This is a genomic window from Mucilaginibacter sp. Mucisp73, from assembly GCF_059491465.1.
In genome coordinates this window covers 2,825,903-2,883,573 of record NZ_CP168507.1, presented here as the reverse complement: position 1 = coordinate 2,883,573, position 57,671 = coordinate 2,825,903, and the positions used below count along the sequence as shown (strand labels likewise).

Genomic DNA, 57,671 nt, shown 5'->3' with positions numbered 1-57,671 from the left:
CAAGCTGATCTTTGTATTCTTTTTGCGTTAACAGCAAAAAAGCGATAAAGGGCAAAAAGCTAAGGTATTTAAGAGATGAGTTGGGGTCAATATCCAGAAACTGAAATGCATAAGTTATAACTATTGAAGTTACCAGGTTAATTAACGCCCACTTCAGGGCTGGTTGCGATGGACTCGCCTTTTTTACTTCCATGATACAAGTGTTTAGTGTTTGGTTAAAATTAACCAAATATTTAATATTTATATCATCTGTACCTTTATTTTCAAATTGAGAGACGCCGTAAACAAATAGGCCTTTCAGATTCTGAAAGGCCTATTTGTTATAAAATAATGCAGTACTCAGGAAGTGTGCCCAACAGGATCCCGCTTAAAGAAAGCCGCGAAAATTATGGATAGAACAAATAAAAATATAATGGTTATACCCATTGACTGAATTTGTTGCCCGATGGTGATGTTTTTTCCGCTTTGGAAGTTTTTCTCCATCTCCTTAATCTTAGCATCTGCCTCTTTCTTTTCCTCCGGTTTCGCTGTACTTTCTTTCAATTTATTCAAAGCAGTAACCATGGCCGTTTTAGTTTTTTGAGCCATTTGCGGTTCTATAGCGTTTGCGAATACCTGATCACGCAGTATAAATATGGTCAGGTTTGAAATGAAAAACATAATGAAAATTCCGGTGGCGGCCTGCCTCATTGTCCAATAACCACCTACTTTGCTCCTTAAATTTATGCAAAAGAAAGCAGCAATAGCTATCGGAATTATGTATGTAAAAAGTATCGCGCCAACTGTTATCGCAACAGCCGATGCTACATTCACCATAAAATAAAAATAAATAATACTTACCACGGCCAATACTGCGCCTAAAATCAATCCCTTGATAAGTCCTTGTATTTTTATGGTTTTTTCTAATTGTGCGCTCATTTAAGAGGGTTATTGAAAACTAACTAAAATTTCTAAAACTGCCATATCAAATTCTTTGTTGATGGCATTATCGGCAATTTCCTTTTTATCGTCATCAGACGGATCAATGTTTTGGAAAAAGCACATCATAGGGTAAAACAACTCTACAAGCTCTGAATCTTCCGGAAGGGTTGCAGCAACCTTGCTGATCTCAGATACCGGGCTTTCAATCAGGATCTGATTTGCGATAACCGGTTCGTAAATGCGGTATTCGTCCTGAAACTCGTCCTCATCAACCAATAAAAACTCTTTTAGGTAGTCTTCCAGTTCTGGTTCAATTTCTTCGTCTTCACATTCGTTAAGGTACAGCAATAGGTTAAGCAATTCGGTACCGCGGTCAAGCGTTTCTTCTTCAATGCTCTCCCATTCCGGAGTGTCAAGGTAATCTTCTTCCAGTTTTTTAACGTCGGCACTAAAGAAGTTGATCATCAGCAAATCAAAGAAGATTTCGCGCAGTCCCTCTACTTCAGGGTTCTCATCAAAAACCGCGTCAAGCTCATCTACTTTTGATAAAAAATCTTCGTCAGATGCAAATACATCGGCAAACTCATCGGTTAGCTGTGTTGCATCAAAGCTGTTGTATTTTGAAAAGGCCTCGAGCGCTGCTACAAAGGCGATTTCTATTTTTGGATCGATCATAGGTATGTTATTTAAAGATTTGTTGATTGTTGTAAGTTAACAATACTTTACCTTTTAAACGCTGCCCGATATAAGGCGAGTTTGCAGATTTAGATTTGTTGTTAGCCGCAGTGTATTCCCATTCGGTATCAGTATCAAAAACCACGATGTTTGCCTTTTCATCTTCAGCGATAACCGGCAGTTCAACACCAAGTATTTCGCGGGGATTAACAGCCAGTTTTTCAACTATAAGTTCAACCGGTAAACCCGCTTTCAAAGCCTGGGAAAATGCGGTTTGCAGACCTATTATGCCATATTCAGCAACTTCAAACTCCACATCTTTAAATTCAATTTCGTGTGGGGTATGTTGCGATACAATGGCGTCGATAGTGCCGTCTTTTAAACCTTTTATCAACGCAGCAACATCATCGGCAGTACGCAGGGGTGGTTTCACTTTATATAAACTGTCAAAGCCTAAAAGGGCTTCATCGGTTAATATTAAATGATGCGCAGCAACGTCGCAGGTAACTTCAATGCCTTTACGCTTGGCCTCACGGATCAATTCGACCGAACGCGCAGTTGATATGGTTGTAAAATGGATGCGGGACACGGTGTATTCTGCAAGATAAAGATCACGGGCAACCATCAGTTCTTCGGCCAATGAAGGAATTCCCTTCATGCCAAGCAGCGTGCTGATCTCCCCCTCATTAACTTTTGCCTTACCTGCTATAGCGGTATCTTCAGGGTAAGAGAAAACCAGTGCATCAAAACCCTGTGCATACAGTAAAGCTCTTTCCATTAAACCCGCGTCCTGTACCGGGCGACTGCCATCGGTAAAAGCCCTGGCACCGCTTTGGTACATATCGTACATTTCGGCAAGATCTTTCCCTTCACGTTTTTGAGATATAGTGCCCAGAGGATAAACATCAACCAGGTTACCTTTTGAACGGTTCAACAGGTATTCAACTTCCGACTTGGAATGCACCGGCGGCTGGGTATTAGGCATTAGTGCTATACCTGTAAAACCTCCTGCCGCTGCGGCTGTTGTACCCGAACGAAGATCTTCTTTGGTTTCAAGGCCCAACTCACCTACGTTACAGTTAAGATCGAAAAAACCGGGTGAAACGTATTTGCCTTCGGCGTCAAACAGTTCGGCGTCGGCATCAATATCGTCGGCTATGCGGGTAATAACACCATTTTCAATTAAAATATCGGCAACTTGTTGATGAAAGGATGATCCGGGATCAAGAATAGTGGCTGATTTGATAAGCAAATTCATTAGCACTGCTTTATGTGTGGATTTGTATCGACCTATCCCGCCTGGGTAACACCCTGTTGATGAGGTTTATAAAACCTGATTAACAATATTTCCGCAAGCAGGAAGATCAGCGCCAAAATTATACAAAGTTTCCATAATTGTGTGCCAAAATTTGATTCGGCAATAACACTTTTTAATGAACCGCTTCCTGCTGTTAATAAGGGCTTTGCATTTGGCAGTATTTTTTCGAGATCGGTCGCTGTAAAATAACTCATGTCTGATTCGGCCCGGTTATCATTAAAAGCAAGTGTTGCCAGCGTACTATCCTGTTTCCGGAGCGAATAAATTCCGGGTTCATTCAATTGATCAGAAACAAATAACAACGTACTTCCCTCCTGCTGCCTTACATCCGGGATAATGCTTTGATTGCCTTTGGTGAGTTTGAGCAATTGCTTTTCGGTGGTTTGTACGGGTGGTACCTCAAAACTTTCGTCGGCACCAAAAGTGTAAAATAAGGGTTGGTCATGCCCGCTTAATAATGCCATCCTAAAAAGTATGGGTACAAACAGCGCATGCCTTGGCAGGTTACTAAAATCTTCGCTAAGAGGTACAGCACACATGTAAACATTCCCTTTTCCGCTGCTGTAACCCTCCCAAAAAGCTTCGCCGGTAGCAAGGTTCATCAGGCTTTCCTGCTTAGAACCGCTTTTACTCAGCTGATAATATTTTTTTACGGATGGCAAATCAGGATTTTGAGGAAAGCTCTCAAATACATTTTTAAATACTGCGCTCTGTTTGTTGATGGAGGCTACTTTTACGTCCTGGGTTATTAGCTTTTCAGGATATCCGGTATTTAAGGCTAATAACAATGACTTATAATTAGCCAGATCAGCATCGGCCGACGGAAATACAACCAGCGTCCCTCCTTTTGTCACGTACGTTCTCAACCGCTGTGCCAGTCCGGTAGCTATGGTTTTAATGTCGCTGATAATTACTATAGGGTAGCTATTAAGTGCAGCGTAATCAACGTTACCATCGGTTACACGGGATGCAGCAAAGAAAGCGTCAGATGCAAAAACAGCTTTCAGATATGGATTTGGAGCGCCTCCATCTATCAGCAGAACCGGCATTTGCTCCTTTACATTAAAACTAAAATAAAACTGGTTGTCAAATGTGACCGGGTTGTCCTGCAACTGAATTTCACCGCTCTGCCATCCAGGTTTTAAGCCCGAAAATGATAAGGTATCATTTTGAACATGGCGGGCATTGATACTGAAGCTACCGAGCGCCTTTTGCTCACCATTAATTAATATTTTGAGGGGAATCTTTTCTGCTTTTTCTGTAGCGTAATTATGTAGGCGTACAACCAGTTTTTCACTTTCACCCGGGCGATGTACCGCACCAAGGAGCCAAATCGAATCAACAGCAACATTGGGAAGGTTCCCGGCTTTAAGCTGAACAAGGTTAACGGTAATATTACTATCGGCTTTCACTGGTTTATCATTTCTGTTTTTTTGAAAATCAGAAATAATAAACACCGACTTGGCGGCTCCCGGTTGATTTTGCAATAGGTTTTCCTGTCTGCTGATAACCTGTTGTAAGCTCCTGCTTTGTGAACTTACTTTAACCGCATCAACTGCATCATTAAATTCATCACGGGTCAATAGTCTTTGATGTTTACCTTCAAAATCTTGCGTAAGTAATTGAAACCGATCATTAATATTATAAGCCGAAGTAATTTCCTTAGCACGGCGTTTAGCTTCATCAAGTAACGAGCCCTCGCGGTTAAGGGTTTCCATGGAGTAAGAATTATCCACAAAAACGCTGATCACCTGTTGTTTACCAGCATTAGCATTTTGCGCGCCGGGGATATAAGGTCGGGCAAATGCCAGTATCAGAAATAACGAAGCAAGTAAACGCGACGCCAATATCAATCGCTCCTTCAAATTGCGGCGTGAAGCCTGCTGTTCCTGCACTTCTTTCAGAAACTGTACATTACTGAAATATACCTTTTTGTATTTACGAAAATTGAACAGGTGGATCACAACCGGGATAGCCAGGCTCAGCAACGCGAATAAAAAAGCAGGATATAAAAAATACATATTTTATATAGATGGTTGTGCTATTTACAAATGTGGTAATTAAATTGAATTTCTGTTATCTTGCGGTACCGGAACATGAAAAAAATCCCCCTGTTATTAATTTTATCGCGAGTTTTATTTGGTGTCATAATTATTGCATTAAGCTTAATACAATGCCGGTACTTCCAAAATATCATTATAATATTAATGATACTCGGCTTACTATCAGATGTTTTTGATGGAATCATTGCCCGACGGCTGAACGTTTCAAGCCCCATGCTCAGACGGCTTGATTCAGGTGTCGATCAATTTTTTTGGTTGAGTATTGTGGCAGGATGTTATATCACCTGTCCACAGTTTTTTAAAGACAATCTGCTAAAGATAAGCTTGCTGGTTGCCATGGAAGCGGGTTGTTATGTCATAAGCTATATCCGGTTTGGTAAAGAGGTGGCTACACACGCCATATCTTCAAAATTTTGGACACTTGTACTGCTCGCAACTATGATTCAGGTTACCGCTACCTGCTCTTCCGTAATTTTATTTAACATTTGCTTCTACCTGGGAATAGCAACCCGCATGGAAATAATAGGCATGCTACTTATTATAAAAGAGTGGACAAACGACATCCCAACTATTTACCATGCTTTTTTGATAAGGAATGGCAAAGAGATAACGCGCCATAAACTTTTCAATGGCTAATTGCAAGGAAACAATATGGGCTTGTCTCTTTAACTATCTTAATATCGGCCTCTCCTTTCAAATCATGTATAAATAAATATATTTGGTGCATACATCAATCTACTTAAAAAATGGAATACAGAAGATTAGGCGAAAGTAAACTAAGCGTATCGGCAATAACTTTTGGAGCATGGGCAGCAGGAGGCTGGATGTGGGGCGGCAATGATGACCAGGAAGCTATTGATGCCATGCGTGCGGCTTACGATCTTGGAATAACATCAATTGATACAGCCCCGGTTTATGGACAAGGTAAAAGCGAAGAGCTGGTGGGTCGGACTATTAAAGACCTGCCCCGGGATAAAGTGCAGATCCTGACTAAATATGGCTTGCGCTGGGACCTTGCAAAAGGTGAGTTCTTTTTCAAAAGTAAAGACAACAGCGGAAAGGATATTGATGTATATCGATATGCCGGTAAAGACAGCATTATAGCCGAGTGTGAAAATAGTCTCAAACGTCTTGGTACGGATTATATCGACTTGTACCAAATTCATTGGTCGGACAAAACTACTCCTATTGACGAAACGATGGAAGCCATTTTACGTCTTCAGGAACAGGGTAAAATTCGCGAAGCAGGTGTTTGTAATTATAATTTGAGTCAAATGCAAATCGCTGCCAAAACCATTAAGCTGGCGGCAAACCAGGTTCCGTTTAGCATGGTAAACCGCGCTATTGAAGATGAGCTAATTCCTTATTGCATCGAGAATAGGAAAGCGATATTAGCTTATAGTCCCCTTGAGCGTGGTTTATTGACCGGTAAAATGAAACCCGGCCAAAATTTCGGCGAGGGCGATCATCGTGCAGGCGTCAAATACTTTAAAGATCAAAACATTGAGCGTACCAATGCCTTTCTTGCCAAAATAAAACCATTGGCCGACGAAAAAGGTGCAACTTTAGGGCAATTGGTTATCCGCTGGACAATCAATCATCCAGGCATAACTGTAGCGCTGGTTGGCGCCCGTAATGCCGAACAATCTGTTCAAAATGCCAAAGCCATCAATATTCATATCAATGGAGAGGAAATGGAGTTTATCAATAACCAGTTAAGTGATTTGGTGATTGCTGGATAAACATCTTTAACACCGCGGAGAGCTATTAGTCTCTTCGGATGATTATATAAACCTGAACCATGATCATTGATACATTACTATATAGCAGCCATTTAATATCAAGCAATAATCCTGCAATAACTGCTTTGACACTGGGGGGTACCGGAGCCATATTTAGCCTGTTTGGGGCTATACTATATGATAGCCACAAAAAACTCATGAAAAGAGGTATACAAGTTGAGGGTACGGTTATAAGTATTGAACATGAAAGGAGCAATAAAGATTCGATGGTATTAAACTACCCGGTAATTAGATATCGGACATTACAAAACGAATTGATAACAAAAAAACACAACATTGGTATCAGCAGATACTCATATAAAGAGGGTGATTCGGTAAATGTGGTATATGATCCTGCTGATAATTCGCTATTTACATTAAATGACAGTTCTTCAAAAAGCGTCCCCCTTAGCTTCATTTTACTTGGATTAACGTTATTAGCTGCATCAATTATTATTTTCATAGTGAAAGCTGGATAGCCAAAATCGGTAAAATCGAAAAAACATGTGAATCAGCGGTCAATTTCCTTATCTTCCAATTATGAAAAGATCGTTATTATTATTTCTTTTATCACTCACGCTAAAACTATCTGCCCAAAACGTACAGCAAATTCATCAAAAGGCAGTTCTAATTGATGCCCACAATGATGTTATTTCAAATGAGCTGATAACCAAAGTTGATTTAAGCAAACATCAAAGCGAAGGTAACTTCGATTTGGTTCGTGCGAAAGAAGGCGGGCTTGATGCACAAATCTTTTCTATCTGGTGCGGTGAGAGTTATGGTAAAGGATCCGGTTTTGCCTTTGCTAACCGGGAAATTGATTCTTTGTACGCGCTCATCAAGCGTAATCCTGATAAAATAGCTTTAGTGCGCAACACCAAAGAACTTAAAAAAGCTGTGGCCGACAAAAAGCTGGCGGCGTTGATTGGTGTTGAAGGCGGGCATATGATCGAAGACAGGATGGATTACATCGACAGCCTTGCTAAACGTGGGATGCGTTACCTCACCCTCACCTGGAATAACAGTACTTCATGGGCAACTTCAGCACGTGACGAGGTTACTAAAAAAGATAGTTTGAAACATTTAGGGCTCACCGATTATGGTAAGCAGATTGTTAAACACCTGAACGAGCTTGGTGTTATGGTTGACGTATCGCACGTAGGTGAACGCACTTTTTATGATGTACTGGCAACTACCACAAAGCCTGTTATCGCTTCACATAGCTGTGCTTATAGTATCGATCCATTTCGCCGCAACTTAAAGGATGACCAACTAAAGGCGCTGGCAAAAAACGGCGGTGTGGTATGCATTAATTTTTATAGTGGCTTTGTAGATAGTACCTATACACCCAAAGTGCTTAAGTTTTTGGCGCTGCATAAAACAGAGCTCGATTCATTGGCCAAAGTTTATCATGACGTCGATCTGGCCAATATCAGGATAAACGCCTTGTATAAATCGGAATCAGACAAGCTCAGACCACCGCTTGAGCTGCTGATCAAGCATATCGATTATATTGTGAAACTGATAGGTGTTGATTATGTGGGTATCGGGTCGGATTTTGATGGTGCCGAATCATACCCTCTTGGTTTGGATAGCGTTGCTGATTATCCAAAAATAACCGTAGAATTATTGAAATTAGGTTACAGCCAAAAAGATATTGATAAAATATTGGGTGAAAATGTAATGAGGGTACTTGCCGCAAATACAGGCAAATGATGTCACTTTGTTGACGATATGCGCTTTGCCTTATGCGCTTAAAATCGTAAATTCGCAACTCATTTATAATAAAATGTCTCAAGAAACTGAACACGTAAAATGCCTGATCATAGGCTCAGGTCCTGCAGGTTATACTGCAGCTATATATGCTTCCCGCGCTGATCTTAAGCCAGTTATGTATACCGGTTTACTGGCAGGCGGCCAGCTTACACAAACTACCGAAGTTGAAAACTTCCCGGGCTATCCGCAGGGCATTATGGGTCCTGAACTGATGGAAGATTTTCGCAAACAGGCTGAGCGCCTGGGTACCGAAATCCGTTTCGGATATGTTAGTTCTGTAGATTTTTCAAGCCTGCCACACAAAGTTGTAGTTGATGATGTAAAAACCATCACTGCTGATACCGTAATTATTTCAACCGGAGCTTCTGCTAAATGGCTTGGTCTGGAATCTGAACAAAAATATAGTGGCTTTGGCGTTTCTGCCTGTGCCGTGTGCGATGGCTTCTTCTTCAAAGGTCAGGATGTAGCTATAGTTGGCGCAGGTGATACCGCTGCCGAAGAAGCTACTTATTTAGCAAAGTTAGCCCGTAAGGTGTACATGATTGTTCGCAGGGATGAATTCCGCGCTTCAAAAGCGATGGTTCACCGTGTATTGAACACGCCAAACATTGAAATTTTATATAACACCGAAACCAAAGAAATTTTAGGCGATGGTCAAAGCGTTACTGGTGTTAAAGTAATTAACAACCAAACAAACGCCGAAACCGATCTTGATGTTACAGGATTCTTTGTAGCAATTGGTCACCACCCTAATACCGATATTTTTAAAGGCTGGTTACATATGGATGAAACCGGTTATATCATCACCCGTCCCGGTTCAACTGAGACCAACGTTGAAGGTGTATTTTGCGCCGGCGATGCCCAGGATCACATTTACCGCCAGGCTGTAACAGCAGCCGGCACCGGCTGTATGGCCGCTATCGACGCTGAGCGTTATCTGGCTGCCAAAGAGCATGTGGTGACGGCTTAATTAAAGTGATTAGAGATTGGAGGTTAGAGATTAGTGTCTTAGCCTCAAAAAAGCGATAGGTTTTGCCTGTCGCTTTTTTATTTTCAAAGTACTCATCATTAAATAGCAACCGTGTTAGATTGCAATGGAAAGTCCACAGCGAGGATTGGGATTGTGGGCGGGCAAAGAGAGGCGAAGTATGTAATCATCTCTACTATTGAACTAACATTTTTACACATTAAAACTTTTTAAATTTTTTAAAAAAGTTTTATCTTACGGGCTCACACTAACCTGTTAGATAAATTATGTATAAAAAGGCTTCTTTGGTACTGCTTGCTATGCTTGCAGTGTGCGCCGCCACTGTAAACGCACAAGACACCGATCCCAACCTGGGTATCATCCCCGCTCCTGTTTCCTTGAAAAAAACTTCCGGTCAATTTGTTTTGAGCCAGGAAACTACCGTTCAGGCAGATACACCATCAAATAAAGCGGTGATATTTTTTAAAGATTACCTTGCCAACAATCAGGCTTATAACAAACCGGTTGCTTTAAAAGGCAGCAGAAGCAACAACGTTATAACTCTTACTGCAGCCGGTACCGAAGGTTTACCTGCCGAAGGTTATCGCTTAACCATTACGCCACAACAAATTACTGTTGCTGGCAAAGGGGCTGGATTATTTTACGGTGTGCAAACATTACTTCAACTGATGCCTACCGAACATTCCGCTACCATAAAGCTGCCTGCCGTGCAAATTGAAGATTACCCACGCTTTGGTTACAGGGGCGCGATGCTTGATGTTGGTCGCCACTTTTTTGGGGTGGAAATGGTTAAAAAATATATCGACCTCTTGGCCGCTTATAAACTGAATACCTTTCACTGGCACCTTACTGAAGATCAGGGCTGGCGGATTGAAATAAAGAAATACCCTAAGCTTACCCAAATAAGCAGTATGCGTGCACAAACGCTTATAGGTGGTTATCACGACCGTACGCCACAACAATTTGATGGAACACCGTACGGCGGCTTTTATACACAAGATCAAATCCGCCAGGTAGTAAAGTATGCCTCAGACAGGTTTGTTACCATAGTACCTGAAATTGAAATGCCGGGGCACTCTAAAGCTGCGCTTGCTGCTTATCCCGAGTTAAGCTGTGACCCGTCAAAAACATATCAACCTGCCGAAACCTGGGGCGTATTTAACGATATTTACTGCCCTAATGAAAAAACCTTTGCTTTTTTGCAGGATGTTTTAACAGAAGTGATGGCGCTTTTCCCGAGCAAATACATTCACATTGGCGGTGACGAAGCTCCGAAGGATGCCTGGAAAAGTTCGCCATTTTGCCAGCAATTAATTAAAAAATTAAAGCTGAAAGATGAGCACGCATTGCAAAGTTATTTTATACAACGCATTGAAAAGTTTTTAAACTCAAAAGGTCGCAGTATCATTGGCTGGGATGAGATTTTAGAAGGTGGCCTTGCCCCTAACGCTACCGTTATGAGCTGGCGCGGCGAGGAAGGCGGAATAGCAGCAGCGCAGCAAAAACACGATGTGATCATGACTCCCGGAAGCAACGGCTTATACATTGACCATGGCCAGGGTAGGCCAAGCCAGGAACCTTTGAGCATTGGCGGTAACGAACCACTTTCGAAAATTTATAGTTACAACCCGACCCCAGCTGTATTATCGCCTGAGGAACAAAAATATATTAAAGGTGTACAAGCCAATTTGTGGACAGAATATGTAGCAACCGATGCCAAGGTAGAGTTTATGCTATTGCCGAGACTGCTTGCCCTGTCGGAAATAGCCTGGTCGCCATTGGCTAATAAAAATTATGTTGATTTTGCTGATACACGCTTACCTGGTCATTTGGCATGGCTGGATAAAAATGGTTTTGATTACCACGTGCCAACAGCTATAGGTGCAAAAGATACAGTGATGATAGGAAGTAAGTTAAATGCTGTATTGAAACCATCTGTTGAAGGTGCAAAAGTTCATTATACTATCGACGGTTATACCCCACGCGAAACAGATTTGATTTATACTATTCCGTTGAATTTGGAGATACCTGTTGATCAATACCGGGAACTACAAACTATCGTTATCACTCCTTCGGGCAAACGGAGCAATGTTACCCGTACATTGGTTTACAATAAAGCGCCAATGGCAGCCGTTACTTATACAGGTACAGCATCAGGACTAAAGTATCAGGTTTTTCCTGGTCTTTACAGCAGTACAAACCAACTTGGCGTTATGCCTGCCGACAGCGGCGTAACCAAAACCTTTAATACGGCCGATCTGCGAAAAAATAAAGGTAAATATGGTGTGATTTATACAGGATTTATTAATATTGAAACAGATGGCGTTTATGGCTTTGCAACGTCATCCGCAGGTGGTTCGGTTTTATTAATTGATGACCAACCGGTAGTTGATAATGATGGAAAACACACCATGAATGAACAAATGGGAGCTGTACCGTTATTAAAAGGTTATCATAAGGTAACAGTAAAATATTTTGATCAGGGTGCTGGCCCAGTATCCTTAAAAGTATTTATTACCGCACCTGGCAAAGCAAAAGCAGAGCTAACACCAGATACGTTATACAATTAAGTTGAACCATATAAAAAACATGACTAACAGGCTTTACCTTTTTGCACTTGCAATAAGTGCATTAACGGCTGGATGCAGCGGGCAGGAAACAAAAAAGCCGGCCGCTCCTACGGCACCTAAAAAGCCGGAACTGATGGCACCTTTCAGGTATCACAAACTGATAGAGGTGTCTCCGGGCCAAAGCTATGATATTTTGAGCTGGGGGCGCGGTGCCGAAGAAGCCGGTTCGTTCATGATATTGCATTCAGATTCGTCGGCCATAAAATACACTACGACAACCGGCGATTTGGATGGGGCTATTATTGACGTTTACAATTCGGATATGGATGTGGATGGCAATCCTGAAATCCTGATACAGGCTAAATCGAAAGATACAACCAATTACACGTCAATTTACGCCTTTGAGTTTAACGACAATAATAGTAAGGCCAATAAGCTGGATTTTCCGAAGCTGACCAGCTCGCAGCGCAAAGGTTACCGTGGTAATGATAATTTCTATATTAAGGAAGGTAAGCTGATGCGGGAGTTCCCGATATTTAACGGAACCGGCAAAGATGCCAAACCATCAGGAGCAAAACGCCAATTGGAGTATGGTTTACGGGGTAATGAATTTACCGTTAAGCAGTTGAGCAAAGATTCGACAAATGTAAAGCAACCGGACAATCAGCCTGCTAAAACTGATGAGAAAAAATTATCAGATAAACAAAATTCATCGTCATCCTCGTCAAAATCATCTAAGAAAAAGCATAAAAAGCGTAGAGGGTAGTTTAGTTTGCGTTACAAACGAGCGCAAGGCGAAATAAGTCAAAATATTAAAAGCGCCGTGATGAGCAGTTCATCATGGCGCTTTTTACTAATGACTAATCTCCAACCTCTAATCACTAAGATCACGTCTGTATAACCCCTACATTAAAAGCCTTTTCTATCGGTGCGTGGTTAGCCGCGTCGATACCCATTGAAATTACTTTACGGGTTTCAAGCGGGTCGATGATCCCATCAACCCAAAGCCGGGCAGCGGCATAATATGGAGTTGTTTGAGAATTATATTTATCTGTTATTTGTTTCAATAACTCGGCTTCTTTTGCTGCGTCAATCTCTTCGCCTTTCGCTTTGAGACTTGCTTCCTGGATTTGTAACAGCGTTTTCGCTGCTTGTCCGCCGCCCATCACCGCAATTTTGGCCGACGGCCAGGCATAGATCAATCGTGGATCGTACGCTTTGCCACACATGGCGTAATTGCCCGCCCCGTAACTATTGCCAATAACAATGGTAAACTTTGGCACTACTGAATTTGCTACTGCATTCACCATTTTGGCGCCGTCTTTAATGATGCCTCCCTGCTCCGAGCGGCTACCCACCATAAAACCGGTAACATCCTGTAAAAACACCAATGGAATTTTTTTTTGATTGCAATTCATGATAAAACGGGTAGCCTTATCTGCCGAATCGGAATAGATCACTCCGCCAAACTGCATCTCTCCCTTTTTTGACTTGATCACCTTGCGCTGATTAGCTACAATCCCTACAGCCCATCCGTCAATGCGGCCTAAGCCGCAAATGATAGATTGTCCGTAGCCATCTTTATAGGGTTCAAATTCTGAGTTATCCAACAAACGGAGTATGATCTCCTTCATATCATAGGCTTTTTCCCGGTTATCGGGCAGTATTCCATAAATTTCTTTTTCACTGAGTTTTGGAGCTGAGGGCTGGATCCTGTCGAAACCGGCTTTGGTATAATCGCCCGTCATACTCATGATATTGCGGATGGAATCAAGAGCGGCTTGATCATTAGGCTGTTTATAATCGGTAACGCCTGAAATTTCGCAATGAGTAGTGGCACCACCGAGGGTTTCGTTATCTACATCCTCGCCAATGGCCGATTTTACGAGATATGATCCCGCTAGGAAAACTGAACCCGTGCCTTCCACAATCATGGCCTCATCGCTCATGATAGGCAGATATGCACCTCCTGCCACGCATGAACCCATAATGGCGGCGATCTGGATAATTCCCATACTGCTCATGATAGCATTATTGCGAAAAATGCGGCCAAAGTGTTCTTTATCCGGAAAGATCTCGTCCTGCAGCGGCAGATAAACACCTGCTGAATCGACGAGGTAAATGATAGGTAACTTGTTTTCGATGGCTATTTCCTGGGCACGGAGGTTCTTCTTAGCTGTTATCGGAAACCAGGCCCCAGCTTTTACAGTTGCATCATTGGCAACTACAACACATTGCCTGCCGGATATGTACCCAATGCCACAAATAACGCCACCTGACGGACAGCCGCCATGCTCGGCGTACATGCCGTCGGCAACAAAAGCGCCGAGCTCCAGCCATGGTTTATCTTTGTCAATGAGGTAAGCTACCCGCTCGCGGGCCAGCATTTTTCCTTTTTCTTTTTGTTTGGCTGCGGCTTTTTCACCACCGCCCTGATGTACTTTGTTAAGCCGGGTGTTTAGCTCATAAACAAGCTGCTTATTAATATCTTCATTTTTATTGAATTCGATATTCATAATTGGTTTTAGATAGGACAGGTAATTTAGAAAATTTCCTATCTAAAAAAGGAAATTGTAAACGGTTTTGTTTCAAAGAGATAAAACAGTTAGCAGTAAATAGTTGGCAACAGGCAGTTCATTAGCTTATAAAACCTTCGCAAACACCAAAACTTTTGACTTAAAACTTCGAACTTAAGACTTAAATAAGGTTTTTGTCTTTAAACCATACTTCATCCGGTTTTACGTCGAAATTATCCATCAGGTTTACCAGCTCTATCGGATCGCCTGAGGTAAGAATCAGTTCGCGATTGGTTGGCTTCAGAAAACGTTGTTCAACCATTACATCCATTTGTTTAAGTAACAGATCGTAAAAGCCGTTGACGTTGAGCAAGCCTATAGGATGGTTATGCAAACCCAACTGCAGCCAGGTTAGCACCTCAAAAAACTCCTCAAGAGTGCCCCATCCGCCCGGAAGCGTAATGATGCCTTCACTAAGATCGTTCATCATTTGTTTACGCTGATGCATATTTTCTACAATGTGCAACTCGGTTAAACCTGTATGTCCTACTTCTTTATCCATCAAAAACTGCGGGATTATACCGATAACTTTACCTCCCCTGCTTAACACAGCATCGGCCATCAAACCCATAACGCCAACTTTACCGCCGCCAAACACAAGTGTAATGTTACGGCTTACCATAACCTCTGCCAATAGTTCGATGGCTTGTTTTAATGCAGGATCGCCATTAAAATTGGCGCCGCAGAACACACAGATAGATTTCATGCTCAATGATAACAAAATTTGTTCAATGGCCTATTAAGGTTTTGTTACCTGTTGATTGTATGTAATCCAATATTTATATATTTAGAAAAATTATCACATGAAAAAACCTATCTTAACCATTATCACGTTTTTTATTGTTGCAGTGCAGGCATTCGCACAAAACACCACAACTCCTAATGTTGAGCAAAAAGACGATCAATCAACAATCATCAAAAAAATAGAAACCAATAGTCAGTATACTATTGTGACCTTTGAAAACTATGCCTACCAGGATAATGCGTGGCTACAGCTCAATAAAGAGATCTTTATTCAAACTGATTTAAGCAACGCACATTATGAGTATGTCAAGTCGGAAAACATAGCCATGGTGCCCAATAAAAATGTATTAAAAAAGGCTGGTGATAAGCTTGAATTTAAGGTATATTTCAAAAAAATACCTTCTGCTGCAAAATCCATTGACATCATAGAGCATGCCGGGTTAAGCAGGTCGGGAATTAACTATTTTAATTTTTATAATGTTAGTTTAACTGAGCAAGCTGCCGCAACCAAGCATGTCAAGGTAACCGATGTTGTATTGCTTCCGCCACCACCTGTAGCCGCGGATACAGCCTCAACAGGACTGTTTAATGGAAGCCCCTCTAATGACATGCAAAACGCGATGAATTCTATGGGACCGATGTACGCATCGATGGCAAAATCAGTGCTTGACGCTCAACTCGCTTACTTTAAGCAGCCCGGCAAAATAGCCGAAATAGCTAAATTAAATAAAGATTATTTTGATGCACTTGTTAAAGTGGGGTTCAATTACGAACAGGCGTTAAAGATCATCACCGCGAACGGTTTAATTTCAAAATCATCATCAGTGACCGGCCAATAGGTTATTATCAAAAACAAAAGCGGCTGAAAGATAGAGGATCTTTCAGCCTCCTTATTTTATGCAGTTTATATTAAGAATTACCTGCTTGTATAGTTAGGCGCTTCTTTAGTGATAGTAATATCATGCGGATGACTTTCGCGCATACCAGCAGCGGTGATCCTCACAAATTTGGCACGTTGGAGGTCTTCGATATTGGCAGCACCGCAATAGTGCATGCCGGCACGTAAACCACCGATGTACTGGAAAATCACTTCGGCCATGCTGCCTTTAAACGGCACGCGACCAACAATTCCTTCCGGTACCAGTTTTGTCACTACATCGGTTTCATCCTGGAAATAACGATCTTTTGAGCCTTTGGCCATCGCCTCAACCGAACCCATACCACGGTATGATTTAAATTTACGGCCTTCATATATAATAGTTTCGCCGGGCGACTCTTCAACACCGGCAAATAATGAACCTGCCATGATTGAGCTTGCACCGGCGGCAATAGCTTTAACGATATCTCCGGTTTGTTTAATACCGCCATCGGCAATTACCGGAACGCCACGACCTTCAAGTGCCTTGGCGCACTCATATACCGCGTATAATTGTGGTACACCCACACCGGCAATGATACGGGTTGTACAAATCGAGCCCGGGCCAATACCTACTTTAACCGCATCAGCACCGGCGTCAGCAAGTGCGATAGCAGCATCGCCCGTTGCAATGTTACCGGCAATTACCTGCAGGTTAGGATAGAGTTTTTTAACTGCCTTAACCATATCAATAACTCCTTTTGAATGGCCATGAGCTGTATCAACCGTAATTACGTCGACACCGGCATTAACCAGGGCGGTTACCCGATCAATGTTATCGGCGGCCACACCAACGGCTGCACCAACACGTAAACGACCGTATTCGTCTTTACAAGCGTTAGGGAAGTTTTTAACTTTCTGAATATCTTTATAAGTGATGAGGCCTACCAGTTTCCCATCTTTATTCACAACCGGTAGTTTCTCAATCTTATTACTTTGCAATATGTTGGCAGCGTCAACTAAAGTAGTTCCTTCAGGTGCAGTGATCAGGTTGGTTTTGGTCATTACTTCACTCACGGGAACGCTCATGTCTTTTTGGAAGCGAAGATCACGATTGGTGATAATGCCTTTCAGATTATGATCGGCATCAATAACCGGGATACCGCCAATGCTAAATTCCCTCATGATCTGGAAAGCGTCTGCAAGCAAGGCGTCTTCCAGTAAAGTTACCGGATCCTGGATCATACCGCTTTCTGAACGTTTAACCTTGCGCACCTCGTCGGCCTGTGCCTGTATGGTCATGTTTTTGTGTAACATGCCTATACCGCCTGCCTGTGCAATGGCAATAGCCAGATCAGCCTCAGTAACGGTATCCATGGCTGCCGAAATGATAGGAATGTTTAACCGGATGCTTTTAGTTAAGTAAGTGCCGGTATTCACTTCGCGTGGTAAAACTTCTGAATAAGCCGGGAGTAGTAAAACGTCGTCGTAAGTTAATCCTTCGGCAACAAATTTTGATGGGTCTAACTGCATAGCAAATAATTATTTTGGAGTTATTATTTGCCGGGCAAAGGTAATAAAATATTTCGGATTTTGGAATTTCGCTTTTCTATTTATTTAAAATTGCCTTAAGATGATAATTCAGGATTTGGGATTTCGAATGTTCGATTTCGGATTTATTTTATTTTTACTGCTCAAATCCATTCAAGAATTTGGGAATTTCGCTTTCTGATTCGCCGTTAGACAAATCAAAAAGCGAATTTCCGAAATCAAAGTAATCCGAAATCGAACATCCCAATTCCGAAATCAAATTAATATTTCCCTACAATCACTTTATAAAACTGATCGAAGTTGAAATACGTATTGGCCAGTTGGATCAGCTTATCTGAAGTTATGTTTTTTACGGTCACCGTATACCTGTCATAATAATCGTAATCCAAACCTGCAAAATAGATGGTTTTGAATTTATCAGCATGTGAAAATACATTTTCCAAACTTCCTAATAATGAGCCTAACATGTAATTGCGCACCAGGGAAAGTTCCTCTTCCGGTACCAGTTCGGTTTTCAACAGGTTCATTTCTTTTTCAATCTCGGCAACCGCCGACTTACAAACATCTGCACCAACCTCTGTCGCTATAAAGAATGATCCGCCCTGCTTAAATGACGCCAGCCCCGATCCTATACCATAGGTATACCCTTTATCCTCGCGGATATTAGCCATTAACCGCGATCCAAAATAACCACCGAATACTGTATTTAAAACCTGTAACGCCTGGAAGTCTTCATGCGAACGGTTGATGATAGGCGTACCTATCCGGATAGCCGATTGCAAAGCTTCCGGTTTCTCTATAAAATAAAACAGGTCGGCGGCGGCCTTAATATCGGGCTGAATTGTAACCGCCGGGATTGGGCTGTTTTCCCAGTCTTTATCAAATGTATCGGTAAGCAATGTTAGCATTTCCGGCTCAATCTTACCCGCTATAACGATAGTGCAATTGGAAGGCTGGTACATTTTTTTGTAATGTGCCAGCATATCATCATGCTGCAGGGTTTGATAGTCGGTCATCTCAGCAGCATATCCAAAAATGGTAGTTCCATAAACAGCCCGGTTAAATGCTCTGCGGGCCACCACATCATTTTTTTGCAGACTAACCTGCAATTTTTGTTGTTGGTTGCGCTTAAAGGTTTCCAGTTCCTTCTCCGGAAAAATGGAATTATTCAGGATATCGGCAATAACCGGTAAAGTATGGTGCAGGTGTTTATTTAAGCTATACAGTGTTACCTGCGAGTTTTCATATCCATAGTCAACCTGTAAAAAGGCGCCGTAAAAGTCAATTTTGTCGGCAATCTGTGCAGCAGTTAAAGTTGTAGTGCCATCAGTAAGCATGGAGTTCACGGCCATGTTAAGCAATGGTTTCGCCGGATCAAAGCTCAGGTTACCAAAGACCCACTCAATGCGCACCAGTTCCTGATCGCCGGAGTTAAAGCAAAAAATGTTGCAGCCATTACTTAGTTTCTTGTGCTCTGGCCTAATCAGATTAATATTATCGATAGCCCTGAATTCGGGGGCTAATTTTCTGTTGATCATATGTATATTGTTTATCTGAATCAGAATTTACAGAGTTTTACAATTCACAGAATGCCATTTGAAATTCAGCTCATTCTTAAATTCTGTAAATTCTGATTCAGATGGTTTTATTTCTCAGCCAAATAAATAAGTGTTGATGAATTATCTTTTCTGAACAGTTTATTGGCTTGTGCTTTTACCTGGGCAGCGTTTACAGCAAGATATTTTGCTGTTTCATGATTGATCAGGTCAGCATCACCCAGCAATTCAAATGAGGCCAGGTTCATGGCCTTATCCAATAGCGACATTTCGGAAAATATCATGGTTGACTCGGTTTTGTTCTGAACTTTAGTAAGTTCATCTGCCGGGATCTCCTCAGTTTTTATTTTCTCCAGTTCCTCCCATAATGCAGTCTCCGCCTGTTCAATGCTGATGCCATCGAGCGGTTTGCCTTCTAACACAAACATGCCTTTATCCAAACTGCCGGTAATATAGGCATGCACCTCGCTAAAAATCTGTTTTTCCTTAATCAGCGATTTATATAACCGTGATGAATTGCCGCGCGAAAGAATATCCGAAAGCAGCTCTACCACATAGTAATCTTGATCTGTGCGGGCCCCCATCTGAAAAGCGATATACACATCATTGAGTGGTACTTTGGCGGTAACCGTTTCGCGGCGGGCTTCCTGCTGTTCAGGTTCCTGGGGAAGGCTGCGGTGATATCTTTCGCCGGCCGGGATCGGAGCAAACCATTTTTCGGAGAGCTCTTTTACCTGTTCAGTTGTTACGTTACCCCCTACTACCATAATGGCGTTTTGTGGGTTATAATGTTTTTTGAAAAACGCTTTTACGTCTTCGATTTGTGCATCCTCGATATGTTTGATGGTTTTGCCAATAGTCGCCCAACGATAAGGGTGTTTTTTGTAAACCAGCGGACGAAGCTTTAACCAAACATCGCCGTATGGCTGATTTAAGTACCGCTGTTTAAACTCCTCTATAACTACGTTACGCTGCACCTCAAGGCTTTTTTCGCTAAAAGCAAGGCTCAGCATCCGGTCACTCTCCAACCAAAATGCGGTTTCCAGGTTAGCCGATGGCAGAGTGATATAATAGTTGGTGATATCGTTGCTGGTAAAGGCATTATTTTCACCTCCTACCCTTTGCAGTGGTTCGTCATAAACAGGGATATTGACTGATCCGCCAAACATGAGATGCTCAAACAAATGGGCAAAGCCGGTTTGTTCGGGATCTTCATCGCGTGCACCAACATCATATAAAATGTTAAGCACCGCCATTGGCGTTGTATTATCTTCATGCACAATAACCCTAAGGCCATTGTTAAGTGTGAATCGGTTGAATTTAACCATGTATCTCTTAAATTTTTAATACGGATAGCAAATGTATAACTTTTGATGACATTGAAAGTGAATGCCAAAAATGAACAAGTGTTTTAGGTTAGGCCCCGGTATTTTTTTACTTTTAGGCTACCAATGACCCGCGACGAACTTACCCAAAAAATAGCGAATACCATAGGCAAACTCAAAGTGCTTGAATTAAGCCGTATTTTGACAGAACAACAGTTTGATTTGCGCGACCTGATAGAGATTACCTTTCATGCTGATAAACCCCTCGGGTTCCGTGCGGCGTGGCTCCTGGAAAACATGTTTTTAAAAGATCCTGAGGTGTTTACCAATAATCTTGAATATTTGATTGAACGGCTACCACAGGTTACCAATCCAGGCTGCCAAAGGCATTATGCTAAAATATTGATGTACGCTACCGAAGAAAAAGAACAATCGCCGGTAAAACAAAAACTGAACAGCATCGATCTTGAACCAGCGGTTGAGCAGCTTTTTGGCTGGATGATAGATCCAAAAGTTAAAATAGCGGTGAAAGTATTTGCTGGTTGGGCTTTGTTTAATTTGCGGCACCGTTACCCCTGGGTGGCCGATGAGCTACCGGCCCAGCTTGAATTTTTAATGCGTAATGGTACGGCAGCTATCCAGTCGGCAGGAAAAAAAATGATGAAGGAACTGATACCTAAGCCTCTCTAATCACCGAAGGGAAGATTTCTAAAGTCTGCTATTGTATTAAAAGCTAAAAGCCGCCAACAAATATCCCGCTGTCCCTACAGAAATATTTGTCACCGACTTTTAACTTAAGATTTTTGACTCAAGGCTTTCGACTTACTTACGCCGTTGGCCTGTCGTCGCCGTTCAGGTTATGACTCACCTGGCCATGATGCAATTTGGCAGCTAACGCGGATGAGCTATCATCGGCGTAAGTACCATAAGCATTTACCAGCACTCCTTTTAAGTTATATTTTGATGATGATACAGCGTATACTATCGACATATCCGATGGATTACTTGGACCTTCAAAGCGATAAAACTCATCAATCTCAAAATCATCGGCAGTCATCCTGATATCTTTTTCTTTATCATCAATAGTATCGCCATCAAGGCTAAGGTTGGCCGTATATCCCCTCTTCATGAGGTCATTAGTGGCATCCACTAAGGTTTCATAATTTTTCATGGTGATGTTTTTGTATAGGTAAAACAGAAGATGAGTTCATTGATCACCTTCGTATAATATATAACTGCAAAAGCAACTAACTTGTTTGAAGCGGGGTAATAAAAAAGTCCGGTTGCCCGTGGCAACCAGACTTAAACTAACAAATGAAAATTCTCCCGTTCGGGGAAAGGTTATTTTATGCTTACTGGGCTTTGGCCAGCCAGAATGAAGCATTTAAATGAAATGACGAATGCGAAGTATATCCTGATGGTGCATCGCCTGACCAGCCATTAAACAGGTTATCGCCTGTATCACCTGTGCCGTCATCAGCATCTGAGCTGTCACCGATCCAAACAACACGGCCGCTTCCATAGGTTGCCAATAATGCCATAGCGTTGGCATTGCCACCATTGGTAGCGCTGTTACGCCAGAATAACCCCTGTACGGTTGAGTTGTTGGCCGGGAACAGGGTTGCTGTAGAACCATCGTAGAAAGCCATTTTTGAAGCAGTACCTGCCGCACCATTCAGCACTTTTTGCGCATCGGCATTGGAGCCGGTATAAACGTTGGTTGACGGGCTTTCGTTGATATCAACATAATTTACACTAAAGCCGAAAGGGTTGTTGTTATTGATGCCATTGTTGGTCATCAAGTCATTCCAAACCCTTGGCGAATCATAACCATCGCCATCGCGGTCTGAAGGATTGTAGCCATTAGCATCGGTACCGGCAGTTGTTGCCGCCGTATGATCAGCTATCATAAATAAACCACCACCGTTAGCTACAAAGTTCATCAAAGCAGTTTTCTCGGCGGCAGTAAATAAGCGGTTAGGTTCGCAAACAACAAATACATCGTAATTGCTCAAATCCTGGGCTCCACCGCCGCCATAAGTGATGGCAGTGCCTACAGGTAACGATTCAACCAGTTCGCCTCGTTTTACCAATTCTACAGCCCATGCTGAAAGAGCGCCTTTCCAATAAGTTTCGGTAGTAGATGAAGTAATCCCTGTGTATGACGGAGTAGGAATGCGTTGTGCTTTGGTTTCGGTAGTGGTACCGCCTGTGTAAATAGCAACCTGCTCAGTGCCGTCGGCATCTATTTGCCAGTCGGCGCTGCCTGCATTTTCAAGGTGACTTGCATCAAACAGGAATTTTTTGCCTGTAAGTACAGTACCCCCGCCTGTACCGCCGCCGTTATCATTAATGGTGATATCATCAATATTGATACGGTTGGTGCCGCCGGATAATTTACGGATCTCTAAACGTACATTACCGGTTTGTGTAACAGTAAAAGTTGATGTAGTAAGGGTTGCAGTAGTAGTAATTGCTGAGCCGGATTGCGTCCAGGACGAACCTCCGTTAACAGAATAAAACAATCCCCATGTGCTTGGAGTATCGCCGTTATAAGTTGCACTTTTAATAGTAACAGTACTTATGCCGGTAGTAACATCAAACAACATGGTAATTTTACCGGTATTGCGTACACGGGCACTCCATGAACCTGCTTTTTGATCTGCTGCGAGATTACCGATCAGGGCATCATACATATTCCATGAACTGCCGGACAGGGTAACATTGTCGCCGCTTGATGAACCGGTTGGCGATACATCATAAGCAGTTTTTGGACTGGTTGCGCCAACTTCAAAACCCTGTGTTAAGGACACAGCTAAGGTTTTAATCGTTTTTGCACCGGTTGCAGTTTGATCAGCATCTTTCAATGCAGGCATCTGGCCATTTTTCTGACAGCTTGCCAGCATGCCTGTTGCGGCAGCGGCCAATACCCACATACGTAGATTAGTAAGTTTTAGCATAATGATTTTTTTAGGTTTTAATGTATAAGTTAATAATGTTAAATTATACGGTAAAACTGCACAAAGGTTAATTCGTAATTATTGCTATTTCATTAACTTATTGTTAAGTAAACCTTGAAAATTTTGACATTTATATAAAGTGTTCCATTTTCAGAAGTGGAACATTGTGGAATACTGCGCATTTATGTTACCACTGGTTATCAATAACTTAAGTTGTTCAAAAAATAAAAGGTAACTATATGGCTAATAATCAGATATTTAAGATTTTTGGCGTTTTTTTAGTGGAACACCCTTTGGTCATACACATCAGGTGTGGACAACCCATGGTTGAAAGAGTTTTGACAACGGCTAACATATGGCCGGCCGCAAACAAAAAAAGCGTCCAAAAAGGGCGCTCTTTCAATACATTAAAGTTGTTCAAATTTATTTGGCAAAATAAGCCCCTATCCTTTTGGCAAATGCCACGGTAATTATGCCGATAAATATTTTTGCCCCTGCCGATATTACACTGCTTTGTTCATTAACGTTAGCAAGCATATACAAGTGGTATAAAAAATCGGGAATAGTGCCAACTAACAATAACCCTCCTATTATTACCAGGGATATTTCGTAGATGACTTTTCGTTCGGCAAAAAGTTTCGCGTTTTCCTGGTAATCACTTTCATTAGTGATCCAGCGGGTGATCCTTTTAGTGCCGGCAATTAACAGCACCGCCAATATGATCAGGAAAATAAAGTTTAACCCGTTTACCAACAAAAGGTTTCCCTGATCGGCAGGCTGCTGTTCGGCAGGGGAACTTGCATGGTTACCGATAAAAGTGATCAGGCCGGGAAGTTTAGAGATATCGGCCACCAACAGGTATATACCCAGTATTTTAATGGCGACCTCATAGATGTCGGATTTTTTCATTCGTCTTAATTAGGAATTAATTGGTTTATGGCTTACAAGATAAACAATTGTGCTACATAAAAAAGAGAAATGAAGATCCGGAGGGCAAATTATTCCAGATAATAATGCTTTATCCTGTTTAAATCCCCATCAAGTTCATAAACCCAGGGGGTGGCGGTAGGGATTTCTAACGCAGTTACTTCCTCATCATTTAAATTATCTATATATTTTATAAGCGAACGCAGGCTGTTACCATGTGCCGCTACAATAACCTTTTGATTGCGGCGCAAAGCCCTGACAATTCTTTCGTTCCAGAAAGGCAATACCCTGTCCATGGTTTCGCTCAGGTTTTCGGTCAGCGGGAGCTCGCGCTCGGTCAGATCTTTGTACCTGAGATCATGCCCCGGGTAGCGCGCATCATCTTTGGTTATAGCAGGCGGGTGCTCATTAGGGTCGCGCCGCCATTTTAATACCTGTTCTTCGCCGTATTGGGCAATAGTTTCATCTTTATTTAATCCCTGTAAGGCACCATAAAACCGCTCGTTCAACCTCCATGATTTTTCAACGGGGATCCATAGGTGGTCGAGCTCCTCCAGTATGTAGTGCAATGTTTTGATTGACCGCTTTAAATAGGATGTAAAGCCGATATCAAAGTTGTAGCCGTTTTTATTAAGAATCTTTCCGGCCCGATGGGCCTGTTCGTGACCTTTTTCTGACAGGTCGACATCTTCCCAGCCTGTAAATCTGTTTTCCTGGTTCCAGGTACTCTCTCCGTGGCGTATTAATACTAATTTTTGCATAGGTAGGTGTCTCTAAATCTCTCTTCAAGAGAAAAATTTTATTGTTGTTGTTTAAAGCCCTTCTGCCGGCAGGGGTTGAATTGGGTTAATGCAAAAGTAGGTTAAGGGTGTGAAAAACTTGCTTAATATTTATAAATCAGTTAGCTTGCGGTACAAACCATATAAACTAAAACCTATTATGATCCCTACCACACCAGTACCAGTGAAGGATGGCATTGCCAACCCCGCGCCACTTGGCCTTTGCGCTTTCGGAATGACCACCGTTTTATTAAACATTCACAATGCCGGTTTTTTTGAAATGAACACCATGATATTAGCTATGGGCATATTTTACGGCGGTTTGGCGCAAGTTATTGCCGGTGTTATCGAAGCTAAAAAGAACAATACCTTCGGGCTGACAGCATTCACTTCGTACGGATTTTTCTGGCTTTCATTAGTGGGCCTGTTGGTAATGCCCAAATTTGGCTGGGGAACTGCGCCATCTGAAGGTGCCATGATCGCTTACTTAAGCATCTGGGGTTTATTTACCCTGCTGTTGTTTTTTGGAACATTGAGGCTTAACCGTGCGCTGCAATTTGTTTTTGCATCGTTAACTATTTTATTTTTCCTGTTAGTGGCTGGTGATGTTACAGGCAATGCGGGCATTAAACACCTGGCCGGTTATGAAGGTATCATTTGCGGGGCATCGGCTATTTACACAGGTATCGCTAATGTTTTGAATGAGATTTATGGAAAAACCGTTTTGCCGATTGGCCCGGTGAAGGTTTAAATTATTTGAGCTAAATTGCGCGGGTGAAAGATTATAAAAAATATTACAGCATACCGGCCACTCCCGAAGAGATATACATGGCCATCACCAACCCGGTTACAATTGAATTGTGGACTGGCGAAGTCGCCGAAATGTCGACAGAGCCCGGTACCGAATTTTCTATGTGGGATGGCAGTATCGTGGGTAAAAACGTCGAGTTTGAACCCAATAAAAAGGTGGTTCAGCAATGGTATTTTGAAGGACAAAGCGATAATTCTATTGTTACCATCAAATTACATGCTGATAAGCAAGGCACTTCGGCCGAGTTAAGGCATACCAACATTCCCGATGATGATTATAATGATATTGTTGACGGGTGGAACGAGAGTTACTTTGGCGGCCTGATCGACTTTTTTGAGGGAGCTTAAAACGCCAGGTATTCAAAATCACCTCTTTAATAAAACAAAACATTTATAATTTATACGCATGAAACAAGGTCTTTTAATTGATATGGATGGTGTAATTTACAGCGGCGAAGAACTGATACAGGGCGCTGATAAATTCATCAAACACCTTATTGATAATGATATACCATTTGCTTTTATGACCAACAACAGCCAGCGCACCAGCCTGGAGGTAGTACGGAAACTTAAAAGATTGGGAATAACTGTAGAAACAAAACATATTTATACAAGCGCCATGGCTACCGGGAAATTCCTGGGCGATCAAAGCCCCAACGGTACCGCTTTTGTGCTTGGCGAAGGTGGCCTATTGAGCAGTTTGCACGAAAATGGCATCACACTTGTTGATTCCGACCCGGAGTTTGTTGTTTTGGGCGAAGGCCGCAACTTTACATTGGAAATGGTGCAGCGTGCGGTCGACATGATCCTGGCGGGCGCCAAGTTTATAACCACCAACAGGGACCCATCCCCTAAAAAACCGGGCTGGAACAATTTAGGTATTGCAGCCACAACAGCCATGATAGAGGAAGCTACAGGCCGTAAGGCTTTTGTAACCGGCAAGCCAAGCCCGGTAATGATGCGTTCGGCAAGGAAATTCCTGGGCCTTGAAACTGCCGAAACGACTGTAATTGGCGATACGATGGAAACTGATATCCAGGGTGGTGTACAAATGGGATATAAAACCATCCTGGTGTTATCTGGTATCTCCAGTAAAGATCAGTTGAGCCATTACGCGTTTAAACCGGATATGGTAGCGAGTTCGGTTGATAAGATAGTTTTTCCGCTTAAGTGGTGGTCATAAAATAGATTCTGTATCCTCATCGAAAAGCGGACGATCCACAAAATCGTCCGCTTTTTGTTTTTAGATGTTTTAATAGACAGGCAGAAATCCGGCAATAAGGTGCGGCGCTTAAAATGTAAAATGACCTGTAACGAAATCTTTAATATTCGCGTCCCATTTAAAAACTTACCTCATGCAAAACATGCAATCTTCTCACATACACAATAAATCTACCCGGTTGCTTATACTTACCTGTTTAGTTTTGTCCGGGCTCATCTGCAACTTACAAGCACAGATCATAAGCCCTGCCGGGAAACTTATCAGCAACACTGCCATGGATGCTTTTTTGAAAAAACAAATGGATTCGTTGCAGCTCCCGGGGGTATCTATTGCGTTTATAAATAAAGGAAAAATCGTTTATCACCGGGCTTTGGGTATAAAAGATATTAAAACAAAAGAGCCTGTAGACGAGCAGTCGATTTTTGAAGCAGCCTCACTTTCCAAACCAATATTTGCTTATTGGGTTTTAAAAATGGCAGATCGCGGAATATTAAGCCTGGATACTCCTTTGTATAAATATCTTCCCTATCCTGATATCGTACAGGATGAGAGATACAAACTAATCACCGCCCGGATGGTGCTTTCTCATCAATCCGGGTTACCAAACTGGCGCTTCTTTCCTGCTGATTCCGCACTGCACGTTAAACCCGGGAACCTTTATTTGAATTTTACACCAGGCACCTCATTTTTTTATTCGGGCGAGGGTTTTCTTTATCTGGGCAAAGTGATCGCTCATCTGCTTAACCGGTCATTGCAAAATATAGAGCCGGTATTTGAAAAAGAGGTGACCGTTCCCCTGCACATGGTCCACAGTTCGTTCACTGCTAATCCCTATATCCTGAAGCACAAGGTCTCAGGTCACCAGGAGGGCCGTGTAGATCCCGTTAGTGGGCCAAATTGGCCGGTGTTGCCATCTTTGCAGATAGATTCAAATACTTTTAACCCGGCGGCAACACTGCATACCAATGCTTTGGACTATGCAACTTTCATCATAGCCTTAATGAAAGACAAAGGGTTGAGCCAGAACAGCATCCGGGAAATGTTCCGTCCGCAGTTGACTGTTCCGCTTGCCGAAGATTTCCGCAAGGCAGGTTATTCAACCTGGGGGCTGGGCATAGCAATTGAACAAAGCCCGGTGGGTACGTTTTACCTGCATTCGGGCAATAACGGTAATTTTCAATCTGGCTTCCTGATGGACAAGACACGGCAATCGGGCTATGTGTTTTTTACCAATTGTGATCATGGCGGCAGTTTTAATGAGAAGCTGATGGCTTTCCTGTCACTAAAATAGGATTACTATATTTGCTGTATGGATACATCGCTCCCACTTTCCACCTTCGAATCTGAGTTTCGCGTACGCCCCGATGATATCGACATGTTTCAGCACGTGCACAACAGCAAGTATTTTGACTATGTGCTGGCTGCCCGCTATGATCAGATGGAACGCTGCTATGGTATGGCCATGGAAAAATTCATGGAGCGGGGATTTGGTTGGGTAGTGCGGACAGCCCATGTTGAATACAAACGCGCCCTAACCATGGGCGATTACTTTATTGTAAAAACCGGCATTGAAGGTATCGACGACAAGGGCTGCCGCGTAAAGTTTACCATCACCAATAAAGCCACTAAAAAGATTTGCTGCGATGGTTGGTTTGATTATGTGATGATTGACATGGCTACCGGACGCGGTGCAAAGATCCCTCAGGATGTAATTGATCAATACCTGATCTGACCTTAACTGCGCGGATGAAACTGACTGATGGTGCTTTTTAAATACTCCCTGTCTAAATGGGTATAGATCTCTGTTGTAGTAATACTTTCATGTCCCAGCATCTCCTGTACTGCCCGTAAATCGGCGCCCCCTTCAACCAGGTGTGTGGCAAAGGAATGCCGAAAGGTATGTGGACTTATCTTTTTCTTCAATCCGATGGTTTCAGCCAACCCTTTGATGGTTAAAAAAATAATCTGCCGGCTCAACCTTGTGCCGCGCCTGTTCAGGAAAACATAATCCTCCTCACCTCTTTTTATTGGGTTATGTACCCTTACATTTTCTATCCAGATCTTCAGCGCTTTTATAGCTTCGCTGCCTATCGGCACCAATCGTTCCTTATTGCCTTTACCGGTCACCTTTATAAATTCAATATCAAGGTACAGGTTAGAGAGTTTCAGTTCGGTAAGCTCGGATACACGGAGGCCCGAACCGTATAGGGTTTCCAGGATGGCTTTGTTACGGATGCCTTCTGGTTTGGATAGGTCTAACGCAGCTATAATTTTGTTGATCTCTCCATAGCTCAATGTATCCGGCAGCTTACGCCTGATCTTGGGCGATTCGAGCAGTTCTGACGGATCGGATTTAATAATATCCTCCATCAGCAAGTATTTATAAAAAGCTTTTATGCCCGAAAGAATCCTGGCTTGCGATGAAGGGATCATACCCAGTTCATTTATCCAGTTAATGAACCCGCGCAAATCAGTTAAAGTAATTAATTCTGGCTTTAGTTTAACTATCTGTGAATCTGAATATTGATATAATTTTTCTATATCTCTGCTGTAAGCTTCGATAGAGTTGTCGGATAGCGACTTCTCTAATTTTAAATATGCCTGGAAACCTTTTATTGCCGAACGCCAATCCAATTGATTTTAGTTTTGATGATTTATAGCTAAGTTTGAACTAATGAAGATACAAATTATAAACGGCCCCAATTTGAACCTGTTAGGCGTTCGCGAAAAATCAATTTATGGCGATGCCAGTTTTGAAACCTATCTTGAAACCCTGCGCCAACGCTATGCAAACATCACCATTGATTATTATCAAAGCAACATTGAGGGCGAAATTATAAATAAACTGCATGAAATTGGTTTTAGTTACGATGGTATTGTAATAAACGCCGGCGCTTATACCCATACCTCCATTGCTATTGCAGATGCAATTTCTGCCATCAATACCCCGGTTATTGAAGTGCATATATCCAACGTGCACAAGCGCGAGCAGTTCAGGCATAAATCAATGATAGCGGCCAGTTGTCGTGGTGTAATTGCGGGTTTCGGGATGGATAGTTATCGCCTGGCCATTGAAAACCTGTCGCTTAAATAATATTAAAATATTTTATCGTTTTGATAAAACGCTTTTGGTGTAAAAGCGTTTAAACATTGCTTTCAGCTTATTGTTCCAGATGCTTAAAATATTCAGGGTTGCCGCGCTAAGTTTACTTTTTATTACGCTGTTATTCAGTGTTGATGCATTTGCCCAAGCCAAAAAGAAAAAGCCAAGATCGGTAAGAGACTCGCTCCGCGCCTCTATCCTTTCGCGCGATTCGATGATGCGGGCGCTCAAACGCTCGGATACATCGGTAAATAACCTGTTGCAAAAAGTTGAATATTATACATCTGCCTTTAACCAGATCAAAAGCAACCTGTCAAAAAAGTTAGATACGGCAGAGATCAGCACTAAGCTACCATCATTTGAAAGGCGGATTACGCTCATCAAGTCGCTTATTGATAATGATAAATCGAGCACGTTAAGGTACCTGTATACCATCAGGGATGTGCTTACCCGCAGTGATGACCAGCTTGACCTTTGGCAGGAACAGCTTGCAGATATCAACAGTAAACTTGTTCAAAATCAAAACGATCTGGACGCCATATCGCGCGATAGCGTTTTAAAAATCCTGCCTGCTGATAGTTCGCTGGCTACTACCTATCTCATCCAAAAAATAGCTATTGACAGCAAATATCACCGCCTGGATACTACAAACAAAAAGGTAATGGTGAAAGTAGGCCTGCTGCAAAACCGCACCTCAGCTGTTTATATTTCGATACTCGACCTTAAAGACCAGATTGATACCAAGATCAGGGATTTCAGCATTAGGGCGATGTCTCAGGAGTATAGCAACATATGGAACATGAATGCTGATGAAGGCAGCGATTTCGGCCCGGCAACAAAAGCTACGGCCGATATGAACGCCAAGCTGTTCAACTTTTTTATTGGCAGGGATATCCTGATCCATCTTTCTGGCCTAGTGGTTCTATTTGTTTTTTTTGCCTGGGTCCGCGCCAGTCGCCGTAGAATCATACGTGATAACGATGCGCCCGAAAGTGTGTTTGGCCAGGCCAATTACGTTGTAAATTATCCGTTTGTATCCTCAATTGTTTTAACTTTTACGTTGCTGCCAAACGTTTATGATCACCCGCCGGTAATTGTATTGGAGATGTTTTTATTGGTGCTAATGATTGCCCTGCTTTACCTCATAAAAAAGGCATGTCCTGCAACTATGTTCCGTTATATGCTGCAGCTATTTGGCATCACTATTATTTACAGCCTGAGCAATCTTTATATCCAGGTAACCAATATCGACAGGGTAGTTATATTAATTTCAGGCCTCGCTGCATCGGTAATAAGTTTCAGGTTTTTATCAGAAGTGCGCAAGGCCAGGGCTGATTACCTGCCTTATACCGGCTTTATATTGAAGGTTTTCATATTTCTGCAGGGAGCATCTTTTTTATGTAATGTTTTCGGCAGGGTGAGTTTGGCTAAAATCATTGGTGTTAGTGTAGTTTATAACCTGTGGCTTGCCCTTGCTATGTATTACATAGTGCATATCATTATGGAAGCCTTGTTCCTGCAACTGGAAGCCGGTAAAAAGAGCAACAACCTAACTTCTTTTATCGATTATAAATTAATGCAAAATAAGTTCAGGAGTGTGCTGAGCATATTGGCTACCTTGCTATGGCTGGTAATGCTCACCCAAAACCTGAACGTTGAAGATACCGTATTTGATTACCTGGGCGATTTTCTGACCAAAAACCGCAGCATCGGGGGTACCAATACCCAGTTCACGTTTCAAAGCGTGATCATATTTGTGGCCGTGATCTGGCTGTCATCTATCGCGTCAAAGATAATCAGCTATCTTTATGATATTGCAGCCAAGCATGCCAATGATATTGATGTAGCCAAGAAAAAGAACCGCACCTCTACCCTGCTTATCCGTATCGGGGTAATTGCTTTAGGCTTCTTCCTGGCCGTAGCTGCTTCAGGAGTGCCTATTGATAAGATTACTATCATTATCAGCGCCTTTGGTATTGGTATTGGTTTTGGCTTACAGAATATCGTTAACAACCTCGTATCGGGTTTGATACTTGCTTTCGAGAAACCGATCCAGGTTGGTGATATTATTGAAGTTGACAGCCGTTCGGGTACTATTATGGATATCGGCATCCGTGCCAGTAAAATTGCTACCGCCGATGGCGCGGAGGTAATTATCCCTAACGGCGACTTAATATCTCACCACGTAATTAACTGGACCTTAAGTAATAACAATCGCCGGGTTGAACTGATTATTGGGGTAGCATATGGATCAAACATTGAGCAGGTTAAGGCAATATTGTTAAATTTATTAACTAACCATGATGATATCATGAACCAGCCATCGCCTTCTGTATTCCTGCATAATTTAAATGAAAGCTCGGTTGATTTCAGGGTGTTTTTCTGGGCAGCCGATATCAACACCTGGCTTGGACTTAAGAGCCGCGTATTAGCCGATATTTACGATGCATTTAACAGAGAAGGAATCGACATACCATTCCGCCAGCAGGATGTACGGGTGATATGGCCAAAAGGCTTGCCTCCCATTAAAGTAGAAGCGCGGGGCATAAGCGACGAAACTGAGCCGGAACAGGGTACAGATGCCGCTAAAACTCCGAAGGATCAAGATCAGTAAAATGAGTTTTCTTTTTAACAAAGAAATCCCAAACAATACTGCCCCTGTATATACCTTTTGTGTTTTGTACCGCGTTACCTTTCGCCTTTAGCTTTTCGCTTTTAACCTTCTTAAAGAGGCTTAACACAAAGCTCTGATGTGCCCTGCTTACTGCCCAGGCATCTTTGCGTTTACCTTCCATCAAAAACCTGAACAAGGCCAGTAGATCCATTATAAAGCGGATGCTGATCACCCAAAACGCCCGCCAAAATGGAAGGTTCTTTTTTATAAGCAGCAGGTTATTCCTGAAATTGAGATAAGTCTTAAACGGATTTTCGGCATTTAACGTACCGCCGCCAACGTGATATATGGTTGATTGCGCGCAATACATTACTTTATAACCCATGTTTTTTAAGCGCCAGCAAAGGTCGATCTCTTCCATATGGGCAAAAAAGCTTTCATCAAAGCCGCCGGCTTCATCCCAAATGCTTTTTTTGATAAACAAAGAAGCTCCCGATGCCCAGAATACCTCACCTGATTGCTCATATTGACCGTTATCCTTTTCCAGCTCGTAAAAGATTCTGCCACGGCAAAAGGGATAGCCGTGCTTATCAATAAAGCCACCGGCAGCGCCGGCATGTTCAAAGTATTCTTTTTGTGCGTATGACCGGATCTTGGGAGCAGCAGCAGCGATTAAACTATCGCTTTCCATTAATTCGATAACAGGTTCAATCCATCCTGGAACAACCTCAACGTCCGAATTAAGCAGGATATAATAATCGGCATCAACCTGGGCCAGCACCCGGTTATACCCCCCTGTAAAGCCGTAGTTTTTATCATTTTGGATAATCCTTACCGATGGATAGTTTGCGCGCATAAACGCTACTGAATCATCCGAAGAAGCGTTATCCCCCATAACGATATCCAGGTTAGGATACGTAGAGGATAATACCGAAGGAAGAAATTGTTTAAGGTACTTTGCACCGTTCCAGTTTAAAATAACTACAGCAACTTTAGGTGTATGGGTCATCTATGTAAATCCTCCGGCTTAAACTTCCATCTCCGGTGCGACCATAACCAGTATTGCGGTTCTCTCCTGATCATTCCCTCAAGGTATTTCACGTGCATATCTGTTATTTCGTGTTCGGCAGTTTCTTTTGGTGTTTCGGTAAGCGGAATTAGCGTATATTCATAATATCCGCGTTTTATCCTTTTCATGTCGTAAAAAACAACAGCAGCGTCAATTGTTTTGGCAATCTTTTCAATACCCAAAAATACCGCGGTTGGCTGATTTAAAAAATTGGTGAAATAGTTTACCTCATGCATCACGGGAGTTTGATCGCCCACGAGCACACTTACAGTAAGTTCTTTACGGTATTCAATCATTTTACGCAATGTTTGCTTCATGGCAACCGGCTGCCCACCAAACCTTGAACGGATCTTAATGAAAAAATCATCAAACGTTTTGTTAGACAGGTTTTTGTAAATGATCATAAACCTTTTATCGGTAACAAAGTTAAAATTGAGGGCGGCCATTTCCCAGTTGCAGTAATGGCCGGCAACAGCAATAATACTCTTACCTTTAGCAAAGTATTCAAACACCAGGTCGGAGTTGGTAGCCACTACCCTTTTTTGGATCTGTTTTTCTGATACGGTGATCATTTTAATGGTTTCCACTATCAGGTCGGCCAGGTAGCGATAATACTTTCGTTCAATATCATGACGTTCCTGATCTGTTTTTTCGGGAAAGGAATTGCGGAGGTTTTGCTGCACTACATCACGGCGGTAATGAACAACGTAGTAAATAATAACAAACGCGATATCGGATAAAATGTATAAAAACCAAAAGGGAAGCAACGATATAAGGTATAAAATTAATATCCCTAACTTAGTAAAACCCTTTTTTATCATTATTTTAGCCAATTTTGAGCACAAACATAAAATATATGATTGAAAAAGGCGCTGTGTTACCCATGTTTTATCTTCCGCCGGTAGATTATTTTGTACAATTAAATACGTATAAGCCTGATATACTGATAGAAAGAGAAGAACATTTCCCCAAACAAACTTATCGCAACCGGGCTAATATCTACTCGCCCGATGGTGTACTGGCATTGGTGGTTCCAGTAATAAAAGGTTCAAAAAATCACACTAAAGTTAAAGACGTAAAAATCAGCTACGATTTTATGTGGCAGCGCCTGCACTGGCAAAGCTTGCAGGCTTGTTATCGCCGTTCGGCTTATTTTGAGTTTTATGAAGATGATTTTGCGCCTTTTTATGAAAAACAAATTACCTACTTGTTTGATTATAACCAGGAGCTTTTGAACCTGCTGCTCAAGCTCACTAAAATAAAAACGGAATTAAATTACACGAATGAATACCAGGCCGAATATCCGAACCTGCACGATTTTCGGTTTTCTATTCATCCTAAAAAAGAAAGCGAAATGCAGCAGAAACCATATTTCCAGGTATTTGAAGACCGCAAGGGCTTTATGAAAAACCTGAGTATTATTGATCTGCTGTTTAACCAGGGCCCGCAAACCGTAAACTATTTGTAGATGAATGGCAACTTTAAACGCCTGCGCCTTAAAAAACACAAACACGCAGGAAATGTAGGTGACAGACCGGGTACGATCAGGGTAGCCGAGGATGCACTGAAACCCATTATATCCGTTTACTCATACAATAAAGATGAGTTAGTAACCTGCGAGGGCAAGGATATCAAAACAGCCTTAAAACAGCTAAATAAATGTGACAATCATACCCATTGGATTAAGATTAATGGTTTGGGCGATGCCTCGCTGATTGAGCAAATTGGTGAACATTGCAATATCAATCCCCTGGTTTTGGAGGATATTGCCAATACACACCAGCGCCCCAAATTTGATGAATACGAGGATTATGCCTTTTGTACCAGCCGCATCGTTCAATTCAATAAGGATAATGAGATAATTAACTGCCAGTTTTCAGCTATCATAAAAGATAATATCATCATTAGTTTTGAGGAGGATCACACCGAGCGCTTTGATGCCGTAAAAGCCCGTTTAAAAGCCGGAAAGGGCGCTATCCGTACCGCGGGACCCGGATATATGTGTTATGCGCTTACTGACACTATAATTGATACCTACTTTGTGCTGCTTGCCGAAATTGGCGACCATTTGGATGCCCTTGAAGATAAGCTTTACCTGAGCGCCGATAAAACCATCATGTTTAATGCCCAGCAGCTAAAACGCACGTTGATAGTTGTACGCCGTGCCAGCTGGCCCGAGCGGGATAAGATCAATGACATGATCAGGTCTGAAAGTCCGCTGATAACTCCCGAAGTTAAATTGTTTTTGCGCGACGCCTATGATCATTGTATCCAGGCCATGGATCTTATTGAAAACTACAAGGAAGTAACATCAAGTATTATTGATCTATACTTATCCATGGTAAGTAACCGCATGAACGAGATCATGAAGGTGCTTACCATTATTTCGGTGATTTTCATTCCTCTTACTTTTATTGCGGGCATTTACGGCATGAACTTTTCGCGCCAGGATGATAAAGGCCATATCCTTCCGGATAACATGCCCGAATTGTACTGGCACCATGGTTACATTTATGCTATCGTGTTTATGTTTTTGATAGCCTTAATACAGGTGTTTGTATTTTGGAAAAAAGGTTGGTTTAACAGGCTATAAGCCCCCGCCCCCTAAAGGGGAGAAAAAGGAGTTATTGAACAAGCTTACAAAGCAACCCTTTAGGGGGCCGGGGGGGCTTGAACTTGTTTCTTCACCATATACAGGATCTCACCCAGCCCATTTGTTTTGATCTCAAATGTGGTTGAAAGTAACATCCCCATTTTATCTTTACTAAAACCCTTGCCTGCCATCCATTCAAGATATGATACAGGGATATCAGCTATAATAGTGCCTTTATACTTGCCATAAGGCATTCTGGTTTGTACAATATCAATTAGGATCTTTGGATCTGGCTTTAAATTTTCCACGCGGTAAAGGTACGCACAAACCGATTGGATTCTGCTCCTATTCCTGCAATCCTTTTATAATAAAAAATGTTGCGAGTGCAGCTGCGACGCTAACTGTTGCTTTTAAAATACTGCTGCTTATATAAGGCGGGATATAAGTCACGCCCATTTCATCGGCAACAGCCGGATGCCCCACATAGCGGCCTTTTACGGGTATTGCAACCTGCTCAAAGTTATCGGCCAGTTCATGCAATTGATCATGCAGCTCACGGCCGCGCATTATCGGGCCATGGCCTGCTGCTACTGTGCGTGGTTCAAGTGCGGCAAGCCTGCGTACTGATTGGGCAGCAGCTTCCCAGTCGGTAGTGAAATACCTTGGCGGTCCGGTTAACTTTTTAAGTGAACTAAATGAATATAAAGCTGATTCGGCCTTAGTAGTTGAAAAGGCATCCCCGGCTACAAGGGTCGAATTTATTGGCAAAAACAGCGAAACATGGCCCGGCGTATGCCCGGGTGTGTGAATAATCTTCCATTCGGGCAGTTCGGGAATCCCTTCCTCCATATCAATAGCCTTTATTTTAGTGCCGAGGTTTATGGGGGATGTTGGGAAAAATACCGACAACAGGCTCATCAGCCCGTCGGTCAGTGATGGATCGGCCGGTGGGTATGATGACAGGCCTGTTAGGTAAGGCAATTCAAGTGCGTGGGCATAAACAGATACATTCCAAATCTCCAAAAGTTCTGCTAATCCTCCCGAGTGGTCGGCATGTCCATGTGTGAGCACAATAGCTGCAGGCCTGGTTCCCGGGCCAAAAAGCTCTTCGGCCATGGCAATGATTTTTTTTGCTGAACCTTTTAACCCCGTATCAACCAAAACCCAGCCTTTGGCAGCACCGGGACGGTTCGCGATCATGTAAACATTAACAAATAATAGTTTAGTTCCCCATACCCTTTGCGATACCTGGAAATATTTTGTACTGAGCCTTCTGTTCATGGTTTATAATTATTAACAAAACGTAACTCGTGTATTAAAAGTTTTAGCTGCTTAAATTTAAATACAATTTTATCAGTCTAAAATAAATAACATGGCCTTCGGCTTAACACCGGCGCAAACAGAAACTGCCAGAACTATGTTAGGTTAGTAAAACTATAAACACTATGAAACAACAATTTGATGCCACGCTTACGGGGACCGATAGCATTATTGAAGGTACAGCGCAACAGGTGACCTGGGCCGGTTATGCCAATGCATATGAGTTTAAATCGATAGATGGCACACTACATTTGGTAATTGTCAAAGATCAGGATAGCGAATGGATCAGGATTGATGGTACAGAGCCTTACCTTTCGAGCTGGATTGATGAACTGGCCGAACAGGCGGTAAGCCACTCTTTATAAAAAAAGGAAGCCGGATCATTTGCCCCGGCTTCCTTCGTTATATTTCATATGGTTAATCCAATTCAATTGGTTTCATTTTAGGCACCAGGAAATGCATAATGAGCCAGGCTAAAATGTAAGCGCTTCCGCAAACAAAGAACATAATATAATAGGCTATCTCAATTTTACCGATTGACCGGTAATACACAAACAGGTTTTTTTGCACGGCAAGCGACAGGAACACACCACCGATAGAACCGAACATGCCACCTAAGCCCGTTACCGAACCAATAGTGCGTTTTGGGAACATATCCGAAACTGTGGTGAATATATTAGCGCTCCATGCTTGGTGCGCCGATGCTGCTATCCCTATCACTATAACCGCAAGCCACATATTAACACCACCCAGAATCTGCGCAAATATGATTGGTATTACCGCCAGTGCGTAGATAAACATAGATGTTTTACGGGCTTTAAATACAGGCCAATCCTTTTTAATAAGGTTCATAGGCAACCAACCGCCGCCAACACTCCCAAAGGTAGACATGGTATAAACCAACGCAACGGGAATGGCTATTTCTGTGCCCTTTAAATGATACTGGCTTTCCAAAAAATCGGGGAGCCAGAACAGGTAAAACCACCATATAGGGTCGGTAAGGAATTTACCTATAACAAATGCCCACGTTTGCTTAAACGAAAGCAGCTTGCCCCAAGATATTTTCTTTTGCTCAACTGGCTGTAAAGCTTCAGTTTGACTGTCATGATCACTGTTGATGTAATCAAGCTCGGCTTTTGATACCTTGCTATGCTTTGAAGGTGCGCGGTAAATTACCTGCCATAATACAAGCCATATAAAACCGATTGAGCCGGTTATGATAAATGCCCAGCGCCATCCCCAGGCAGCTGCTATAAACGGAACTGTTAAAGGTGCAACTATAGCACCTATATTTGCACCCGAGTTAAAGATCCCCGTAGCAAATGCACGTTCTTTTTTAGGAAACCACTCGGCCACGGTTTTAATAGCTGCAGGAAAATTTCCCGCTTCACTAAGGCCCAATGCAGAACGCACTACGCCGAAACCAAAGGTGCCGCCAACAAAAGCGTGGCACACCGCCGAAATACTCCATAGTAGTGTTGAAAGGAAATAGCCGAGTTTGGTGCCTATCTTATCAATGATCCGTCCGGCAGCCAGCAAACCTATTGAATAAGCTATTTTAAAAGCAATCTCAATATTGGCATAGTCGCCATCATTCCACTTAAACTCCTTGGTAAGGTCTGATTTAAGCAAACTGATTACTGCCCGGTCAAGGTAATTAACGGTTGTTGCGAAAAATACCAGCGAGCAGATCACCCAGCGGTAGTTTCCAACTTTTTCTTCTCTCATTATAATTTAGGTTAACTGGCTATTTAATGGTTTGTACTATTTCAAGCAGCTTCAGGGTATCGTTATATAGTTTATCGTACTCCCGGTTTTCCAGTACGCTTTTGCTGATTAGTTTACTGCCCATACCCACCGCACATACCCCGGCTTTAAACCAGGTGCTGATACTGTCATGGTTCAAATCAACCCCACCTGTTGGTATGAACAACTGACCGGCAAACAAATCCCTGATTGAGGATACAAACTCCGGCCCCAGTATATTGGCCGGGAATATTTTTATCAGCGCAGCCTCGTTTTGTTGAGCTGTGTAAATTTCGGTTGGTGTCATACAACCAGGAATCCATAATAGGTTGTGCTGCGCTGCCAGTTTGCCAACCTCGGGGTTAACAATTGGCGAAACGATAAAATCAGCCCCGGCAGCAATAAAAGCTTCAGCTTCCTGAACACTTTTGATGGTGCCGATACCTAATTCCAGGCCCGGCATTTCGCCGTTTGCAAGGGCTTGTTTTAAAACCTCGAAGTTTTCGAGGGCGGCTGCACCGCGGTTGGTATACTCAAATACCCTAATGCCAGCTTTATAAAGCGTGCGGGTTATTTGCAGGCTCACTTCCGGGTCTTTATAAAAGAACAGCGGTAATGTACCCTGCTTTAATATCGCGTCAAGTACTATATTTTTTTTACTCATTGTTTCATTGTGTTATAAATTTGATCAACTGTTTTGGTGGTCGCATCGCCTTCAATAAATAGCTTCTCGAATGCGGCTGCCGTTGCAAAGTCCAGCAATTGCTGTGGATCTTGCTTGTTATAAAAGCCGTAAATAAGCCCGGCCATAAAGCAATCGCCGCTGCCAACTTTGTCAACCACGGTTTCGGTAGTATAGGTTGGGGAGTGATAAAAGCGGTTGCCAGTATAAAGCGAAGTATAATATTCAACGCCTTTGCCTGCATCAAAGCGGAAGGTATTGGCAACAGCCCGGCAGCGCGGATAAGCATCCATGATCCTTTCAGACGAATAAAGCCCTTCTTTCAGGTAAATACTTTGCTGGCCCGATTCATGCATATCTGGCGTAACGGGAATACCAAGCATGGTTTCTTCGGCCCAAACATTACCCATAATGATATCGGCATATTGTACCAGTTTCGGCATGATCTCTACCGGCTTTTTACCGTACTGCCATAATTTGGGGCGATAATTAAGATCGACAGATATGGTGATATGTTTTTTGCTTGCTGCCTGTAAAACTTCTTCGCAAACATCGGCTGCAAGCTGATTCAAGGCCGGACAAATCGCACTGAAATGAAACCAGCTTACACCTTCCAAAACAACATCCCAGTTAACCATGCCCGGTTTGAGATCGGCAAAGGACGAGCCTGCACGGTCATATACGATAGCATTGTTCTTTACATCTTTACCACGGGTAAGATAATAAAGACCTATTCTGTTACCACTATGATGTATTGCTGATGTGTCGATACTTTTGCTTTCCAGGTAACTGATAATCTGTTCGGATAAGGCATTATCAGGCAAAGCGGTAAAATATTTTATTGGCTGCTCCCAAAGGGCTAAAGCATTGGCTACGTTAAGCTCGGCACCACCCATAAAAAATGGCAGCTTGTTGCTTTTTAACCATTGCCCTTCACCATCGGGGCACATGCGTAACAACAATTCGCCAAATGACAGGATGCTTCCCTTTGTATTTTCTATATTGCTCATTTAAAAATTGAAATAGTTTTTGGCGTTAAAATAGCAAATATCGCTCACGATCTTTCCTGTCCATTCAATATCGTTTGGTAATTCGCCGTTTTCAATGTCATCACCCAACAAGTTACAAAGCAACCTGCGGAAATACTCATGCCTCGGGAACGACATAAAGCTCCTCGAATCGGTAAGCATCCCAACCAAACGGCTCAGCAGGCCCATGTTTGATAAAGCGTTTAATTGCTTAATCATGCCATCCTTTTGATCCAAAAACCACCAGGCCGATCCAAACTGCATTTTGCCGGCTATCGAACCGTCATTATAGTTGCCCACCATAGTAGCAAACAGCTCGTTATCGGCAGGGTTAAGGTTATAAATAATGGTTTTGGCTAACTGGTTGGTGGTATCCAACCTGTTCAGGAATTTGGATAATGCCCTGCCTTGTGCAAAATCGCCTATAGAATCCCAGCCGGTATCAGGCCCCAAATTGGTTAAAGCACGCGCATTGTTATTACGCAATGCACCAAGGTGGAATTGTTGTACCCATCCTTTTTCATGATCCCAAATGGCAAAGTAATACAACATGGCCGATTTAAATTTCAGGATTTCCAAAGGCAACAACACTTCGCTGTTCCTTATTTTGGTAAAGATGGTAGCTATCTCTGCGTCAGTATAATCTTCGGAATAAATTTGCTCCAGTCCGTGATCGGATAATTTGCAGCCATTTTCAGCAAAATAATCATGCCTGCTTTTAAGAGCTTTCAAATAATCATCGAAATTTGAAATATCTACGTTAGCGACAGCCTGTAGTTGGTCAATGTATTTGTTCAGTCCAGCTATATCATCCGCATTCATGGCTTTATCAGGGCGGTATGCAGGTAATACTTTTACACTATACTCATCCTGTTTCAGTTTCTGATGATGACTTAGGTTATCCAACGGATCATCAGTGGTGCCAACAACTTCTACATTTTTACTTTTGAGGATGTTACGGATGCTAAACTCCGGCGATTGTAGTTTCTCATTGCACTGGGCATATATTTTTTGTGCCGATGCTGATGAAAGCAACTCATTGATGCCAAAATATCGCTGCAATTCGAGGTGTGTCCAATGGTATAGCGGGTTTCTCAAGGTGTAAGGAACTGTAGCGGCCCATTGCATAAACTTTTCCTCGTCGGTTTTATTACCGGTGATATAGGCTTCATTAACACCATTTGCCCGCATAGCGCGCCATTTGTAATGATCGCCATAAAGCCAGATCTGCGTTATGTTTTTAAAATTGATATCGTCAGCAATCTGATCTGGCGGCAGGTGGCAATGATAATCAATAATAGGCTGATGGCTGGCGAACTCATGATATAAGCGCTGCGCCGTTTTTGTTTGAAGTAAAAAATCCTGATCTAAAAAATTCTTCATTGGTTATTAACAGATATATACCGGAGTTAGCGGTATAGTAGTTTATACTTGTAAGCGGCAAATTACACATCATACGGGCAAGTTGGAAGTAATAAGCCTAAACAATCCACGCAAACGTTTTCGTTAACGGGTAAAAACAACTACTATGAAGCAAAAAGGCGATGGGGTTATCACCTCATCGCCTTTTTATCTATTGGTAAAATTTCTGCTACCAGAAAATTGAGTACAATGCAACCACAATACCTGTTACAATTAAGGCGCCAGCTAAAAATCCTCTCGAAGTTTTAAACATTGAGGCATCAATTTCAAGGCCATTTGTTGTAACGCCCCTGGCCTGGTCAATTTTTGAAATAATGTACATACCAATAACGCACAGAATAAATACAAAACCCATACGGTCAAGGAAAGGGATTTCATATAACTTCGTTACTTTATCATCCTGCAAGGCTAATTTTGAGAAGCCATACGGCGACAGGAAGCTCAGGTCAATAAACTTTGGACAAAGTTTAAAGAAACATGAGAAAATGAAACCGCCAATGGTTGCAAATAAAGCCGCATTTGAAGTAGCTTTTTTCCAGAAGAAACCAAGGATAAACATGGCAAAGATACCCGGAGATACGAAGCCTGTATATTCCTGGATATACTGGAAGCCCTGCTTACCTTCGCCCATCAATGCTTTACCGATAAGCTCAGATAACAGGATACCTAACAACAAGGCAACAAGTACCGATATTTTACCCAGGTTAACCAGTTTTTTATCGGTAGCTTCAGGATTGATTGCTTTTTTGTAAATATCCAACGTAAAGATGGTAGCGATACTGTTTGCTTTACCCGCTAACGACGCTACAATAGCAGCCGTTAACGCAGCGAATGAAAGGCCTTTTAAGCCGCTTGGCAATAAGTTTAACAGTGATGGATACGCTTTGTTAGGATCCAAAACTCCAGATGAACTCGCCATTTCCTGGTGGAACATCCCTTTTTGATATAAAAGGTAAGCCGCAATACCAGGCAGCACTACAATAACAGGCATCAGCAACTTAAGGAAAGCTGCAAACAGGATTCCACCACGGGCAGTTTTAAGGTTTGCGCCCAAAGCCCTTTGGGTAATATACTGGTTACAGCCCCAATAGTTAAGGTTAGTGATCCACATGCCGCCTATCAGAACAGATAAGCCAGGAAGATCCATGTAATTTGGATTATCCTTTTTAAAGATCATATGGAAGTGATCAGTAGCTTCACTATGCAGGATCTTGAAACCATTGAGTAAGCCTGTTGTATTTTCTTTTTCGCTTAACAAAGTAAGTGCAAGGTAAGATGCCATTAAACCACCCAATATCAATACCGCCACCTGGATAACGTCGGTATAGCCGATAACCTTCATACCGCCCAGTGTAATAACCGCCGAGAATATGGCCAGCAGCCAGATACATAGGTGAATATCAAGACCTGAAATACCGCTGACAGCTAATGCACCAAGGTAAAGGATCGACATTAAGTTAACCACAATGTACAGCAACAGCCAAAAGATAGCCATGATCATGGCCACCGTTCCGTTATACCGCTGGTGCAGGAACTGTGGCATGGTAAAAATCTTATTTTTAAGATATACCGGGATAAAGAAAACCGCCACAATGATAAGGGTAATTGCAGCCATCCACTCGTAAGTAGATATGGCTAAGCCCATTTTAAACGCAGACCCACTTGTACCTATAAATTGTTCGGCAGAGATATTTGAGGCGATGAGCGATGCTCCGATAGCCCACCAGGTTAACGACCCTTCGGCCAAAAAATAGTCTTTTGAGGTGGCATCGGCGTTGTGTTTACGCTTATACACCCACCAGCCGTAACTGGCAACAATTATAAAGTAGATAAAGAAAACAGCATAATCGCCATTTGAAAGGGTTTTGAGGTTCATTGTTTTGGTTTGTCTTTGGGTTTAATATGTATGATTGACAATTATAAACTATATATATCGATTTATCAAATTTTCGATGTATTCTTGTTTACCACTTGTCACTTTAGGTTCGCCGTTAGCTATCGCATAGTTACGCAAATCTTCCAAAGAAACCTTACCCTCTTCAAAATCTTTCCCGGTGCCCGCATCAAATGAGGCATACCTGTCGGTACGTAATTTTTTATACTCCGATTTTTGCAAAATGTTGTCAGCAGTAACCAAAGCCCTTGCGAAAAGGTCCATGCCACCAATGTGAGCATAGAACAAATCAGCCGGATCGGTTGAGTTACGGCGGATCTTGGCATCAAAATTAATACCACCACCCTGGAAACCGCCTGCCTCAAGAATGATCAGCATGCACTCGGTTACTTCATTAATATCGTTAGGGAACTGGTCGGTATCCCAGCCATTTTGCGTGTCACCGCGGTTTGCATCTATCGAACCTAATAAACCCGAATCGGCAGCAACCTGTAGTTCGTGCTGGAAAGTATGACCTGCTAAAGTGGCGTGGTTAACTTCAAGGTTCAGTTTAAAATCGTTGATCAGGTCGTATTTCTGTAAAAAACCTAATACGGTGGCCGCATCATAATCATACTGGTGTTTGGTTGGCTCGCATGGTTTTGGCTCAATAAAGAACGTGCCTTTAAAACCTTGCTTGCGGGCATAATCTTTAGCAGTATGTAAAAACTTAGCCAAATGCTCCTGTTCGCGTTTCATATTGGTATTCAACAGGCTCATATAACCTTCACGACCACCCCAGAAAACATAATTTTCGCCGCCTAATGCAATCGTTGCGTCAAGTGCCGCTTTTACCTGCGCACCGGCATGAGCCAATACATGAAAATCGGGGTTGGTTGATGCACCGTTCATATAACGTTTGTGGCTGAACAGGTTTGCAGTACCCCAAAGTAATTTTACACCGCTGGCAGCCTGTTTTTGTTTGGCATAATCAACCAAAGCCTGCAAACGGCGATCGTTTTCAGCAACATCATTACCATAGTCAACCACATCAACGTCGTGGAAACAGTAGTAAGGCAGGTTCATTTTGGTCAAGAACTCAAACGCTGCATCCATTTTGTCTTTAGCTCGCTCAACAGCGTCAGCTTTTTCATCCCAAGGGAAAACGTGTGTAGCGCCGCCAAACGGATCGGCACCGTTACCGCAGAACGAATGCCAGTAAGCACCGGCAAAGCGTAAATGATCTTTCATGGTTTTGCCTGCCACTACCCTGTCCGCGTCATACCAGCGAAACGCCAGTGGATTGTCTGATTCAAGGCCTTCAAATTTTATCTGGCCTATTTCTTTGAAAAATTCTTTTTCGCCTGTTACTATCATTTTAATTATTGATTTACTGAGTTATTGAATTAGTGATTGTTTTTATTAGATAATTGTTGAATTATTGATTTAGATATACGGGGCAATACCTTTCGCCTTTAACCTTTTCCCTTTCACCTTAAGCGCGCTTCCAAAAGGGTTTTCCACTCCTGGTAAACCGGTTCAAATTGGTCTGTAGTAGGTTCAACCAGTTTGATGGCTTTGATATTGCTGAATGCTTCGGATGGAGATTTGAAGATGCCTGCGCCTATACCTGCGCCTAAAGCCGCGCCTACACTGCCGTCGTTATTATAGAGCTCGACAGGAACGCCCGTGGCATTTACAAAAGTTTGGGTGAACAGGTCGCTCAGGAAAAGGTTGCTTTTACCCGCGCGGATCACAGTGGGGTTCATACCATTGCCGCGCATAATGTCAAAACCATAGCGGAAGGACGAGGCTATCCCCTCCTGCACAGCTCTGAAAATATGTGCCGGTGTATGCAGGTTAAGGTCGATATTTTGAAAATGCGCGCCAACCTGTTTGTTATTTAGCATGCGCTCGGCACCGTTGCCAAATGGCAATACCTGCAAGCCTTCGCTGCCCAAGGGGGCTTTTTCAGCTTCGCCATTCATTTCGTTATAGCTATAGCCTTTACCGAATGTGTTTTTTACCCAGCGATATAGACTGCCTGTGCCGTTAATGCAAAGTAATACACCAAGTCTTTTTTGTTCGGTGGCATAATTAACGTGTGCAAAGGTATTGATGCGTGATTGCTGATCAAAAACCAACTGATCATCCACACCATATATCACGCCCGAGGTACCTGCGGTGGCAGCTACCTCGCCAGGGTTAAGTACATTTAACGATAAAGCATTGTTGGGCTGATCTCCTGATTTATAGGTAACAGGAATGCCTGCCTTTAAATTCAGTTTTTCGGCGACTGATGCCTGCAAACTTCCGTGCGATGAAAATACAGGATTAATAACCGGAAACAGGCTTTCGTCAAAACCAAAATAATTGATGATCTCTTTGGAGATGCCATTGGTTTTGAAATCAAAAAACACCCCTTCAGATAATGCCGATACAGATGTGGAGATCTCGCCGGTAAGCTTCATGGCGATGTAATCACCAGGCAGCATGATCTTATCTATTTTACTGTAGATCTCCGGTTCGTTCTCTTTTACCCAAGCCAGTTTTGAAGCTGTAAAGTTTCCCGGCGAATTGAGGAGGTGCGATAAGCAATGCTCTTCGCCAATGGTGGCAAAAGCTTTATCGCCAATTTCAACAGCGCGGCTATCGCACCATATAATACTATCACGAAGTACGTTTTGATTTTTATCAACCAATACCAGGCCGTGCATTTGGTAAGCGATACCAATGGCAGCTATATCTTTTGAGTTGTAACCTCCCTTAGCACGACAGCGCTCCAATGCTTTTTCTGCCTGCTCCCACCACATTGAGGGAGATTGTTCGGCCCAACCGGGATGCAATGCTTTGATTGGCGACTCCTGGTCAGGGTATTGTGCCGAAGCGATTGTTTTTTGCGTTGCGGCGTCAACAACACTTACTTTTACCGACGAAGTACCTATATCGATCCCTAATAACAGCATAGCCTATTCAGATTTTTGTATGATTTTTTGGTTGTATTTATTAATTGGTAACTTAACGCAACGAAAATAAAGAAATAAATAAAAATTGCAATCGATTGCGTAAAATATTTTTTCCAACTTGCACGCTATAATGAAGAAAGTTAAACGCACCACCATTTATGACATTGCCGCTAAGCTCGGCATAACCGCGTCTTCCGTATCAAGAGCGCTGAATAACAGCAGCCAGGTGAACGAAAAAACCAGGGAACTGATCATCAAAACCGCCGATGAGCTCAATTATAAACGCAACACCCTTGCCTCCAACCTGCGCAAAGGGCATTCAAAAACTATTGGCGTAGTGGTGCCGCGGATAAACCAGAACTTTTTCAGTAACGTGATAGCTGGCATTGAGGAAACAACCTATCAAAAAGGATATAACCTCATCATCTGCCAGTCGGGCGAAGTGCATGATAAAGAGATCCAGTGCGTTAATACGCTCATTAACCAACATGTGGATTGTATTGTGATCTCGGTATCGGCCGATAGCTATGATTACCAGCACCTGCAAAATGTGCTTGACCATGGCATTCAGCTGATCCAGTTTGACCGTGTTGCCGAAGAGCTGGAAACCCTTAAAGTGATCAACGATAACGAACAGGCCTCATTTGAAGCGGTATCGCACCTGATAGAAAACGGCTATAAACGTATCGCCTTACTTGAAGGCCCGCAAAACCTAAACATTTTTCGCCAGCGAAAAAACGGGTACCTAAGAGCATTAGAAACGCATAAGGTGAAAGTGATTGATGAACTGGTGGTTGAAAATGCGTGGACAAAGGAGCTTGGTGCCGAAGCTACCCGTAAACTGCTTAACCTCCCCCACCCGCCGGATGCTATATTTGCCTCTACATCTGACTTTTCGGCTTTAGGTGTCTTGGAGGTAGCTAATATCATGAATATCAAGGTGCCTTCAGAATTGGGCATTTGCGGCTACTCTAATGAAGCTTTTACGGAGATTACCAGTCCATCGATAACTACCATAGATCAGTTTAGTGTTTATATGGGCAAAACCATTGGCAACCTGTTTTTCCAGGAGATTGCCAGCATCGAGGTTTCGGTTAAACCCAAGATCATCAGCATTAAGCCTGAATTGATTATAAGAGGATCAACAGCAAAGAAGGGATAAGTTAGCTCCTTATAAGATTGATGATTTATAAAGATCAAAATAAATGTCATTGCGTAGCGTGGCAATCGCATGCTATACAGAGCGGCAGTGCTTCCGTGCGATTGCTTCGTGCCTCAATGACATTTTTTATTCGTAATTTTTACTAAAATTCTACCACAAATCCAACTCTTTCCCGATAAAAAATATATTTTAAATTCAATATCGATAAGCATTTAGTTACAGATTTGTTACATTAAGCTTTAATTTCAACCATTATTTAAGTATAACACGTATGGATGATTTTTTAGCCGCCAGATCTCAAATGGCTTTATCCTTAGGTTTTCATATCATATACTCCTGTATCGGTATGGTAATGCCGGTTTTCATGGCTATATCGCATTATAAATGGATCAAAACTCAGGACCAGGTTTATAAAAACATCACTGTTGCCTGGAGTAAAGGCGTGGCTATATTTTTTGCTACCGGCGCGGTGTCCGGCACCATGCTCTCTTTTGAACTCGGCTTGCTTTGGCCCGGCTTCATGAAACACGCCGGACCGATCTTCGGGATGCCGTTTTCGTTAGAAGGCGTCGCCTTTTTCATCGAAGCTATAGCACTTGGCTTATTCCTTTATGGCTGGAACAAATTAAATAACTGGGTACATTGGACAGCCGGGGTTATTGTCGGTATAAGCGGCGTTGCATCAGGTATCCTCGTAGTGTCAGCCAATTCATGGATGAATAGTCCATCCGGGTTTGATTTTGTGAACGGACAGTATGTCAATATCGACCCTGTAAAAGCCATGTTTAACAAGGCCTGGTTTTCCGAGTCATTACATATGATCATAGCCGCCTTTTCGGCAACAGGTTTTGCAGTGGCCGGGATCCATGCGCTCATGATCTACCGTAAAAAGAATATCGCTTTCCATACTAAGGCGTTTAAAATAGCTATCATCTTTGGGGCAGCCGCAGCTATTTTACAACCTTTCAGCGGCGACTTATCAGCCAAAAATGCAGCTAAACGCCAGCCCGCAAAACTGGCTGCAATGGAAGCTTATTTTCACACCCAGGAATACGCACCGCTAGTTATCGGTGGTATTCCTGATACCGCTGCGAAAAAAGTGAATTACGGTTTAGAGATCCCCGGCCTGTTAAGCTTTTTAGTGCATGACAATTTTAAAACACAGGTAAACGGGTTGGATAAAATCCCTGTTAAAAACCAGCCGCCGGTGGCTGTTACTCATTACGCATTCCAGATTATGGTGGGTATAGGCGTTTTGATGATGCTGATAGGGGTCATTTATTTTTACGAACTCTGGAAAAAGAAGGACCTGCTCTCCAAACCATGGTTCCTGAAAACCTTTATCTGGGCAACTCCACTGGGCTTTATAGCCCTCGAGGCCGGCTGGACGGTGACCGAGGTTGGCCGGCAGCCCTGGATCATACAAGGTGTTATGCGTACCAGCGAGGCAGTTACGCCAATGCCGGGTATCCAATATTCATTTTACCTGTTCAGCTTTATTTATTTTACGCTGAGTGTAGCTGTTATATTTTTATTAAAAAGGCAAATCCAGATGGTGCCTGAATTGTATGACCGTAAAACCGCTCAGTCATGATGCTATATATTGTAATCCTATTTCTTTTTGCGGCTATCACCCTCTACTTTTTATTGGGCGGAGCTGATTTCGGCGCCGGCATTATCGAACTTTTTACATCAACCGATAACAAATACCGCACCCGTAAAATCATGTACCAGGCTATCGGCCCCATTTGGGAGGCCAATCACATGTGGCTCATCATTACTGTGGTGGTGCTCTTTGTAGGCTTCCCCGTTATTTACAGTGAAATGTGTATTTATTTACATATTCCGCTACTGGTGATGTTGCTTGGCGTTATAGCCCGGGGTACCGCATTTTCGTTCCGTAACTATGATGCCATTAAAGACGAAAAAACACAGGCATTTTATACACATATATTCGTTTATTCAAGTTTTGTTACGCCGTTGTTCCTGGGTATCATTGCAGGCAGTGCCCTATCGGGGCAGATTGATCCTAAAGCCACTGATTTTGTGCACGCTTACATCTTTAGCTGGTTCAACTGGTTTTCGGTATCTGTCGGCTTTTTTACCGTGGCACTATGCGGCTTCCTCGCAGCTATTTATATAGTTGGTGAAACGGAAGATGTTGACGAAATTAAACGCTACATCCGCAAGGCAAAGGTCATGAACATTGCTGCCGTAATATGCGGTGCATTGGTATTCCTGGCATCTCATTTTGAACATGTTCACCTCGCTAACTGGATCTTTGGTAACTCCGTAAGTTTAGTTGCGGTAATTGCTGCAACCATTTCATTGGCGGTACTTTATCTGATTATATCACACCGCAGGAACAGGCAGTGGATCAGGGTGCTTGCGGCCTTCCAGGTGTGTATGATATTGATATCGGTTGGGTTTTCGCGATTCCCGAGATTTGTTATTTTTAAGGATGGCAGCTCCATGTCCTTACTTACCGAACATGCTAATAGCAATAGTATCGATGACCTGGGGATTGGTTTATTGGTGGGTAGTTTGTTTATACTACCGGCGCTGGGGTATTTGTATTACGCGTTTAAGAAAAAAGACCGTTGATTTTTTTGATTACGCTGATTTCGTTGATTTGATTGTAATATTTAATTAAAAAGCTTGACCGTCTTTATCTGTCTTGTTTAAAAGACGAGATGTGCTGTCAAATATTACATTTGTGTTGTGAAGAATTATTTAAAGATCCTGTCAATCGACGAATATTCCATTACGCCTAAGTACCTGCAACTCTCCAATGCTATTATCAGGGCCATTGAAAGCGGGCAGATTGTAAAGGATGATATGCTCCCTTCAATCAATGATCTCAGCTATGCACTGGATACTTCCCGCAATACCATTGAGCGCGTTTATAAGGAACTGAAGGAAAAAGGCATAGTAAGCTCGGTTCCGGGAAAAGGCTTTTTTATTTCCAATACCGATTTTCAGAAGCCACTCAAGATCTTCCTACTGTTCAACAAACTCAGCGCGCACAAGAAAATTATTTATGATGCCTTTGTTGCTACTATCGGCGAGCAGGCTGCTATAGATTTTTATATCTACAACAACGATTTTTACTTTTTTAAAAAGATCATTGCCGAAAGTATCCAGAGCGATTATGCCAAATACATCATTATCCCACATTTTTTAGATAATGAAACCAAGGCTCATGAAATTATCAATACCATCCCTAAAGACAAGCTGATTTTACTGGATAACCTGGTACCTGGTGTAAACGGTAAATTTGCAGCGATATATGAAAACTTTGCTACGGATGTATACGAGGCGCTGAAAAGTATGCTGGATAACCTGAGTAAATATCATACGCTTAAGCTGATCTTCCCCGGCAAAACCTATCACTCCAAGGAGATCATGAAGGGTTTCCTGAATTTTTGCAGGCAGTATGCTTTTGAGTATGATATTGTTGAAACGTTATCTACAGAAACTATCCAAAAAAATACGGTATATATTAGTCTTACAGAGGATGACCTGGTTGAGCTCATTAAAAAGATCATCGCCTCCGATTTAAAAGTGGCTAAGGACGTTGGTGTGATATCCTATAACGAAACGGCGCTTAAAGAGATCATTCTTGACGGTATCACTACCATCTCAACCGACTTTAAATTGATGGGCAGCAAAACCGCCGAGTTTGCGCTGAATAACTGCCACGAGCATTTCGCGGTTCCGTTTACGGTGAGGTTGAGGAGTTCGTTGTAGCACCCTAACCCCTAAAGGGAGAACGACAGTTTAAAAGTAACGATAATTGAAGACTCAACTTGCGCACGTTTTTAACGAGTGCTTAACGTGGGTTTGCGTTTACAACGCAACTGGCGATACAATCGCCAACCATATTAAGCAGTCGTTAAAAACGAGCGCAGGTATTTTACTTCAACTCCCTAACCTTAATGCTTCTGAAAAATACCTCATTGCCATGATCCTGTAGCAATAAATGGCCCTCGGCAGCTTCGCCGAAGTTTTTCCAAATTTTGTACTTGCTGATGGCTACCAGGTCGCGGAAAGCTTTTGAACCGCGTTCGTATTCCAGTACTTTAACGCCGTTCAGGTAGTGCTCAACATGGTTGTTTGGATATACTACCACACGACCAGTATTCCAGGCACCTATCGGGTGTATAAAACGTTCTTGTTTATTGGCTTTGATAAGGTCATACAACGAGGCTAATGTACGGTCGCCATCACGGCCAAGTTTGGCATCGGGGTGCAGTTTATCATCAAGTACCTGGTACTCCAGGCCAATAGCCGACCCTTTGGTAACTTCAGACAGGGTGACAAAATATTTAACACCGCTATTAGCACCCGGAGTAAGCTTAAACTCAAACGACAGGTCAAAAGCGCTATAATTATCATTGGTTACGATATCGCCGCCGCCTGATTCTTCTTGTCCTGCAGATGGCAGCACGTGCATAGTGCCGTTAGCATATTCCCAGCCTTTTTCAGGAAAACCTTTGAGGGTTGCACCGCGCCAGCCGGTATTGGTTTTGCCATCATATAATAACTTCCAGCCATTTGCTTTTTCGGCCGCTGTTACGCTGTTTGGTGTAAGGTTAACAACATACACATCCTTTGGAAAAGGGGTGGCTTTTAAATTATTGGTTTTTAGATTAATATTTTTAAAGTATACCTTTTTGCCTGCCTGTTTTTCCTCACTTACCGCATGCACCTGTAAACCTATAAAGCCTTTGCTATCGATAGTATCAACAACATCGCTTGCAGGGACACCATTTACCCATGTCTTCATTTCGTTGCCGATACATTCAATTTTGATGTGGTTGTATTCGCCTACTTTAAAAGCGTCTTTTGCTTTTGGGTTGAGATCCAGCGGATAAAGCCAATCGCGCCGGCCTTCGTCATAAATGCCACCAGTCCATTTGCGTGAAGATGGGTCTATTTCAAATTGCCTGCCATAAACTTTTCCTTTGCCCTTATTACCGGCCGGGTCGTAATGGCTGCGGGTTTGCACGCCCGAATTACTCAAGTCACTTTCAATTTTTGCATCCAGCTCTAATATAAAATTACCGTATTCCTTTTCGGTAACTAAAAATGAATTGCCCGAGTTGAGTACAGTAGTGCCTACTATAGCGCCGTCTTCTACTTTATAATCGGCATTGCCAGCAAGTTTTTTCCAGCCTTTTAGGGTTTTACCATCAAACAGTTTGGTTTGCGCGCTTACTGGGCTAAATGCCGTTGACGCCAAAAGCATAATTGCAGGGTAGATTATTTTTTTCATATTTGATATTTTCTTGTTTGATTAAAATAAATCGTCATTGCGAACACGAAGCAACAGCGTAATTAAGAAATTACACCTTCACTTCCCAACCCTTTTCATATTCGCGGCTCCAAAGCTTTTGAGCTTCAGGGTCATTTAAAATATGACCATTATTGGGATCGATATGCAATACACGATCGACGCGATATGAGATATTGCCTAATTGCGGCAACAGTGTTGATTTGAAACCGATCTCAATCGGGCAGTTCAGTTTATCTGTCCCTCTTACTGAATCGACAAAGTTTTTCATGTGGAAGCCATCCAACGCCTCCGTTGGGCTTACCTTGTTGGTGCCATCAACCTTGGTATCATCTTTAATTTCTTTTACCAATTTGTTATCTCCGTCGTAAACCCGGTAGCTATTGCCGCTATCATAAAAAAGGGTTCCTTTATCTCCATAAAATACTACCCCCCTGCTTAACTTTTCGATATCGAAGCCGTTGCAACTACGGCATTCCCACTCTGCAGCGGTGTTATTGGGGAAATTGTAAAGGATGTTTTGCGTATCCGGCGTTTGCCAGTCGTCATTAAAATGGAAGCGGCCGCCTGTTGATACCACTTTGCTCGGGTAATCAACTCCGAGCCCCCAACGAATCACGTCCAGTTCATGCGTACCATTATTCAGGGCCTCGCCTGTGCCCCAGTTCCAAAACCAGTGCCAGTTATAATGGATCAGGTTATCCTGGTACGGCTTTCTTGGCGCCGGCCCCTGCCACAAATCATAATTTAAATTGGCAGGTACAGATACCTGTTTGCCTTTACCAATACTTGCGCGATGATTGGTATACCAGCCCTTTGCATAGTAAGTACGACCGATTACCCCGTCATGCAGTTCCTTCACCATGGCCTGCACATTGGAGAATGAGCGGCGCTGGCTGCCCATTTGCACCAGTCGTTTATATTTATTTGCTGCTTCAACGGCCATCTCTCCCTCGTGCGGATTATGACTGCAAGGCTTTTCTACATACACGTGTTTGCCGGCCTGGCAGGCCATAATGGTTGCGGGTGCGTGCCAGTGATCGGGCGGGGCAACCACTACCGCATCAAGATCCTTTATCTCCAGCATTTTGCGGATATCTGTTAATCCCTGCGGCTTTTTGCCTGTTTGCTTGTAGATGGCATCAATCGTTTTTGCAACTACGTTTGAGTCAACATCGCAGATATAACCTATCTCTACATTGGGCAACTTGGCAAAACTTTGAGCAAGGTATAGTCCACGGCTGTTAGTGCCCATCATTCCCAATACTACTTTGTCGTTGGGAGATCCTTTAAAAAATCCGGTAGCTTTTGATAGTTGCGGAGCAAGCAGGAAACTTGTACCAGCTACAGCAGTGGATTGAATAAACTTTCTACGATTGATCATATTCAAAACAGGTTAATTGGGTTGATAAGCGTGCCCCGGCGGACCGCCCCGCAAATTAAATAAGTTTTGGAAAGGGCTAAAGCTATCCTGCCATTTTTTTATGAAGCAATTGTAATTTAACTGTTACTTAATTGGACTGAAAGTGAAGATCATAAATGTTACTTAAGCTTAAAGCAGAAAGCCTAAGGCTGAAAGCGAAGATAGTCAACGTTAAATAATTTCGACTATCAAACTATTGGCTTTAGGCTTTCAGCCTTAAGCTTTTAGCTTTTAAAGCGAAAAGCCCCATCAAGGGGCTCCGGGAGTATTAATTTGCAGAACATGCTTTAAACGAGAGGTTGTATTGAAAACACATCGAGCTTTGAGGTTTGAAAATTACGTACACGTTTGTATACACCGTTGCCGTTGCTGCTTCCATCGGTATTGGTATTTCCCTCAATGGTGTCAAATAAATCGCCATGCACGCCAATAACAATACCTGTATGTACCCAGTCGTTAGGCGTTTTCTGAACCAGGAAAATATCGCCGGGCCTCACTACAGCAGGATTAGCCCTCACTGTTGCAACACGGCTTAACAAACCTTTATTAATGCCGGTAGTACCCACAGTATCGCAACTGTAGGTTAGCGGCATAAGTGTACGAAAATCTTTTCCTAATTGGCTTGCGGCCTGGTCAATGATGGTTTGTACAAACCCCATACACCAAAACCACTCTGTTCCTTCATTATTATCCATATAGGCCCGCACCCAGGGACCGCAATTACTTTGCCCCTTAATGGTAAGTTCAAATGGCGCGTTACCTAAATGTTGAATAGCTGTATTCACAACCAATTCCCTTAAGCCGGTACCTGCTACCGGGCTTTTAAATGCTTTTATCATGGGTTGGCATAACTCACCGAAAACATTGCTGTCAACAATGCCGGTTTGCGGTAGGCTTTTTGCCTTTTGAAAATTCTTAACTGCTGTTTCGGTGCCCGGGCCAAAGCTACCGTCAATGCCTGTTGCTGTACCTGCCGAAGGATTGGTAACCGCATACAGGTTAAGCCAGCTTTGAATTTTACTTACTTCTTTTTGATTGTTTGAGGCACCGCCTTTTTGTTGGGTAGCCGATATAGCTATTTCTTTGAGGTATTGTTTTTTGATCATAAAGAAAGGTATAATAGTGATAAGGTTTAGATATCGTAATAATGGATATTTCATTACCTTCAAAAGCAAAGCTAAAGCAATCATTACAACTATAACAGCGTACTGTTACGGGATTTAACAGGAAAGCTTACGTAGTTTTACGTAAGCTTTCCTGTTAGTGATTTTTAATATTGTATCGGCAGCGGCACCAGCTTTAAGTTCTGGCGCTGGTGCCAGTATGGATATATTGGGTCTACCTCGCTGGCGGCATCCAATTTTTTAACCTGCTCAACTGTCAAATTCCATCCTATTGCGCCAAGGTTTTGCTTAAGTTGCTCTTCGTTACGTGCGCCAATTACCAGGTTGGCAATAGTAGGCCGTTGCAGTAACCAATTAAATGCCACCTGTGCCACAGATTTACCGGTTTCTTCAGCAACTTCGTCAAGCACATCAACAATATTGTATAAATGATCAAAATTTGTAGCCGGGCCATGGGCGCCGCCCTGCACGGTCCTTGAGTTTTCGGGGATTGGCTCTCCCCTTCTGAATTTTCCGCTCAGCTGGCCGGATGATAGCGGGCTCCAAACAATAGTGCTTACTTTTTGATCGATACCTAATTGCATCAGCTCCCATTCAAACTCGCGGTTAAGCAACGAATAATATGCCTGATGGGCTACATAACGGCTCCACCCATATCTTTCAGACACCGATAGTGATTTCATTAAATGCCAGCCCGAAAAATTGGAGCACGCAATATAACGCACTTTACCGCTGGTAACCAGGTCGTCCAAAGCCCTTAGTGTTTCTTCAACCGGGGTGTTGGCATCAAAGCCGTGCATATGATAAATATCAATCCTGTCGGTATTTAAGCGGCGCAGGCTGTCTTCGGCC

At 42.6% G+C, this 57,671-nt stretch carries 53 protein-coding genes (2 of these 53 running past the window's edge); 23 read left to right on the top strand and 30 right to left on the bottom strand.

The window, feature by feature from the left end; all coding sequences use genetic code 11:
- From ACEN82_RS12195 to ACEN82_RS12175, 5 genes are all read right to left on the bottom strand, one after another.
- Window positions 1–193, bottom strand: the start of a protein-coding gene (locus ACEN82_RS12195; protein ID WP_413317092.1) for a DUF4199 domain-containing protein. 374 nt of this gene lie to the left of the window's left edge; the window shows 193 of its 567 coding nt (coding positions 1–193); its start codon is at window positions 191–193; the stop codon falls past the left edge of the window.
- Between the two features lie 146 nt (window positions 194–339).
- Window positions 340–918: a DUF4199 domain-containing protein gene (locus ACEN82_RS12190; protein WP_413317090.1), complete on the bottom strand. Its 579-nt coding sequence runs from the start codon at window positions 916–918 to the stop codon at window positions 340–342.
- Window positions 919–927: 9 nt separating this feature from the next.
- Window positions 928–1,596: a hypothetical protein gene (locus ACEN82_RS12185; protein ID WP_413317088.1), complete on the bottom strand. Its 669-nt coding sequence runs from the start codon at window positions 1,594–1,596 to the stop codon at window positions 928–930.
- A gap of 7 nt (window positions 1,597–1,603) precedes the next feature.
- Window positions 1,604–2,854 carry a dihydroorotase gene (locus tag ACEN82_RS12180; RefSeq protein WP_413317086.1) on the bottom strand — a complete coding sequence of 417 codons (1,251 nt, stop codon included), beginning with the start codon at window positions 2,852–2,854 and terminating at the stop codon, window positions 1,604–1,606.
- 32 nt (window positions 2,855–2,886) lie between these two features.
- Entirely contained in the window at window positions 2,887–4,935 is a 2,049-nt protein-coding gene (locus ACEN82_RS12175) for a vWA domain-containing protein (protein WP_413317084.1), read from the bottom strand.
- A gap of 75 nt (window positions 4,936–5,010) precedes the next feature.
- Between ACEN82_RS12175 and ACEN82_RS12170 the strand changes: the two genes are divergently transcribed.
- The 7 genes from ACEN82_RS12170 (at window position 5,011) to ACEN82_RS12140 (ending at window position 12,858) form a co-directional block, all read left to right on the top strand.
- Window positions 5,011–5,613 (top strand): CDP-alcohol phosphatidyltransferase family protein, encoded by a 603-nt coding sequence (locus ACEN82_RS12170; RefSeq protein WP_413317082.1) that lies wholly within the window; start codon window positions 5,011–5,013, stop codon window positions 5,611–5,613.
- 110 nt (window positions 5,614–5,723) lie between these two features.
- Complete coding sequence (locus tag ACEN82_RS12165; RefSeq protein ID WP_413317080.1) at window positions 5,724–6,719, top strand: aldo/keto reductase; 996 nt, start codon at window positions 5,724–5,726, stop codon at window positions 6,717–6,719.
- A gap of 59 nt (window positions 6,720–6,778) precedes the next feature.
- Entirely contained in the window at window positions 6,779–7,237 is a 459-nt protein-coding gene (locus ACEN82_RS12160) for a DUF3592 domain-containing protein (RefSeq protein ID WP_413317078.1), read from the top strand.
- Window positions 7,238–7,298: 61 nt separating this feature from the next.
- Complete coding sequence (locus tag ACEN82_RS12155; protein WP_413317076.1) at window positions 7,299–8,474, top strand: dipeptidase; 1,176 nt, start codon at window positions 7,299–7,301, stop codon at window positions 8,472–8,474.
- Between the two features lie 73 nt (window positions 8,475–8,547).
- Entirely contained in the window at window positions 8,548–9,504 is a 957-nt protein-coding gene (gene trxB, locus ACEN82_RS12150) for a thioredoxin-disulfide reductase (RefSeq protein WP_090526227.1), read from the top strand.
- 284 nt (window positions 9,505–9,788) lie between these two features.
- Window positions 9,789–12,092, top strand: coding sequence for a family 20 glycosylhydrolase (locus tag ACEN82_RS12145; protein ID WP_413317073.1), 2,304 nt, complete (start codon window positions 9,789–9,791; stop codon window positions 12,090–12,092).
- A gap of 19 nt (window positions 12,093–12,111) precedes the next feature.
- The gene (locus tag ACEN82_RS12140; protein WP_413317071.1) at window positions 12,112–12,858 is read left to right on the top strand and encodes a hypothetical protein; all 747 of its coding nucleotides are present in this window, start codon (window positions 12,112–12,114) and stop codon (window positions 12,856–12,858) included.
- 121 nt (window positions 12,859–12,979) lie between these two features.
- On the opposite strand, the gene ACEN82_RS12135 is transcribed toward ACEN82_RS12140, so the two are convergent.
- The gene (locus tag ACEN82_RS12135) at window positions 12,980–14,608 is read right to left on the bottom strand and encodes an acyl-CoA carboxylase subunit beta (RefSeq protein ID WP_413317069.1); all 1,629 of its coding nucleotides are present in this window, start codon (window positions 14,606–14,608) and stop codon (window positions 12,980–12,982) included.
- A 181-nt stretch (window positions 14,609–14,789) separates the two neighbouring features.
- A complete protein-coding gene (locus ACEN82_RS12130) occupies window positions 14,790–15,374 on the bottom strand; it encodes an LOG family protein (protein WP_090525665.1) in 585 nt (194 codons plus the stop codon).
- A 97-nt stretch (window positions 15,375–15,471) separates the two neighbouring features.
- Here ACEN82_RS12130 and ACEN82_RS12125 point away from each other — a divergent pair, with 97 nt between their 5' ends.
- Window positions 15,472–16,251, top strand: a complete 780-nt coding sequence (locus ACEN82_RS12125) for a hypothetical protein (RefSeq protein WP_413317067.1) — start codon at window positions 15,472–15,474, stop codon at window positions 16,249–16,251.
- Between the two features lie 77 nt (window positions 16,252–16,328).
- On the opposite strand, the gene guaB is transcribed toward ACEN82_RS12125, so the two are convergent.
- The 3 genes from guaB to ACEN82_RS12110 all read right to left on the bottom strand — a co-directional run bounded on the left by guaB (window position 16,329) and on the right by ACEN82_RS12110 (window position 20,703).
- On the bottom strand, window positions 16,329–17,801 hold the full coding sequence (guaB, locus tag ACEN82_RS12120; protein WP_090525669.1) for an IMP dehydrogenase: 1,473 nt from the start codon (window positions 17,799–17,801) through the stop codon (window positions 16,329–16,331).
- A gap of 278 nt (window positions 17,802–18,079) precedes the next feature.
- Window positions 18,080–19,357, bottom strand: coding sequence for a M16 family metallopeptidase (locus ACEN82_RS12115; RefSeq protein WP_413317065.1), 1,278 nt, complete (start codon window positions 19,355–19,357; stop codon window positions 18,080–18,082).
- A 107-nt stretch (window positions 19,358–19,464) separates the two neighbouring features.
- Complete coding sequence (locus ACEN82_RS12110; protein WP_413317063.1) at window positions 19,465–20,703, bottom strand: M16 family metallopeptidase; 1,239 nt, start codon at window positions 20,701–20,703, stop codon at window positions 19,465–19,467.
- 123 nt (window positions 20,704–20,826) lie between these two features.
- On the opposite strand from ACEN82_RS12110, the gene ACEN82_RS12105 reads away from it, so the two are divergent.
- A complete protein-coding gene (locus tag ACEN82_RS12105; RefSeq protein WP_413317061.1) occupies window positions 20,827–21,390 on the top strand; it encodes a HEAT-like fold family protein in 564 nt (187 codons plus the stop codon).
- A 136-nt stretch (window positions 21,391–21,526) separates the two neighbouring features.
- Here ACEN82_RS12105 and ACEN82_RS12100 read toward each other — a convergent pair whose 3' ends face one another.
- The 4 genes from ACEN82_RS12100 to gpmA all read right to left on the bottom strand — a co-directional run bounded on the left by ACEN82_RS12100 (window position 21,527) and on the right by gpmA (window position 25,348).
- Window positions 21,527–21,871, bottom strand: a complete 345-nt coding sequence (locus ACEN82_RS12100) for a phosphoribosylpyrophosphate synthetase (protein ID WP_413317059.1) — start codon at window positions 21,869–21,871, stop codon at window positions 21,527–21,529.
- A 181-nt stretch (window positions 21,872–22,052) separates the two neighbouring features.
- A complete protein-coding gene (locus ACEN82_RS12095; RefSeq protein ID WP_413317057.1) occupies window positions 22,053–23,660 on the bottom strand; it encodes a hypothetical protein in 1,608 nt (535 codons plus the stop codon).
- A 423-nt stretch (window positions 23,661–24,083) separates the two neighbouring features.
- Complete coding sequence (locus tag ACEN82_RS12090; protein ID WP_413317055.1) at window positions 24,084–24,569, bottom strand: hypothetical protein; 486 nt, start codon at window positions 24,567–24,569, stop codon at window positions 24,084–24,086.
- A gap of 89 nt (window positions 24,570–24,658) precedes the next feature.
- On the bottom strand, window positions 24,659–25,348 hold the full coding sequence (gpmA, locus tag ACEN82_RS12085) for a 2,3-diphosphoglycerate-dependent phosphoglycerate mutase (RefSeq protein ID WP_413317053.1): 690 nt from the start codon (window positions 25,346–25,348) through the stop codon (window positions 24,659–24,661).
- Window positions 25,349–25,526: 178 nt separating this feature from the next.
- Here gpmA and ACEN82_RS12080 point away from each other — a divergent pair, with 178 nt between their 5' ends.
- The 5 genes from ACEN82_RS12080 (at window position 25,527) to ACEN82_RS12060 (ending at window position 29,130) form a co-directional block, all read left to right on the top strand.
- Window positions 25,527–26,117, top strand: coding sequence for an acetate uptake transporter (locus ACEN82_RS12080; protein WP_413317051.1), 591 nt, complete (start codon window positions 25,527–25,529; stop codon window positions 26,115–26,117).
- A gap of 23 nt (window positions 26,118–26,140) precedes the next feature.
- The gene (locus ACEN82_RS12075; protein ID WP_090525689.1) at window positions 26,141–26,524 is read left to right on the top strand and encodes an SRPBCC domain-containing protein; all 384 of its coding nucleotides are present in this window, start codon (window positions 26,141–26,143) and stop codon (window positions 26,522–26,524) included.
- A 58-nt stretch (window positions 26,525–26,582) separates the two neighbouring features.
- Window positions 26,583–27,359 (top strand): HAD-IIA family hydrolase, encoded by a 777-nt coding sequence (locus tag ACEN82_RS12070; protein WP_090525692.1) that lies wholly within the window; start codon window positions 26,583–26,585, stop codon window positions 27,357–27,359.
- 313 nt (window positions 27,360–27,672) lie between these two features.
- Window positions 27,673–28,689, top strand: coding sequence for a serine hydrolase domain-containing protein (locus ACEN82_RS12065; RefSeq protein ID WP_495644132.1), 1,017 nt, complete (start codon window positions 27,673–27,675; stop codon window positions 28,687–28,689).
- 18 nt (window positions 28,690–28,707) lie between these two features.
- Complete coding sequence (locus ACEN82_RS12060; RefSeq protein WP_413317046.1) at window positions 28,708–29,130, top strand: acyl-CoA thioesterase; 423 nt, start codon at window positions 28,708–28,710, stop codon at window positions 29,128–29,130.
- 2 nt (window positions 29,131–29,132) lie between these two features.
- On the opposite strand, the gene xerD is transcribed toward ACEN82_RS12060, so the two are convergent.
- Entirely contained in the window at window positions 29,133–30,032 is a 900-nt protein-coding gene (xerD, locus tag ACEN82_RS12055) for a site-specific tyrosine recombinase XerD (RefSeq protein WP_413317044.1), read from the bottom strand.
- Between the two features lie 40 nt (window positions 30,033–30,072).
- On the opposite strand from xerD, the gene aroQ reads away from it, so the two are divergent.
- Window positions 30,073–30,492 carry a type II 3-dehydroquinate dehydratase gene (aroQ, locus tag ACEN82_RS12050; RefSeq protein WP_188831937.1) on the top strand — a complete coding sequence of 140 codons (420 nt, stop codon included), beginning with the start codon at window positions 30,073–30,075 and terminating at the stop codon, window positions 30,490–30,492.
- A gap of 79 nt (window positions 30,493–30,571) precedes the next feature.
- Window positions 30,572–33,115 carry a mechanosensitive ion channel family protein gene (locus ACEN82_RS12045; RefSeq protein WP_413317042.1) on the top strand — a complete coding sequence of 848 codons (2,544 nt, stop codon included), beginning with the start codon at window positions 30,572–30,574 and terminating at the stop codon, window positions 33,113–33,115.
- On the opposite strand, the gene ACEN82_RS12040 is transcribed toward ACEN82_RS12045, so the two are convergent.
- Both ACEN82_RS12040 and ACEN82_RS12035 read right to left on the bottom strand, forming a co-directional pair.
- The gene (locus tag ACEN82_RS12040; RefSeq protein WP_413317040.1) at window positions 33,087–34,124 is read right to left on the bottom strand and encodes a glycosyltransferase family 2 protein; all 1,038 of its coding nucleotides are present in this window, start codon (window positions 34,122–34,124) and stop codon (window positions 33,087–33,089) included. The genes ACEN82_RS12045 and ACEN82_RS12040 overlap by 29 nt on opposite strands.
- A complete protein-coding gene (locus tag ACEN82_RS12035; RefSeq protein WP_413317038.1) occupies window positions 34,121–35,005 on the bottom strand; it encodes a lysophospholipid acyltransferase family protein in 885 nt (294 codons plus the stop codon). The genes ACEN82_RS12040 and ACEN82_RS12035 overlap by 4 nt, the downstream gene beginning before the upstream one ends.
- A 14-nt stretch (window positions 35,006–35,019) precedes the next feature.
- On the opposite strand from ACEN82_RS12035, the gene ACEN82_RS12030 reads away from it, so the two are divergent.
- Complete coding sequence (locus ACEN82_RS12030; protein ID WP_413317036.1) at window positions 35,020–35,652, top strand: WbqC family protein; 633 nt, start codon at window positions 35,020–35,022, stop codon at window positions 35,650–35,652.
- Window positions 35,653–36,777: a magnesium/cobalt transporter CorA gene (gene corA, locus ACEN82_RS12025; protein ID WP_413317034.1), complete on the top strand. Its 1,125-nt coding sequence runs from the start codon at window positions 35,653–35,655 to the stop codon at window positions 36,775–36,777.
- 59 nt (window positions 36,778–36,836) lie between these two features.
- Here corA and ACEN82_RS12020 read toward each other — a convergent pair whose 3' ends face one another.
- Together ACEN82_RS12020 and ACEN82_RS12015 are read right to left on the bottom strand one after the other, a co-directional pair.
- The gene (locus ACEN82_RS12020) at window positions 36,837–37,085 is read right to left on the bottom strand and encodes a DUF3820 family protein (protein ID WP_413317032.1); all 249 of its coding nucleotides are present in this window, start codon (window positions 37,083–37,085) and stop codon (window positions 36,837–36,839) included.
- A 37-nt stretch (window positions 37,086–37,122) separates the two neighbouring features.
- Window positions 37,123–38,058, bottom strand: coding sequence for an MBL fold metallo-hydrolase (locus ACEN82_RS12015; protein WP_413317030.1), 936 nt, complete (start codon window positions 38,056–38,058; stop codon window positions 37,123–37,125).
- A 164-nt stretch (window positions 38,059–38,222) separates the two neighbouring features.
- Between ACEN82_RS12015 and ACEN82_RS12010 the strand changes: the two genes are divergently transcribed.
- Window positions 38,223–38,462, top strand: coding sequence for a hypothetical protein (locus ACEN82_RS12010; RefSeq protein WP_090525721.1), 240 nt, complete (start codon window positions 38,223–38,225; stop codon window positions 38,460–38,462).
- Between the two features lie 52 nt (window positions 38,463–38,514).
- Here ACEN82_RS12010 and ACEN82_RS12005 read toward each other — a convergent pair whose 3' ends face one another.
- The 7 genes from ACEN82_RS12005 to ACEN82_RS11975 form a co-directional block, all read right to left on the bottom strand.
- Window positions 38,515–39,825 carry an MFS transporter gene (locus ACEN82_RS12005; protein ID WP_091164847.1) on the bottom strand — a complete coding sequence of 437 codons (1,311 nt, stop codon included), beginning with the start codon at window positions 39,823–39,825 and terminating at the stop codon, window positions 38,515–38,517.
- 19 nt (window positions 39,826–39,844) lie between these two features.
- On the bottom strand, window positions 39,845–40,507 hold the full coding sequence (locus tag ACEN82_RS12000) for a bifunctional 4-hydroxy-2-oxoglutarate aldolase/2-dehydro-3-deoxy-phosphogluconate aldolase (RefSeq protein ID WP_413317027.1): 663 nt from the start codon (window positions 40,505–40,507) through the stop codon (window positions 39,845–39,847).
- Window positions 40,504–41,535, bottom strand: coding sequence for a PfkB family carbohydrate kinase (locus ACEN82_RS11995; RefSeq protein ID WP_413317025.1), 1,032 nt, complete (start codon window positions 41,533–41,535; stop codon window positions 40,504–40,506). The genes ACEN82_RS12000 and ACEN82_RS11995 overlap by 4 nt, the downstream gene beginning before the upstream one ends.
- Window positions 41,536–42,936 (bottom strand): glucuronate isomerase, encoded by a 1,401-nt coding sequence (gene uxaC, locus ACEN82_RS11990; RefSeq protein WP_413317023.1) that lies wholly within the window; start codon window positions 42,934–42,936, stop codon window positions 41,536–41,538.
- Between the two features lie 208 nt (window positions 42,937–43,144).
- Complete coding sequence (locus ACEN82_RS11985) at window positions 43,145–44,851, bottom strand: sodium/sugar symporter (RefSeq protein ID WP_413317021.1); 1,707 nt, start codon at window positions 44,849–44,851, stop codon at window positions 43,145–43,147.
- Between the two features lie 48 nt (window positions 44,852–44,899).
- Entirely contained in the window at window positions 44,900–46,225 is a 1,326-nt protein-coding gene (gene xylA, locus ACEN82_RS11980) for a xylose isomerase (RefSeq protein WP_373613818.1), read from the bottom strand.
- 113 nt (window positions 46,226–46,338) lie between these two features.
- The gene (locus ACEN82_RS11975; protein WP_413317018.1) at window positions 46,339–47,814 is read right to left on the bottom strand and encodes a xylulokinase; all 1,476 of its coding nucleotides are present in this window, start codon (window positions 47,812–47,814) and stop codon (window positions 46,339–46,341) included.
- 130 nt (window positions 47,815–47,944) lie between these two features.
- On the opposite strand from ACEN82_RS11975, the gene ACEN82_RS11970 reads away from it, so the two are divergent.
- From ACEN82_RS11970 to ACEN82_RS11955, 4 genes are all read left to right on the top strand, one after another.
- A complete protein-coding gene (locus ACEN82_RS11970; RefSeq protein WP_188831952.1) occupies window positions 47,945–48,976 on the top strand; it encodes a LacI family DNA-binding transcriptional regulator in 1,032 nt (343 codons plus the stop codon).
- Between the two features lie 271 nt (window positions 48,977–49,247).
- Window positions 49,248–50,570, top strand: a complete 1,323-nt coding sequence (locus ACEN82_RS11965) for a cytochrome ubiquinol oxidase subunit I (protein WP_413317015.1) — start codon at window positions 49,248–49,250, stop codon at window positions 50,568–50,570.
- Complete coding sequence (locus tag ACEN82_RS11960; RefSeq protein ID WP_413317013.1) at window positions 50,567–51,580, top strand: cytochrome d ubiquinol oxidase subunit II; 1,014 nt, start codon at window positions 50,567–50,569, stop codon at window positions 51,578–51,580. The genes ACEN82_RS11965 and ACEN82_RS11960 overlap by 4 nt, the downstream gene beginning before the upstream one ends.
- A 117-nt stretch (window positions 51,581–51,697) precedes the next feature.
- Entirely contained in the window at window positions 51,698–52,726 is a 1,029-nt protein-coding gene (locus ACEN82_RS11955; protein WP_413317011.1) for a GntR family transcriptional regulator, read from the top strand.
- A 166-nt stretch (window positions 52,727–52,892) separates the two neighbouring features.
- On the opposite strand, the gene ACEN82_RS11950 is transcribed toward ACEN82_RS11955, so the two are convergent.
- The 4 genes from ACEN82_RS11950 to ACEN82_RS11935 form a co-directional block, all read right to left on the bottom strand.
- Window positions 52,893–54,254: a 3-keto-disaccharide hydrolase gene (locus ACEN82_RS11950; protein ID WP_413317009.1), complete on the bottom strand. Its 1,362-nt coding sequence runs from the start codon at window positions 54,252–54,254 to the stop codon at window positions 52,893–52,895.
- A gap of 70 nt (window positions 54,255–54,324) precedes the next feature.
- Window positions 54,325–55,656 carry a Gfo/Idh/MocA family protein gene (locus ACEN82_RS11945; RefSeq protein WP_413317007.1) on the bottom strand — a complete coding sequence of 444 codons (1,332 nt, stop codon included), beginning with the start codon at window positions 55,654–55,656 and terminating at the stop codon, window positions 54,325–54,327.
- A gap of 326 nt (window positions 55,657–55,982) precedes the next feature.
- A complete protein-coding gene (locus ACEN82_RS11940) occupies window positions 55,983–56,801 on the bottom strand; it encodes a peptidoglycan-binding domain-containing protein (protein ID WP_413317005.1) in 819 nt (272 codons plus the stop codon).
- A gap of 164 nt (window positions 56,802–56,965) precedes the next feature.
- Window positions 56,966–57,671, bottom strand: the 3' portion of a protein-coding gene (locus tag ACEN82_RS11935; RefSeq protein ID WP_413317003.1) for an aldo/keto reductase. Its footprint extends 326 nt past the window's final position; 706 of the gene's 1,032 nt are visible here — the last part of the coding sequence; its start codon lies off the right edge, out of view; the stop codon is at window positions 56,966–56,968.

Coding starts and splice junctions, on each gene's coding strand:
- uxaC (WP_413317023.1), bottom strand. CDS start 42,936: ATGAAGAATTTTTTAGATCAGGATTTTTTACTTCAAACAAAAACGGCG.
- ACEN82_RS12060 (WP_413317046.1), top strand. CDS start 28,708: ATGGATACATCGCTCCCACTTTCCACCTTCGAATCTGAGTTTCGCGTA.
- ACEN82_RS12035 (WP_413317038.1), bottom strand. CDS start 35,005: ATGATAAAAAAGGGTTTTACTAAGTTAGGGATATTAATTTTATACCTT.
- corA (WP_413317034.1), top strand. CDS start 35,653: ATGAATGGCAACTTTAAACGCCTGCGCCTTAAAAAACACAAACACGCA.
- ACEN82_RS12165 (WP_413317080.1), top strand. CDS start 5,724: ATGGAATACAGAAGATTAGGCGAAAGTAAACTAAGCGTATCGGCAATA.
- ACEN82_RS12010 (WP_090525721.1), top strand. CDS start 38,223: ATGAAACAACAATTTGATGCCACGCTTACGGGGACCGATAGCATTATT.
- ACEN82_RS12155 (WP_413317076.1), top strand. CDS start 7,299: ATGAAAAGATCGTTATTATTATTTCTTTTATCACTCACGCTAAAACTA.
- ACEN82_RS11985 (WP_413317021.1), bottom strand. CDS start 44,851: ATGAACCTCAAAACCCTTTCAAATGGCGATTATGCTGTTTTCTTTATC.
- ACEN82_RS12130 (WP_090525665.1), bottom strand. CDS start 15,374: ATGAAATCTATCTGTGTGTTCTGCGGCGCCAATTTTAATGGCGATCCT.
- ACEN82_RS12040 (WP_413317040.1), bottom strand. CDS start 34,124: ATGACCCATACACCTAAAGTTGCTGTAGTTATTTTAAACTGGAACGGT.
- ACEN82_RS12045 (WP_413317042.1), top strand. CDS start 30,572: ATGCTTAAAATATTCAGGGTTGCCGCGCTAAGTTTACTTTTTATTACG.
- ACEN82_RS12145 (WP_413317073.1), top strand. CDS start 9,789: ATGTATAAAAAGGCTTCTTTGGTACTGCTTGCTATGCTTGCAGTGTGC.
- ACEN82_RS12160 (WP_413317078.1), top strand. CDS start 6,779: ATGATCATTGATACATTACTATATAGCAGCCATTTAATATCAAGCAAT.
- ACEN82_RS12180 (WP_413317086.1), bottom strand. CDS start 2,854: ATGAATTTGCTTATCAAATCAGCCACTATTCTTGATCCCGGATCATCC.
- ACEN82_RS12185 (WP_413317088.1), bottom strand. CDS start 1,596: ATGATCGATCCAAAAATAGAAATCGCCTTTGTAGCAGCGCTCGAGGCC.
- ACEN82_RS11945 (WP_413317007.1), bottom strand. CDS start 55,656: ATGATCAATCGTAGAAAGTTTATTCAATCCACTGCTGTAGCTGGTACA.
- ACEN82_RS12005 (WP_091164847.1), bottom strand. CDS start 39,825: ATGAGAGAAGAAAAAGTTGGAAACTACCGCTGGGTGATCTGCTCGCTG.
- guaB (WP_090525669.1), bottom strand. CDS start 17,801: ATGCAGTTAGACCCATCAAAATTTGTTGCCGAAGGATTAACTTACGAC.
- xylA (WP_373613818.1), bottom strand. CDS start 46,225: ATGATAGTAACAGGCGAAAAAGAATTTTTCAAAGAAATAGGCCAGATA.
- ACEN82_RS12070 (WP_090525692.1), top strand. CDS start 26,583: ATGAAACAAGGTCTTTTAATTGATATGGATGGTGTAATTTACAGCGGC.
- ACEN82_RS11970 (WP_188831952.1), top strand. CDS start 47,945: ATGAAGAAAGTTAAACGCACCACCATTTATGACATTGCCGCTAAGCTC.
- ACEN82_RS12135 (WP_413317069.1), bottom strand. CDS start 14,608: ATGAATATCGAATTCAATAAAAATGAAGATATTAATAAGCAGCTTGTT.
- gpmA (WP_413317053.1), bottom strand. CDS start 25,348: ATGCAAAAATTAGTATTAATACGCCACGGAGAGAGTACCTGGAACCAG.
- ACEN82_RS12125 (WP_413317067.1), top strand. CDS start 15,472: ATGAAAAAACCTATCTTAACCATTATCACGTTTTTTATTGTTGCAGTG.
- trxB (WP_090526227.1), top strand. CDS start 8,548: ATGTCTCAAGAAACTGAACACGTAAAATGCCTGATCATAGGCTCAGGT.
- ACEN82_RS12190 (WP_413317090.1), bottom strand. CDS start 918: ATGAGCGCACAATTAGAAAAAACCATAAAAATACAAGGACTTATCAAG.
- ACEN82_RS11975 (WP_413317018.1), bottom strand. CDS start 47,814: ATGCTGTTATTAGGGATCGATATAGGTACTTCGTCGGTAAAAGTAAGT.
- aroQ (WP_188831937.1), top strand. CDS start 30,073: ATGAAGATACAAATTATAAACGGCCCCAATTTGAACCTGTTAGGCGTT.
- ACEN82_RS12000 (WP_413317027.1), bottom strand. CDS start 40,507: ATGAGTAAAAAAAATATAGTACTTGACGCGATATTAAAGCAGGGTACA.
- ACEN82_RS12115 (WP_413317065.1), bottom strand. CDS start 19,357: ATGATCAACAGAAAATTAGCCCCCGAATTCAGGGCTATCGATAATATT.
- ACEN82_RS11940 (WP_413317005.1), bottom strand. CDS start 56,801: ATGATCAAAAAACAATACCTCAAAGAAATAGCTATATCGGCTACCCAA.
- ACEN82_RS12140 (WP_413317071.1), top strand. CDS start 12,112: ATGACTAACAGGCTTTACCTTTTTGCACTTGCAATAAGTGCATTAACG.
- ACEN82_RS12170 (WP_413317082.1), top strand. CDS start 5,011: ATGAAAAAAATCCCCCTGTTATTAATTTTATCGCGAGTTTTATTTGGT.
- ACEN82_RS12090 (WP_413317055.1), bottom strand. CDS start 24,569: ATGAAAAAATCCGACATCTATGAGGTCGCCATTAAAATACTGGGTATA.
- ACEN82_RS11950 (WP_413317009.1), bottom strand. CDS start 54,254: ATGAAAAAAATAATCTACCCTGCAATTATGCTTTTGGCGTCAACGGCA.
- ACEN82_RS12080 (WP_413317051.1), top strand. CDS start 25,527: ATGATCCCTACCACACCAGTACCAGTGAAGGATGGCATTGCCAACCCC.
- ACEN82_RS12175 (WP_413317084.1), bottom strand. CDS start 4,935: ATGTATTTTTTATATCCTGCTTTTTTATTCGCGTTGCTGAGCCTGGCT.
- ACEN82_RS11960 (WP_413317013.1), top strand. CDS start 50,567: ATGATGCTATATATTGTAATCCTATTTCTTTTTGCGGCTATCACCCTC.
- ACEN82_RS12065 (WP_495644132.1), top strand. CDS start 27,673: ATGGATGCTTTTTTGAAAAAACAAATGGATTCGTTGCAGCTCCCGGGG.
- ACEN82_RS12015 (WP_413317030.1), bottom strand. CDS start 38,058: ATGAACAGAAGGCTCAGTACAAAATATTTCCAGGTATCGCAAAGGGTA.
- ACEN82_RS12105 (WP_413317061.1), top strand. CDS start 20,827: ATGACCCGCGACGAACTTACCCAAAAAATAGCGAATACCATAGGCAAA.
- ACEN82_RS12100 (WP_413317059.1), bottom strand. CDS start 21,871: ATGAAAAATTATGAAACCTTAGTGGATGCCACTAATGACCTCATGAAG.
- ACEN82_RS11995 (WP_413317025.1), bottom strand. CDS start 41,535: ATGAGCAATATAGAAAATACAAAGGGAAGCATCCTGTCATTTGGCGAA.
- ACEN82_RS11965 (WP_413317015.1), top strand. CDS start 49,248: ATGGATGATTTTTTAGCCGCCAGATCTCAAATGGCTTTATCCTTAGGT.
- ACEN82_RS12110 (WP_413317063.1), bottom strand. CDS start 20,703: ATGGTTAAATTCAACCGATTCACACTTAACAATGGCCTTAGGGTTATT.
- ACEN82_RS12095 (WP_413317057.1), bottom strand. CDS start 23,660: ATGCTAAAACTTACTAATCTACGTATGTGGGTATTGGCCGCTGCCGCA.